The following is a 46,005-nucleotide window of genomic DNA, read 5'->3' on the forward strand; positions in this document are numbered from 1 at the left end:
CGGACCGTGCGCCGGCGGGGGGCGTGCGCGCGTGCCGTGACGTGCGCGCGCGCCGCCGCACGGTGCGTCCGGTGCTGCCGCCGCCGGGCCGCGTCGATCTGCGCGACGACCGACGGGCCGAGCAGCGCGCGCGGCACCGAGTCGGTGAGCAGGGTGGGGGAGCCGCGGCCGTCGTAGGCGGCGAGTGCCGCCCGGACCGCCTCTTTGCCGAGCCACACCGCCGACCCCTCGTCCCCGACGAGGAAGCCGTAGCCGTCGGCGCGCTGCACGATCGTCCCGTCGTTGATCACCGCCGCGCCCGCGCCGGTGCCGGAGAACACGACGATCCCCTTGGGACGGCTGGTTCCGGCGGCGAACGCCACCGCGATGTCGGTCACCACCGCGGGGGAGCCGCGCAGGCCCATCGCCTGCCAGGCGCGGCGCGCCGCCGTCACCGCCGCCGCCGCCGGCCGAACCGGCGCCCGCGATCCCGAAGACACCGGTGAGGACATGGGTGCGGTCCAGGTCCCCGAGCGCCTCGGCCAGGGCGGTGGTCAGCGCTCCGGCGGTGTCTCCGCCCGAGTTGGGGTTGGCCCCTGGGCCGGTGCCGGAACCGGCCAAGGCTCCCCCGAGAGTCAGTACGACACAGCGGGTCTTCGTGCCACCCGCGTCTATACCGACCACATACGGACCGGCCAAATGGGTCAACACATGGCGAACCGTAGCCTTTTCTACCGTTGACGCGACAATGTGAGCGTAAGAAACTTTCTTCCATGAGGAAACCCATCGGACCCGAGCCCGGGGGCACGGCGCCCGGTGCACCCGGGGACGAGGCGCCGGGCAAGGACCCGACGCCGCTCAGCACGGTGGTGCGAGTGCGCTCGCTGCTGCCCTCGCTGCCCCCCGCCGAGCGACGCGTCGCGCAACGCGTCATCGACGACCCCGAAGGGGTCGCCAACTCCACCATCACCGAACTCGCACAGAACTGCGGCACATCGGAGACGACCGTCATCCGGTTCTGCCGCGCGATCGGGTTCCACGGCTACCCGGAGCTGCGGCTGACCCTCGCCACCGAGGCGGGACGCGCCCAGACCGCCGCGGGCGGGCGGGTCATCGGCAGCGACATCAGCCCGGACGACTCGCTGGAGCAGATCGTCGAGAAGGTGACCTTCGCCGATGCCCGGGCCGTGGAGGAGACGGCCTCCCAGCTCGACATCAAGATGCTGGAACAGGTCGTCGACGCGGTCGTCGCCGCCGAGCGCGTCGACGTCTACGGGGTGGGCGCCAGCGCGTTCGTCGCGGCCGACTTCCAGCAGAAACTGCACCGCATCGGACGAGTCTGCTCCGCGTGGGCCGACGCGCACATCATGCTCACCAGCGCCGCCGTCCTCGGCAGCGGCGACGTGGCGATCGGGATCTCCCACACCGGCGCGACCGTCGAGACCATCGACGCGCTGGAGGTCGCCAAGAGCAACGGCGTCACGACGGTGGCGCTCACCAATTTCCCCAAATCACCGATCGCGGAGGCCGCCGATCTGATCCTCACCACAGCCGCAAGGGAAACGACCTTCCGTTCCGGCGCCACCGCCAGCAGGCTGGCGCAGCTCACGGTGGTCGACTGCGTTTTCGTCGGTGTCGCCCAGCGCACCTACGGGTCTACCCGCAAGGCCCTGGAAGCCACGTACGAGGCGGTCCGCGGCCGGACCGTGCGACCCGACCGGAGGCGTCGGTGATCGATTGCGAGCTCCCCACCGAGGGACGGAACCCCCGCACCCTCGACGTCGACACGCTGCCGACCATGGAGGTGCTGCGCCTGATCAACTCCGAGGACGCGACGGTGCCGATGGTGGTGGCGTCCGTCCTCCCCGAGGTCGCCCGGCTGGTCGACCTCGCCGTCCTCTCGCTGCGCGCGGGCGGACGCGTCCACTACTTCGGCGCCGGCACGTCGGGACGGCTCGCGGTGATCGACGCCGCCGAGCTGCCCCCCACGTTCGGCATCTGGGGCCGTGTCGTCGCCCACCACGCCGGCGGGCCCGGGGCGCTGTCCCAAGCGATCTCCGACGTGGAGGACGACGCCGAACTCGGCACCCGGGACGCCCGCGACGTGCAGCCCGGTGACATCGCCATCGGGATCGCGGCGAGCGGCCGCACCCCCTACGTCGTCGGCGCGCTGCGCGCGTCCGCCGCGATCGGGGCGCGCACCGCGCTGATCAGCTGCAACCCCCACACCCCCTACGGCGCCGAAGTGGAGGTGCACATCGGCCTCGCCACGGGGCCGGAGGTCATCAGCGGATCCACCCGGATGAAGGCGGGCACCGCGACCAAACTGGTGCTCAACAGCTTCTCCACCACACTCATGATCAGAATGGGGCGCACCTACTCCAACCTGATGATCAGCGTGAACGCGCTGAACGCCAAGCTGCGCGCCCGCCTGGTGCGCATCCTCACCGAGGCGACCGGGATGGACGCCCGGACCTGCGAGAACGCGCTGTCCGAGGCGGGCGGCAACACCCGCGTGGCGCTCGTCTCGCTGCTCGGCGAGGTGCCCGCCGCGCGCGCGACGCTCATCCTCGAAGAGACCGACGGCGGCGTCCGGGAGGCGCTGCAGCGACTGAGATCCGCGTAGCGCGTCGCGGCACCGGCCGAGGAGAACGGCCGAGGCCACGACGGACGTTCCGGGCATGCGGTCATCCCCGCACTGGCCGCATGCCCGCGGACTACTTCTCGTACTGCCGGAGTTCCTGCCGGGCGACGGTCCGGACGTGCACCTCGTCCGGTCCGTCGAAGATCCGCATCGCCCGCAGCCACGTGTACATGCTCGCCAGCGGCGTGTCGTCGGAGACGCCCGCGCCGCCGTGCACCTGGATCGCCCGGTCGACGACCTCGTGCGCGATGCGCGGCACCACGACCTTGATCGCCGCGATCTCCGTCCGGGCGCCCTTGGCCCCGTGCTTGTCGATCAGCCACGCGGTCTTCAGGGTGAGCAGCCGCGCCTGCTCGATCGCCATCCGCGACTCGGCGATCTGCTGCCGCACGACCCCCTGCTTCGCCAGCGGCGCGCCGAACGCCACCCGGTCGACCGCGCGCCGGCACATCAGCTCCAGCGCCCGCTCCGCCATCCCGAGCGCGCGCATGCAGTGGTGGATCCGCCCCGGCCCCAGCCGCGCCTGCGCGATCATGAACCCGTCGCCCTCCGCGGCGACGAGGTTCGACGCCGGCACCCGCACGTTCTCGAACACGATCTCCGAGTGCCCGTGCTGGTCCTGGTAGCCGAAGACCGGCAGATGCCGGAGCACCTGCACGCCCGGCGCGTCCCGGGGCACCAGGATCTGCGACTGCCGCCGGTGCGGCGGCCCGTCCGGATCGCTCTTGCCCATCACGATGAAGATCTTGCAGCGCTCGTCCGCGGCGCCGGTGATGAACCACTTGCGCCCGTTGACGACGTACTCGTCGCCGTCCCGGACGATCGAGGTCGTGATGTTCGTCGCGTCCGACGAGGCCACGGCCGGTTCGGTCATCGCGAACGCGCTGCGGATCTCGCCGTTCAGCAGCGGCTCCAGCCACCGCCGCTTCTGCTCGTCCGTCCCGAACATGTGCAGGACTTCCATGTTCCCCGTGTCCGGCGCGGCGCAGTTGACCGCCTCCGGCGCCAGGTCGGGCGAACGTCCCGTCAGCTCGGCGAGCGTCGCGTACTCCAGGTTCGACAGACCGGAGATGTCGGGCAGGAACAGGTTCCACAGCCCGCGCTCCCGCGCCTCGGCCTTCAGCTCCTCCACCACGGGCGGCAGCGCGTGCGGATCGTTCTCCGCCCGCCACCGCGCGTAGACGGGCTCGGCCGGGTAGACCCGCTCGTCCATGAACTCCTGGAGTCTGTCCCGGTACTCCCGGGCCTTCGGGCTGAGTTCGAAGTCCATGCCCGCAGTCTGACAGAACGCGATTCGGCCGATGCGTCCGGGATCGCTTACCATCGCCTCGTGACCGTCAAAGCCGTAATCACCGACTGGGGCGGAGTCCTCACCTCCCCGCTGAACGAAGCGATCGCGACCTGGCTCGCGGCCGACCGCATCGACGCCGCGCACTACCGCACGGTGATGCGCGCCTGGGTCAAGCAGGCTTACGACGGCGGCGGCGTCAACCCCATCCACGGCCTGGAGGACGGCACCCTCGACCCCGCCGAGTTCGAGCGCCTCCTCGCCGCCGAACTGCGCACCGTCGAGGGCGGAGCGGTCGCCGCCGCCGGGCTGATCGCCCGCATGTTCGGCGCGTTCTCCCCGGTCGAGCCCATGTACGAGGCGCTGCGCGCCGCCCGCACCGCGGGCACCCGCACGGCCCTGCTCTCCAACTCCTGGGGCAACGAATACCCCCGCGACCTGTTCGCCGACCTGTTCGACGCCGTCGTGATCTCCTGCGAGGTCGGCATGCGCAAGCCCGACGAGCGCATCTTCCGGCACGCCCTCGACCTCCTCGAACTGGACGCCGCCGAGTGCGTCTTCATCGACGACATCGAGCACAACATCAAGGCCGCCGAAGCCCTCGGCATCCGCGGCATCCTGCACACGGCCCCCGACACCACGATCGCCGAACTGCGAAAGCTGAACCTCCTGCCCTGAACACCCCGCGCGCCGAACGGCGCGCTGGCGTCCATCTGGCAGACTTGTCGACCGTCATGCGCGTCTACCTGCCCAGCACGCTCGCACTTCTCGCCGGCGTCCAAGAGTCCCGGGAGATCGGCCCCGCGCCGCTCGCCGCCCACGCGGTGACGCCCGCGCTGCGCGAGTGGTACGCGGGCGGCGGAGACGACGAACTGGAGTACGCGGCGCTGACCGCCGCCGCCCGCGCGTCCCTGCGGCTGCTCGCCGCCGACCCGTCCGCCCCGCGCCGCCGCGTCGTGCTGGCCGCCGAGATGCCCGACCGGGTCGTCGAGTGGGCGCCCGGCGGCGCGGGCCTGGACGACGACGAACCGTCGCGCGTCCGGCTGACCTCGCCCGTCCCGTGGAAGAAGATCGCCTCCGGGCACGTGGACGACGCCGAGGCCGAGGCCGACGTCGCCGCCGCCGTGGCGGCGCTCCCGGCCGCCGACGCCGGGGACGACGACGCCGGGTTTACCGTCGACGGCGCCGAGGGCCACGAACTCCTCTGGTACGCCACCCAGGAATTCCGAGACCTCCTCTAGCCGGGCCCGCGCAACGGGTCAGGCGGGGTACCGGGTGGCCTCGTCGACCTTCGCGCTGTCGGCGTCCGCGATCACCTGCGGCTTGGGCGGGACTTCCTGGCCGGTCACCAGTTCGTGCAGGGGAGTGCGCGGCGGAAGGGCGCGCCACCGGTCCTGCTTGTTCTCGCCGTGCTGCTCTTCACCGCTCATACGGCCATCATGCAGTCTCCGACGGCTTCCGGACACCCCCCGAAGCCGCGCCCGTTCGCCGACCGAAGGGCGCGGTGCCTCCTGAAGCCTGGCGGCCTCGGACTCCCGCTGGGCGCTCGCCAACGACAGCGACCCGAACGAGCTCATGTTCACGCTGCTCCCCGTGACGGCGTTCCTGCGCGGCGCTCTGGCACAGACCGCACCCGAGCGGGAAGCGGTTGGCGCACTACGAGCCGGTGGGCGCGCAGAGGGCGGTCTCGGCGACCCGCATGACGCGCCGGAAGTCGTCCATGTCCGCGGGCTCTGTCGTGATGGAAAGGACGAAGGCGGGACCGGCGCGGCCGCCGCGGCCGACGAGCACACCGGCCAGCATCGAGTAGCCGTGCATCTGTCCCGAGTGGCCGACCAGGTCTCCGCAGGAGAGATGGTTGATCTCCAGCCCGAGCCCGTACTCGTCCACCGCGCCCCGGGCCGGGACCATGCGGCTCATCTCGGCCAGTTCGGCGGGACGCAGCAGCCGGCCCCGCAGCAGCGCGCCGAAGAACCTGTCGATCTCGGCGGGAGTGGAAACCATGTCGCCCGCCGCGTCCATGTGGCCCGTGTCCTGCTCGGTCACGTCGATGAGGTCGGGCGCCCTGATGTAGCCGCGCGGGTGGGCGCCCCTGATGCGGTACTCGCGAGGATCGGGTGAGTAGGTGTGCCGCAGCCCGAGCGGCCGGACGATCCGGCGTTGGACCTCGTCACGCCAACTCGGTGCTCCGGTGACCTGCTCGATCAGTTTCCCGAGGAGCAGGTACCCGGTGTTGGTGTACGACCATGGGCCGGACGTGGGCTCCAGCGTCAGCGCGTACCGGATCAGTTCGTCCCGATCGTGATGCCGGAATCGCTGGTCGGCCCACTCCCTGCCCTGGGGGAGGAGCGTCCCTGGATCCGGCAGGCCGCTGGTGTGCTGGAGCAATTGCCGGACGGTGATCCTGCGGCCGTCGCCGCCTCGCCCGCGGACGACGCCCGGCAGGTACCTTTCCACCGGCGCGTCCAGGCGTACCCGTCCCTCGCCGACCAGTTGCAGTACGACCGTCGCGACGAACGCCTTGGTGGTCGAGCCGATGCGCACCAGCCCATTCGGCGGGACGGGACGGCCGGTCCGCACGTCCCCGGTCCCGCTGCGCAACGTGACGGTCGTGCGGCCCGCCACGGTCATGAGGGCGCCCGGGACGCCCGCACGGCTGGGGCCATCAGCGGCGCGCCGACCGCCCATTCATCCCCGCTTACCGGCGGCCACATGGCGATGACCGACATCGAAGGCAACAAAATCTGCCTCAGCTGACTGTGGCCTGTCCCCTACGCGGTCCCGCGTTCGTTTCCCTGGTACACCCCGGCCAGGGGTGCGCGCCCGATCGGCGAAAGCGAGAAGGGCGCTCAACGCGCTACCGCGTCGGTTCTCGGTCTCCACCGACCTGACCGACGGCAGAGGAAGGGCCACCATGACCGAACTGCAGGACCTGATCGACCGCGCCGACATCGAGGCGCTGCAAGCGGAGTTCACCGACGCCTCGATGATGCACGACCTCGACCGGCTGATGGCGCTGTACACCGAGGACGCGGTGCATGCGATCCCGGCGGTGAACATCGAGCTCTCCGGGTGGGAGGCGATCCGCGCCGGTACCGAGGCGATGGAGCACGACTGGGAGTTCTTCGTACAGAACACCCACCCCGGCTCGATTCGAATCGACGGCGACACCGCCACCGGCCGCGCGCTGGTCTTCGAGATCGGACGGCAGCGCGACGGGCGTTCGGTCCTCAACTACGCGGTCTTCCACGACGGCTACCGGCGTACGCCCGAGGGGTGGAAGTTCACCGAACGCGTCTACGAGGTCCGCTACTTCGATCCCACACCGCTGGCCGGCTCCGCGGAGGTCGTCTGGGACAGCGGCGACGAGGCGGCACCGAAGGGCACGTCCGCCTGACAAGCCGCGACCCGTCAGCCCGATCCCACCATCAGCTTGAGGAGAACCAACCGATGACCACATCCGCCGGAGCCGCACAGTTCACCGAGCCCGCCACCGAGGAGCGTCTGGAACGGGTCGCGGCCGCACTGACGGCGAACAACTTCGCCGTCGAGATCCTCGACGGCGTCACCGCCGCACGCGAGCGGGTCAAGGACCTGATCCCCGAGGGGGCGAGCGTGTTCACCGGTGCCAGCGAGACACTGCAGGTCTCCGGCATCGACTCCGACATCAACACCAGCGGACGCTACGACGCCGTCAAGTCGCACACCCTGACCATGGACCGCGAACGTGAACGCCGAACGCTCTGGCAGTTGATCTCCACCCCGGATTTCATCGTGGGCAGCGCCCAGGCGGTCACCGAAACGGGTTCCCTCGTCATCGCCTCGGCCAGCGGGGCCCAACTGCCCGGATACGCCGGCGCCGCCGCCCACGCGATCTGGATCGTCGGAGCGCAGAAAGTGGTCCCCGACCTGGACGCGGCCCTGCGGCGCGTCGAAAGCCACTGCCTCCCGCTTGAAAACGACCGCGCCATGGAAGTCTACGGTCAGCCCAGCGCCCTCAACCGCCTGCTGATCCTTCATGCCGAGCCTCACTTCGGGCGGGGTACCGTGTTGCTGCTCCGAGAGGCGATCGGTTTCTGAACGCCGCGGCACCGCCCGGCCCGTGCACCTCGCGCGGATCGGGCGGGGCCCTCGTCGCGGTCACGTTCAAGCGCGACGGCCAGTCTCACCACGTGGAGTTGATGTCCGAATGCAGTATGCGCTGCTGATCCATACCGAACCCGCTACGCCCGATGCCCCGTCGGACCAGGCTGACGACGCCGCGTTCGCCGCATACACGGACCTGGCGGAGGATCCCCGCTACGTCAGCGGGGCGGGGCTGGAGTCGGCCGACACCGCCACGTGCGTCCGGGTCGACGGCGGCAGGACGCTGATGACCGATGGCCCGTTCGCCGACACCAAGGAGATACTCGGCGGGATCTGCATCATCGAAGCCGCCGACCTGGACGAGGCCATCGACTTCGCCACCCGCGTCCTCGCCGCCCGCGACGGGGTCATCGAGATCCGGCCGGTGAGCACGCGCTGACCCCGTTGGACGAAGTCTTCCGCGACGAGTGGGGCCGGGTGCTGGCCACGCTGGTCGGGATCTTCGGCGATCTGGACCGCGCCGAAGACGCGGCGCAAGAGGCGTTCACGATCGCGGCCGAACGCTGGCCGCGGACCGGAGTGCCCACCCATCGGAGGGCGTGGCTGGTCGCCACGGCCCGCAACCGCGCCATCGATCAGATCCGCCGCGAACGCACCCTGGCAGGGAGGATGCACTTGCTGCTGCCCTTGGAGGCGGACGTGGGCGAGTTCGACGACTCCGCGATCAAAGATGAGCGTCTGGAGTTGGTGTTCACCTGCTGCCACCCGGCATTGTCGCTGGAAGCGCAGGTGGCACTTACCCTCCGTGCCCTCGGCGGGCTGAGCACGACCGAGATCGCCCGCGCCTTCCTGGTCTCCGAGGAGACGATGAAGCGGCGCCTGTCCCGGGCCAAGGCGAAGATCGCCAAGGCCGGGATCCCGTTCGCCGTCCCGCCGGAACACCTGTTCCCGGACCGCCTCGACGCCGTCCTGGCAGTGATCTACCTCATCTACAACGAGGGCTACGGCGGCCGGAGCGACCTGGGCGCCGAAGCCATCCACCTCGGGAACGTCCTCACCACACTGCTGCCCGAGCAGCCCGAGCCCCACGGCCTGCTCGCGCTGATGCTGTTGCACCACGCGCGGCGCCGGGCCCGGTTCGACGGAGACGACCTGGTTCTGCTCGCCGACCAGGACCGGTCCCTGTGGAACCCGCGGCAGCTCGCGGCGGGCCGTGCCGAGCTCGACCGCGGCATCGCGCTCGGCGGACGAGGGCCCTACCTCGTGCAGGCCGCGATCGCGGCCCTGCAGACCCAGGACCCGATCGACTGGGTACAGATCGTCCGGCTCTACGACCGGCTCGTCGACCTCACGAACTCCGCCGTGGTGAAGCTGAACCGGGCCGTCGCGGTCGCACAGGCCGGCGATCCCGCCACCGCGCTGCGGATCCTCGACACGCTGGGCCTGGAGGACTACCAGTATCTGCACTCGACCCGCGGGGAACTGCTGCGCCGCCTCGGCCGCCGCACCGACGCCCGAACCGCCTACCGTCGAGCCCTCCAGCTGGCCACCTCCACACCCGAACGACGATTCCTGACCCGCCGACTCGAAACGACCTGAAGACCCCCGGCCCCCACCCGCGCGGGTATGTGCGGCCGTGCCCGGACGCGCCGCTCGCGGACCTCACCGAATTCAACCCCTCGATCGCGGGCGCGTCAGGCGGGATGATCTCCAGCGGCGCCGACTTCGACCGGTTCCTGGGCGCGCCGACCCCGCGCCGACCGTCCAGAGCGCCCCGGCCTCAACGGGCCGTGGCGCTTCGGCGAGCATCCGGTGCCCTGATGTGAGCCTGCACCTGCCAGATGTACCTTCAGCAGAGCGCTGGCTGCCCATCTCGGCGGGCCGCACTCTGGCGGGCATGACAACGAATGACCTCGCGCGGCTGGGGCCGCGCGGCCGGCTCGTCCTCCTCACGCTGTGCGGTGCGACGTTCATGACCGGGCTGGACTACTCGATCATCACCGTGGCGCTGCCGGAGATCGGCCGGGACCTGGGTTTCTCCGGCGCGGCGACGCTGCAATGGGTGGTCACCGCCTGCTTGCTGCCGACGGCGGCGTTGATGCCGTTGTTCGGGCGGGTGTCCGACGTGCTCGGCAGGCGGCGGCTGTTCCTCGCCGGGGTGGCGGCCTTCACCCTGTTCTCCCTGCTGGCCGGGCTCGCGCCGAGCCCGGGACCGCTGGTGGCCGCGCGCGCCGGACAGGGCGTCGCGGCGGCCATGATCGGTCCGACCGCGCTCGCGCTGATGACGGCCGCGTTCCCCGAAGGGCCGCGGCGCACCCGGGCGCTGGGGGTCAACGGGGCCCTGCTCTCGCTGGGATTCGTCATCGGGACGATCGGCGGCGGCCTCATCACCAGCGGCCTGAACTGGCGCTGGACGATGCTCATCCTGTGCGGCATCGGACTGCTGGTCATGCTCGGCGCCCTCACGGTGGTCCGCGAGGACACCGGGCGGACACCCGCCCGGCTGGACGTCCCCGGCGCGATCCTCGTCGGCGGCGGGCTGTTCGCCCTGGTCTACGGCATCTCCACCGGGGCCGGGGCGGGCTGGGGCAGCGCGCGGACTCTGGGGACGCTGGCCGCCTCGGCGATCCTGCTCGGTTCCTTCCTGCTGGTCGAGGCCCGCGCCGCGGCCCCCTTGGTCCCGCTGCGGCTGCTGCGCCGTCCGACGGTCAAGTGGGGGATGACGATCGGGCTGGTCACCTTCGGGATGTGCGGCGGGGCGACCCTGCTGCTCAGCATCTACATGCAGGACGTCCTGGGGTACTCGCCGCTGCAGACCGGCCTCGGCTTCCTGGGCGAGGGTGTCGCGGCCCTGCTCGCCGGGACCCTGGCGGCCCGGCTGATCGGGATGCGCGGCACGGCCACCACGATCGCGGTCGGTCTGAGCGTGCAGGCCGTCGGCACCGCGGCGATGGCGTTCCTGCCGAGCGAGGGCGGCCTGGTCCTGTTGACGGCGACCTCGGCCACGATGGGCTTCGGGCACGTCCTGACGGTGGTTGCGGCCATCACGACGATCACCTCCGGCCTCGACGAGGCCGACCAGGGCGTCGCGGGCGGCCTCGCCCAGCTGCCCACCTTCGTCGGCGCCATCGGCGTCGCCGGGCTCACCGCGGTCTTCTCGGCCCGCAGCGAAGCGCTCGCCTCCTCCACCACGGAGCGTCGGCCGCCCTGGGCGGGCTGCACGTCGCGTTCCTGGTGGCGGGTGCGGTCGCGCTCCTCGGCGCCGCCGGTGCCGTCCTGCTCCGCCGGACGGACGCCGCGCGCCCCACCCCACGCCCGTCCGAGCGCGAAACGGCCCCGACCCCGTGAGAACCTCCCTCACCAGCCAGGACGCCCTAAGTGGCTGTCACGGCCCCACCGGCGACGAGTTCGGCCAGCCGCCGCAACCGATCCTGCGACGGCGAGCCAACCTCCGCCTGGAAGACCGTCATCCCCTGGCCCTCGTCATCGGGACTGCGCAGGAACTCGGCGGTCAGGGACATGACGCCCACATCCGGGTGCCGGTAGTCGCGGGTGATGGACGCGCAATGGCTCACCGGATGCTCGCTCCACAGCGTGCGGAACTCCGGGCTGGCCGCCAGCAGTTCCTCGATCAGCGCGGTCAGCCCTTCATCGCTTGGAAACCTGCTCAGGGCCCCCTCCAGGTAGGCGATGTCATCGCGGGCCTTCTGCTCCCAGTCGACGTACAGCCCACGGGAGAACTCCGTCTCCAGAAAGTCCATACGGACGAAGTTCGGCTTCTCTTCGCCCTCGAAGGGCCGGTGCGGCGCCAGCAGAGCGTGCGCCAGGCGGTTCCACGCCAGGATGTCGCCCCGCCTGCCCACCGCGATGGCGGGCGCCCCGGCGAACGAATCAACCATCAGCTTGAGACCGGGACGCAACCGTTCCGGCTCGGCGGCCCGTCGGCGGACGCGCGACGCCCTGGCCAGCCGACGCAGGTGCGCGACCTCCTCGCCGTCCAGCTTGAGGACGCGGGCCAGGGAGTCAAGGACCTCCTCGGACACGTTCGGGCCCTGCCCCTGCTCCAGCCGTGTGTAGTAGCCGACGCTGACGCCGGCGAGCGACGCCAGCTCCTCTCTGCGCAACCCGGCTACCCGCCGATGCCGCAATCCCGGACGCAGTCCCACGTCCTCCGGCCGGAGGCGGTCTCGACGCGACCGCAGGAACTCGCCAAGCGCTGAACTCGGGTACATACGCCCAAGGTTGCCACCACCGCTTCAAGCCCCCGACCTCGCGGACTGCCCCACCCGGCACAGGCGAACCGTGAGAATCGGAGCGTGCGCGTGGAGCTTGCGACTCGGTGATACCGCCTTGCCCGGTGTTTTCGGTGATCCACTGCTCAGCCGGATCAGACCGGCTGCTCAAGAGTGGGCAGGGGAAACTTGATGTTGGTGAGGAGTTCGGAAACCTCCCAGAGCTTTTGTGCGGTGTCATCGTCGAGTGCCTTGCCGGACAGTTCTTCGAGGGCGGCGGGGCCGCGTACCCCGAACCGGCTGGGGCCGGAGAAGCCGGCGGCGGGGACGTCGCCGACGGTGGCCAGCAGGGTCGGTCGGGCCCCGCCTTCGGGACTTTGGGCCAGTAGCCGCGTTCCCAGGGCGAGGGTGTGGTCGATGATCCGCTGGCCGGTGGTCATGGTGAATCCGGTGGCCGCCCAGCCGGGATGCGCTGCCGTGGCCAGGATCGGTGAGCCGGCCCTGCTCAGGCGGCGCTGCAGTTCTCGGGTGAACAGCAGGTTGGCCAGCTTGCTCTGTCCGTAGGCGCCGAACGGGCGGTAGGGCCGTCGTTGCCACTGCAGGTCCTCGAAGTCGATGTGTGCGCTGCGGTAATTGGTGGAGGACACGGTGATCACCCGCCCGGTGATCTGGCCGAGGAGCAGATTCGTCAAGGCGAAGTGCCCGAGATGGTTGATGCCGAGCTGGCTCTCGAAACCGTCGGCGGTGTGCTGCAGGGTGTGGGTCATGGAACCGGCGTTGTTGATCAGATAGTCGATGGGGCCGTCGGTCGTGCGGGCGAACTCCCGCACGGAGGCCAGCGACCCGAGGTCGAGCGGGCGTGACTCGGCGCGGCCGCCCATCTCGGCGGCGGCCGCGCGGCCGCGGGTCTGGTCGCGCACGGCGAGGATGACCCGTGCGCCCTTCGCGGCCAGTGCGGCAGCGGTGGCCTTGCCGATGCCGCTGCTGCCGCCGGTGATGATCACGGTCCGGCCGGTCTGATCGGGAATGTGCGTGGTCATGAGGTGATGGCGGTCTTTCCGTGATCGTGTTGCGCGGTGTTCAAGGTCGATGGTTTTCGGATGTGCCGATTTACAGGCCGTCCCAGAAGTCCGACAGCATGCGGGCGGCCCGGGCCGGGCCCTGAAGCATCCACCAGTGACCGAGCGCGTCGAGGTCGACGGCACGGGCACCGGCGCGGTGGGCGGCACCGAAGCCTGCGGGAAGTGCGGCGCCGAAGCCCGGAGGCGAAAGCAGGACCACGTCCTGCTGCCGGGACTCGGGCAGTTCGCCGATCAGAGGTGTCCAGACCGCAGAGGTCACCGGGACGCCATGGACAAAAACAATGGTCATACCAGGAAGGACACCACCAGGTCGGCGTAGGCGTCCAAGACCTGCATTGCACCCCGTTATGCAAGAAATGCATAGCGGAGGCTAGTGTCTGGGGACATGCCTCCCGATCTGGACCTACGGCTGGTCCGATACTTCACGGTCGTCGCCGAGCGGCTGAACTTCGCACAGGCGGCCGAGGAACTGCGTGTCGCCCAGCCTTCCCTGAGCCGCCAGATCCAGCGCCTGGAGAACACTCTCGGCGTGCGTCTGCTGGAGCGCACCACCCGGGGCAGCCGCCTCACCGCTGCGGGTGCGGTCTTCCTGCCCCAGGCGCAGCAACTGCTGCACGGCGCCCAGCAGGCGGTCCTGACCGCCTTGGCCGCGGCGCCCGCGCGCACGATCACCATCGGGTACGTCGACGACCTCGTCATCACCCCCGCCGTGCGCAAACTGCGCAATCGATGTCCCGACGCCCACGTCCGTACTCGTCACCTCGGCTCGCAGGACGCCTCCACGCTGCTGGACAGGCAGGTCGATGTCCTGGTCGCCCGCACGCCGCTGCCGATCCCGGCCGAGGACCTGGAGGTGACGGTCCTGTACTCCGAGGCCCGGGTCCTGCTGGTGCCCGCCTCACACCGCCTGGCCGGGAAAGAAGCGGTCACGGCCGACGACATCGCCGCGGAACCACTCGTGGGCTGTACCGGCATGGGCGCCGAATGGACCACCTTCTGGCGGCTCGAACCCCGATCAGGCAGCGAACCCGCCCCGTTGGGCCCCACCTTGGCCGAGACCTACGAGGACAAGATCGAGGCCATCGCCGACGGCACCGCCATCGCCATCGTCCCGGCCGCGACCGGCGCTACACCCTGCGCCCCGACCTGGTCACCGTTGCGCTCGACGGGATCGAGCCCTGCCAGATCGTCGTGGCCGCCCGGACCGCGGACACGAACCCGCTCGTCACAGAGTTCGTGCGATCCGCGAAGGATCTCCTGGGCTAGATCCACTCCGCACCGTCCACTCGACCGCGGCGATTACGAGAGGCGCGGCGTGCGGAAGGTGCGGGGTGAGGATCGGGCGGGTGTGGGGAGCGGGGTGGGGGTTTCGGGTGGGGTGTCCGGGTGGGGACGGGGTGCGGCGGGGAGGCATCGGAAAGGGACGAAGGGGTACTTCCCGGGGCGTCGACATCGCCGTTGGACTTTGCGGGAGCATCGCATGGACGCCGTCACCACCGTCCCGGTTCCGGTGAACGAGCCGGTCAAGGGGTACGCGCCGGGCAGCCCGGAACGGGCCGCGCTGGAGGCCGGGATCAAGGAGCTCGGGGGGACGGAGACCGAGCTGACGATGACGATCGGGGGCGAGCGGCGGATGGGGGCGGGGGAGCCCATCGCCGTGGTCGAGCCGCACGATCACGGGCATGTCCTCGGACGGATGGGGGACGCGGCGGAGGCCGATGTGGCCGAGGCGATCGCGGCGGCGCGGGAGGCCGCCCCCGGGTGGCGCGCGATGTCGTTCGACGACCGGGCGGCGATCTTCCTGCGCGCGGCGGATCTGCTCGCGGGGCCGTGGCGGCCGACGCTGAACGCGGCGACGATCCTCGGGCAGTCGAAGTCGGTCCAGCAGGCGGAGATCGACGCGGCGTGCGAGCTGATCGACTTCTGGCGGTTCAACGTCGCGTACGCCCGGCAGATCCAGGAGACGCAGCCCCGCTCGTCGCCGGGCGTGTGGAACCGGATGGAGTACCGGCCGCTGGAAGGGTTCGTTCTCGCGATCACGCCGTTCAACTTCTCCGCGATCGCGGGGAACCTGCCGACCGCGCCCGCCTTGATGGGCAACGTCGTCGTGTGGAAGCCGTCTCCGACGCAGCAACTGGCCGCGCACTTCACGATGCGGGTGCTGGAGGCCGCGGGGCTGCCGCCCGGGGTCATCAACATGGTGACCGGGAACGGGCGGGCGGTCTCGGAGATCGCGTTGCGGCGGCCCGATCTGGCGGGGCTGCACTTCACCGGGTCGGTGGGCACCTTCCAGGCGCTGTGGCGGACGATCGGCGAGAACATCGCCGGGTACCGGGGGTATCCGCGCATCGTCGGCGAGACGGGCGGCAAGGACTTCGTGGTCGCGCATCCGTCGGCCGATCCCGCGGTGCTCAAGACCGCGCTGGTGCGGGGCGCGTTCGAGTACCAGGGGCAGAAGTGCTCCGCGGCCTCGCGGGCGTACGTTCCGCGTTCGATCTGGGACGGGATGCGCGACGAGTTCTGCGCCGAGACCGAGGCGCTCACGATGGGGAACGTGGGGGCGGACCTGTCGACGTTCATGGGGGCGGTCATCGACGGGCGCGCCTTCGCGAAGCACCGCGCCGCGATCGAGCGGGCCCGCTCGATCGACTCGATGAAGATCCTCGTGGGGGGCGAGCTGGACGACTCGCGCGGCTACTTCGTGCGGCCGACGGTCCTGGAGTCGGCGGACCCGACCGACGAGATCTTCACGAAGGAGTACTTCGGGCCGATCCTCGGCGTGCACGTCTACGACGACGCCGACTACGACCGGGTGCTGCGCCAGATGGAGGGCGTGTCGGAGTACGGGCTCACCGGCGCGGTCATCGCCGACGATCGTGCCGCGATCGCCGGGGCCACCGAGACCCTGCGGTTCGCCGCCGGGAACTTCTACGTCAACGACAAGCCCACCGGGTCGATCGTGGGGCAGCAGCCGTTCGGTGGCGCGCGGGCGAGCGGGACGAACGACAAGGCCGGGTCGGTGTTCAATCTGACGAGGTGGACCAGCGCGCGTGTCATCAAGGAGTCGTTCGTCCCGCCGACCGACTACCGCTACCCGCACATGGGGCCCTGACCGCCCGGTTGCCAGGAGCGCCCGTGAGGATCGACGATAAGGGCGCCCGCCGCCCCCGGCGGGCGCTCCACCGACGACCATGGGAACGGGATGTCGACGTTGAACCGGCTGGTGCTGTGGAACATCGATCACACGCTGGTCGACGTCGGGCGGGTCACCCGCGAGGTCTACGCCGAGGCGTTCCACGCGACCGTCGGACGTCCGCTCCTGCGGCTCGCGCCCACCCCGGGGCGCACCGAGTCCGAGATCGTGTTCGAGACCCTCGCGTTCAACCGTCGTCACCACCGATGATCACCTGCCCCCGTTCATCGCCGCGCTGACCACGGCGTTCGCCGCCCGGCGGGCCGAGCTGCGCGAGCACGGCCGGGTGCTGGCCGGGGCCCGGGAGGCCGTGGACGCGCTGGCGCGGACGCCCGGCGTCGTGCAGTCGGTGCTGACGGGGTCGGTCCGGCCGAACGCGGTCTCGAAGGTCACGGAACTGGGGTTCGCCGACCGGCTGGACCTGGACGTCGGCGGCTACGAGGACGGCGTCTACAGCAAGGCCGCCCTCCTGGAACTCGCCCGGTCCCGCGCGGGCGACCGGTACGGCGTCCCGTTCCCCGAGCGCGCGACCGTCTACATCGCCGACTCGCCCCGCGACGTGCAGGCCGCGCACATCGCCGGTTCGCCGATCATCGCCGTCGCGACGGGCAGCGCCACCGAGGCTGAGTTGCGTGCCGCGGGCGCGGACGCCGTCCTGCCGACGCTCGCCGACACCGCGGCCGTCCTGAACGCCGTCGCCGCCCTGACCGATTCCTGACATGACACGCCCTCCTTTGTCCGCTGCTTTCAGTCTCGGCGGCGCCGTGACCCGGTTGAACTAGAAACCCGTTCTGTGGATAACCCCGGCGGTGGGCCGGGTGACCATGATCGAGAAGGGAAGTGTGTGGGCGACCGGTATTGCGCGTGACCTGCGGCGGGATGGCGGACGGGCGCGCGGCGGCCGGGTTGCGCCGAGGTGCGGCCCGCGACGAATATGGGGAGCGTCGCGTGGTCGGGGCGCGGCGGGAAGGCGGAAGAGATGTCGGCTGAGCACACCGTCGCCGAAGGCGCACCGCTCTGGGAACCGTCCGAGCAGGTCGTCGCGAACGCGCGGGTGACGCACTTCGTCCACTGGCTGTGGGACCGGGGCGTCCTCACCGAGACCTACGACGACCTGTGGCGCTGGTCGGTCACCGAGGTCGACGCCTTCTGGGACGCGGTCTGGACGTACTTCGACGTCGTCGGCGAGCGCGGCGACGGGCCCGTCCGCACCGGCGGACCCATGCCGGTGGACGGCCTGCGCTGGTTCCCCGGCACGACGCTCAACTACGCCGCCAACGCCCTCCGGCGCGCCGAGGAGACCCCCGACGAGACTGCGGTGATCTTCCGGTCGGAGGCGGGCGGGCACCGCGTGCTGTCCTACCGCGAGCTGGCCCTGCACGTCGCCGAGGTCCGCGCGGGCCTCGCCGACCTCGGCGTCGGCAAGGGCGACCGGGTCGCCGCCTACATCCCGAACATCCCCGAGGCGCTGGTCTGCTTCCTCGCGACGGCCTCGCTCGGCGCGATCTGGTCGTCGTGCTCGCCCGACTTCGGGTCGTCCTCCGTCATCGACCGGTTCGCGCAGATCGAGCCGAAGGTCCTCATCGCCGTCGACGGCTACGCCTACAACGGCAAGACGTTCGACCGCCGCGACACCGTCCGCGAGATCGAGGCCGAGCTGCCGACGCTCGCCGCGACCGTGCTCGTCCCCTACCTCGACCCGGCCGCGGGCCCCGACGGCCTCCGCGTCGGCATGCACTACGCCGACCTGCCCCGCGCCGACCACGACACTCTCGAATTCGAGCCCGTCCCCTTCGACCACCCCCTCTGGGTCGTCTACTCCTCCGGGACGACCGGGCTGCCGAAGCCGATCGTGCACGGCCACGGCGGCGTCGTCCTCGAACACCTCAAGGCCCTGTCGTTCCACCAGAACATCGGCCCCGGCGACGTGTTCTTCTGGTACACGACGACCGGGTGGATGATGTGGAACTACCTGATGGGCGGCCTCCTCGTCGGGTCCGCGATCGTCATGTACGACGGTGCGCCGCTCGACCTGTGGCGGCTCGCCGCCGACAACGGCGTCACCTACATGGGCGTCGGCGCGCCCTACATCACCGCCTCCGCCAAGGAGGGCCGCCGCCCCGGCGAGGAACTCGACCTCTCGGCCCTGCGCGGCATCGGCTCGACCGGGTCGCCCCTCCCGCCCGAGGGTTTCGCCTGGGTGTACGAGTCCGTTCGCAGCGACATCCTGCTCGGCTCGTTCTCCGGCGGCACCGACCTGTGCACCGGTTTCGTCGGCCCGTCCCCGCTGCTGCCGCTGCGGGCGGGGGTCATCCAGTGCCGCGGCCTCGGCGCCAAGGTCGAGGCGTACGGCGACGCGGGCGGGCCCGTGATCGACGAGGTCGGCGAGCTCGTCATCACCGAGCCCATGCCGTCCATGCCGGTGTTCTTCTGGAACGACGACGACAACGCCCGCTACCGCGACTCGTACTTCGACATGTACCCGGGCGTCTGGCGGCACGGCGACTGGCTCAAGATCCTCCCGGACGGCGGCTGCGTCATCTACGGCCGCTCCGACTCGACCCTCAACCGCGGCGGCGTCCGCATGGGGACGTCCGACTTCTACCGCGTCGTCGAGGCGTTCGACGAGATCACCGACAGCCTCGTCATCGACACCGGCCGCCTCGGCCAGGAGGGCCGGCTGCTCCTCTACGTCCAGCTCGCCCCGGACGCGTCCCTGGACGACGACCTGCTCGGACGCCTGAAGCGCGAGATCCGGTCGGCGCTGTCGCCCCGGCACGTCCCCGACGAGATCGTCGCCGTCCCCGGCATCCCCCGAACCCTCTCCGGCAAGAAGCTGGAGGTCCCCGTCCGCAAGATCTTGCAGGGCACCCCCGTCGACCAGGCCGCCAACCGCGACTCCATGGCCAACCCCGAGGTCCTGACCCACTTCACCCGCTGACGCACGCCGCCCGGCGCCCGTCGCGGACGGCGTCGCGGACGCCCGTCGCGGGCGGGCGTCCGGGCGGTCTCGCCATCTGGGAACGGTCGCCGAATGATCTCGCGGTCCGTCGGTGTTCGGCACTAAGGTAAGAGCTTGCTCATACGTGTCCGATCGGAAGTGCTGGGTCAGAACGCACCTTATGGCCCCATGGCCGGGTGAACTTCCCGCCCGACTCGGACGTCACACTGACACGCACAGCGCTGGTCTGCAGTGATCGCGCCGGTGGTCCGCTCGACCCGGGCGATCAGGAGAGGGACGGTTCCACGCATGGAGGTTGGGGCGCTGCGATCCGGGGACCCGGAGAGGCTTGGCTCCTACGCCCTGATCGGCCGGGTGGGCGAAGGCGGTCAGGGCACGGTCTATCTCGGCGAGGACGAGGACGGCCGGCAGGTCGCGATCAAGCTGCTGCACGCCGAACTCGAAGAAGACGACAAGGCGCGCGCGCGGTTCCTGCGGGAACTCGACGTCGCCAAGCAGGTGGCGCCGTTCTGCACGGCCCAGGTGATCGACGCCGACGCGAACGGCGAACGTCCGTACATCGTCAGCGAGTACGTGCCCGGCCCGTCGCTGAACCAGCACGTGACCAAGGACGGTCCGCTGGTGGGCGCGGCCCTCGACCGGCTCGCGGTCGGCACCGCGACGGCACTGGCCGCCATCCACCAGGCGAAGATCATCCACCGCGACTTCAAGCCGCACAACGTCCTGCTCGGCCCGGACGGTCCGCGCGTGATCGACTTCGGGGTGGCCCGCGCGATGGCGGGCGGCACCACGCTGACCAGCCGGGTGATCGGCACCCCGTCGTACATGTCGCCCGAGCAGATCGGCGGCGACGAGGTCGGCACCCCCTCGGACGTCTTCTGCTGGGCGGCCACGCTCGTGTTCGCAGCCACGGGGGAGCCCCCGTTCGGGCAGGACACCATTCCCGCGGTGATCAACCGGATCCTGCACGAGGACCCCGACCTCGGTGACCTGGACGGTTCGCTCCGCGGCCTCGTCGCCGACTGCCTGTGCAAGGAACCGGAGCTGCGGCCGACGGCCCGGCAGGTGCTGATGCGGCTGCTCGGCCACGAAGAGGCCGCCGTTCCCGCACCGGTCGCCGTCGTCCCGGAGGACACCGACGACCCCGAGGCGACCGCGATGCTCGCCGCCGGGTCCGTCCGCGCGGCCGAGGCCGACGACGGGTACGAGTACGAGGACGACGAGGAGTACGCAGCCCCGGCGTACGGCGCCGCCGCCTTCGAGGACGACGCCGACCCCGTCCGGACGGGCGACCTCGACCGCACCCAGGCCGTCGACGCGGGCACCCTGCCCGGCGGCGCTCTCTCCGCGGACACCCTGTCCGCCGACGCCCTGCCCGGCGGACCGTCCGGGGGCGGACGGCCGACGCTGCGGCAGCTCATCGAGAGCTCCGGCCGTTCGGCCGCACTGGCCGGTGTCGCCGCGCTGTTCGTCGCGATCGTCGTCGTCTCCTCGGTGATGATCTTCAGTTCGGGCGACGACGGCAAGGCCGGCGAGCACGTCGGCGACCCGACCGTCCCGCCGATGTCGGACAGCAGCACCCCCTCGCTGACGGTCCCGACGAACACGATGCCGGAAGAGCCGCTGCCCGACAGCCCGAGCTACACGCCCGACCCGTCCTACGACACGTCCTATCCGGACACCCCGAGCCCGTCCGGCTTGCCGAGCACCAGCGAGAGCCCGACCGCCGACCCCACGGTGTCCGACGACCCCACCGACACGCCGACCACCAGCGAGCCCCCGCCCAGCACGGATCCCACCGACGGCCCCGGCGGCCCCGGCACCGAGGAGCCCGACCCGCCGACCGGCGGCACCGACCCGGAGACGGGTGCCTCCTGAAAGCCGCGCCCACCGCCCCCGGGAAGGTTCCGCCCGCCCGGGGGCGGTGGGCGCTTCCGGCACATCGAGAGCCTGACCTTGTGAAAGGTCCGGCCGCCGCCGAACGGCGGTTCGCCGTCGGCGACATGAACACATAGCCTTTGACGACTGCTTGACGTGCCTATGCCGGGGCATGTGCCTACCTTGGCCACCGCGATCGCGTGCGAAGCCGTACCCGGCTTGCGACAATCGGAGCGCGTGGCGAGCCCCTGGGCGAGCCGGAACGAGGCGGCGGACGCCGCACGAGGTCCGGTGGCGGAGGGCCTCCAGGGCCCGACGCGGAGATGCCGCAACGAGCATGGCCTGGCTACGCTGGCGCATGAGCAGCGCCACAACGGGGTGGCGGAGTCTCTAAGGGAGTTGTTGATGGGCGGCAAGCTCGACCAGGCCAAGGACGATCTTCTCCGGAGGGCCGCTGAGACGTGCGTCCAGCGTCCGGGGTCGCGCGGGGGCGACGTCGAGGAGACCCTCGCGTACCTCCGGCTCTACTACCGGCATGTCGCGCCGGAGGATCTCCTCGAACGGGATCCGGCCGACATCTGCGGCCCGGTGATGGCGCACCGGCTGCTCGGTGAGGAGCGGCCGCAGGGACGCCCGAAGGTGCGGGTGTTCACGCCGTCGGTGGAGGAGTACGGCTGGGACCCGGGGCACACGGTCGTGCAGGTCGTCACCGACGACATGCCGTTCCTCGTCGATTCGGTGACGATGGAGCTGAACCGGCACCAGCTGGCCGTGCATCTGGTCGTGCACCCGCTGCTGGGCGTCGACCGGGACGTCGCGGGCCACCTGAAGGGGTTCCGCGGGAAGCTCGACGACGACGGCGACATCGACGAGTCGTGGATGCACATCGAGATCGACCGGACGAGCGACCGGGCGATGCTCGAAGGGCTGGAGCGCGACCTGCTGCGCGTCCTTCAGGACGTGCGGGTCGCGTTCGAGGACGGTCCGAAGATGCGGGCGCGCGCGCTGGAGATCGCGTCGTCGGTCCGCGGCGACGGGTCCGCGCTGCCGGAGAAGGAGCTCGCCGAGGGCGTCGAGCTGCTGGACTGGCTGGCCGACGGGCACTTCACGTTCCTCGGTTACCGCGACTACACGCTGGTCGAGGACGGGACGGCGCTGCGGCCCGAGCCCGGGACCGGGCTCGGCATCCTGCGCGACGACACCCGCGAGTCCCGCAGTTTCGCGGCGCTGCCGCCGGAGGTGCGGGAGAAGGCCACCGAGAAGCGGCTGCTGGTACTGACGAAGGCGAACTCGCGTTCGACCGTCCACCGCCCGCTGTACCTCGACTACATCGGGGTGAAGAAGCTCGACGCGTCCGGCGAGGTGGTGGGGGAGCGCCGGTTCCTGGGCCTGTTCACGCACGTGGCCTACAGCGAGTCGATCGCGCACGTGCCGGTCCTCAAGCGCAAGCGCGAGGAGGTCTTGGAGCGGTCCGGTTTCCCGGCCGACAGCTACGACGGGCAGGACCTCATCGAGGTGCTGGAGGGCTACCCGCGCGACGAGCTGTTCCAGATCTCCGTCGACGACCTGCTGGGCATCGCGCTCGGGGTGCTGCGGCTGCGGGACCGCCGCCAGCTCCGGCTGTTCCTCCGCAAGGACATGTACGGCCGGTTCATGTCGTGCATGGTCTACCTGCCGCGCGACCGGTACACCACGCAGGTCCGGCTGCGCATCCAGGGGATCCTGAAGGAAGCGTTCGAGGGCGTCAGCGTCGACTACAGCGCGAACGTCACCGAGTCGCTCCTGGCGCGCCTGCACGTGGTCGTGCGGGGCGAGCGCGGCCGTCCGCTGCCCGACGTGGACGTCGACGACCTGGAGGCGCGGCTCGCGGCGGCGACCCGCTCCTGGGGGGACGACCTGGCCGACGCGGTCCTCGAACTGTTCGGCGAGGAGCTGTCGGGGACGCTGTCGCGGCGGTACGCCGACGCGTTCCCCGAGGGGTACAAGGCGGACTTCCCCGCCCGTACCGCGGTCGCGGACGTGCGGTTCCTGGAGGAGCTCGGCCCGGACGCCGACACGTCCATCAACCTGTACGAGCCGTTCGGCGCGGGGCACGGCGAGCGGCGGCTGAAGATCTACCGGCTGGGCGAGCCGATCTCGCTGTCGCGCGTCCTGCCGCTGCTGCAGAACATGGGCGTCGAGGTCATCGACGAACGGCCGTACGAGATCAACACCGCGGACGGCAGGCGGTTCTGGATCTACGACTTGGGGCTGCGGTACGCGCCGTCCGCCGACGTGCCCGAGGAGTCGGTCAAGGAGCTGTTCCAGGACGCCTTCCGCGCCCTGTGGCGCGGCGAGATCGAGAACGACGGGTTCAACGCGCTGGTCCTGCACGTCGGGCTGAGCTTCCGGCAGGCGATGATCCTGCGGGCGTACGCGCTGTACCAGCGGCAGGCGGGGACGACGTTCTCCAAGCGCTACGTCGAGCAGGTGCTGCTGCGGAACGCGCAGATCACGCGGCTGCTGGTGCGGCTGTGGGAGAGCCGCTTCGCGCCGTCCCTGTCGGGCGGGGAGGACGAGCGCAGCCTCGGCATCGCCGAGGAGCTGCAGGGCAAGCTCGACGAGGTCGCGAGCCTCGACGAGGACCGGATCCTGCGCGCCTACCTCGCGATGATCCAGGCGACGCTGCGCACGAACCACTACCAGCACAAGCCGTACCTGGCGCTGAAGCTGGACCCCGAGCGCATCCCCGACCTGCCCGAGCCGCGCCCGATGTACGAGGTCTTCGTGTACTCGCCGAAGGTCGAGGGCGTGCACCTGCGCTACGGGGCGGTCGCGCGCGGCGCTGCGCTGGTCGGACCGTCGCGAGGACTTCCGCACCGAGATCCTCGGCCTGGTGAAGGCGCAGGCCGTGAAGAACACGGTGATCGTCCCGGCGGGCGCGAAGGGCGGGTTCGTCGGCAAGCAGCTGCCCGACCCGGCCGTGGACCGGGAGGCGTGGCAGAAGGCCGGCGTCGCCTGCTACACCGACTTCATCTCCGGCCTCCTCGACATCACCGACAACCTGGTGGACGGCAAGGTCGTGCCCCCGCCGGACGTGGTGCGGCACGACGGCGACGACACCTACCTGGTCGTCGCGGCCGACAAGGGCACCGCGACGTTCTCCGACATCGCGAACGGGGTCGCCGCCGAGTACGGGTTCTGGCTCGGCGACGCGTTCGCGTCCGGCGGGTCCGTCGGCTACGACCACAAGGGCATGGGCATCACCGCCCGCGGCGCCTGGGAGTCGGTGAAGTACCACTTCCGGACGCTCGGCAAGGACACCCAGGCCGAGGACTTCACGGTCGTCGGGATCGGCGACATGTCCGGTGACGTGTTCGGCAACGGGATGCTGCTGTCGGAGCACATCCGCCTCGTCGCCGCGTTCGACCACCGGCACATCTTCCTCGACCCCGACCCGGACGCGGCGTCGTCGTTCGCCGAACGGCGGCGCCTGTTCGACCTGCCGCGCAGCACGTGGGCCGACTACGACACGACGCTGATCTCCAAGGGCGGCGGCGTCTTCCCGCGGACCGCCAAGTCCATCAAGATCACCCCGCCGATCCGGGCGGCGCTCGGCATCGCCGAGGGCGTGGCCGCGCTGACCCCGTACGAGCTGATCCGGGCGATCCTGCGGGCCCCGGTCGACCTGCTGTGGAACGGCGGGATCGGCACGTACGTCAAGGGTTCGGCCGAGACGAACGACGCGGTCGGCGACAAGGCGAACGACCCCGTCCGGGTCGACGGGGCGGAGCTGCGCTGCCGCGTCGTCGGCGAGGGCGGCAACCTGGGGCTGACGCAGCTCGCCCGCATCGAGTACGCCCGGACCGGGGCGGACGGCGACGGCGGTCTCGTCAACACCGACTTCATCGACAACTCCGCCGGGGTGGACACCTCCGACCACGAGGTCAACATCAAGATCCTGCTGGACCAGGCGGTCCGCGACGGGGAGCTGACCGGCAAGCAGCGCGACAACCTGCTGTACGAGATGACCGACGAGGTCGGACGGCTCGTGCTGCGCGACAACTACGCGCAGAACGTGGTGCTCGCGGCGTCCCGGCTGCAGGCATCGTCGATGCTGCACGTCCACGCCCGGCACATGCGCAAGCTGGAACGGGACGGGCGGCTGAACCGGCACCTGGAGTTCCTGCCGGGCCACAAGGCGATCGCGGAGCGGCGGCAGTCCGGGCTGGGGCTGACCGGCCCCGAGTTCTCGGTGCTGCTGGCGTACGCGAAGCTGACGCTGGACGCCGAGGTCGTCGCGTCCGACCTGGCCGACGACCCGTACCTGGAGTCGTGGCTCGTCGACTACTTCCCGACGCCGCTGCGGGAACGGTTCCGCCCGTACATGGACCGGCACCCGCTGCGCCGCCAGATCATCACCACCGCGGTCGTGAACGACCTGGTCAACAACTCCGGTTCCTCGTTCGTGTTCCGGATGAACGAGGAGACGGGCGCGTCGTCGTCCGACATCGCCCGCGCCTACCTGGTGGCCCGGGACGTGTTCGACATGCCGCGGTTCTGGCGGTCGGTGGAGGGCCTGTCGCGGCAGGTCGACCAGTCCACGCAGATCGCGATGCTGCTGGAGGCGCGGAAGCTGACCGAGCGCGGCGCGCGCTGGCTGCTGCACAACCGGCGGCCCCCGTTCGACATCCGGGAGACGATCGACTTCTTCGCGGGCGGTGCCGCGACGCTCAGCGCGCAGCTGCCCAAGCTGCTCACCGGGCAGGACCTCGCGGCGTTCGAGCAGCGCCGCGACGGGTTCGCCGAACGGGGCGTCCCGGGTGAGCTGGCCGAGCAGTGCGCGATGCTGGTCGCCGCCTACAGCACGTTCGACCTGGTGGGCATCGCGCACGAGACGGGACGCCCGGTCGAGGAGGTCGCGGAGGTGTACTTCGACCTCGCCGAGCGGCTGCAGCTGTCCCGGCTGCGGGAGCGGATCATCGCGCTGCCCCGCGACGACCGGTGGCGGTCGATGGCGCGGTCCGCGCTGCGCGACGACCTGTACACCGCGCACGCGGCCCTCACCCGCGACGTCCTGGTGACGAGCGAGCCGGGCGCGCGGCCGGAGGAGCGGCTGGCGCACTGGGCGGAGAAGAACAAGACGGTCGTGGACCGCGCCCAGCAGATGCTCGGCGAGATCTGGGAGGGCGAGGGGTTCGACCTGGCGACGCTGTCGGTGGCGCTGCGGTCGGTCCGCACGCTCGTCACCGGCAGCTCGCTGCCGCCCGCCGAATCCTGACCGGCGGCCGGTGACCGATTGGTCACCGGCCGGTGACCGGACGGACGTGACGCGCCGTCCCGTCCCGCTTGACATGGGACGGGACGGCGCGCACGGCACAATCGAAGGACCCGCCGGGTGCCGGACCGCTCCCGCTGCAGCGGTCGGGAAGAGCGGGACGGCCCGGCACCCGACGGAGATCAGAGGCCGCGCGCGGGCTCGACGGAGCCGTGCGCGGCGGACGGCCTGCGCGACCGGGGCACCTGGGTTCAGGCTCCCCGGGCGGCGACGGCCTTGCGGTACACGCCGGCGACCATGGCTCGGCCGTCCGGCGGAACGACGGCCAGGTACTGCGTGAGGACCGTCGTCTTCAGGCGTGTCCTGGCCGATCCGGCCGGGCGAGCCCGACGAGATCACCGCTTACCGCCAGGCTGCCCCGTTTTGCGGCGGAGTATGCCTCATGCTGCTTCATCGCGTACCAGACGAGCGCGCCGCCGTCCTTCGTGCGCAGCGCGTGCACCCGGTAGGCGGCCGGCGCGAACGTCGACGACAGCTTGACGCCCTGCCCGGCGAGCGATTCGGTGACTTTCCGCAGCGCCTGGTACGCGCGGCCGGTGGTGGGCCCGTCCGCGAGCGCCGCGGCGCCGGACGCGTCCGGCCCGCCCGTCATCAGCGCGGCGTCGACGCCGGGATCCGCGCGGGCGCGATGGGCAGCCCGTCCGCGTCCGGCGAGACCGGTTCGGCGAACCCGCCGCCGTCCAGCTTCACCCGCTCCAGGGCGCCGTCGCCGGGCGCCGGGTCGGCGGCGAGCAGCCACGGCCCGCCCGGCTTCTCCTGCGTGAACAGCATCGCGTGCGGCCGGGCGCCCGCGCCCTTCCCGCCGCCCGCGCCCACCGCGAACCAGCGCGGATGGCCTTCGAGCCGGGGGATGAAGAAGGTCGTCTTCGCGAAGTCCAGTGTGGGCGGCCGCTTCCGGAGCGCCCGGTACTTCTTGAACATGGCGGCTTCCATGGTCAACTGCGGGTCGGTCTGGATCCCGGTCAGCGCCTTGCCGCTGCGCTTCCGCGCGGCCCGGTCGGCCGCGGCGGTGTAGGACTTCAGCACCTGCTCGGCCTGCGCCCGGCTCAGCGCGGGCGGCTCGCGACGACGCGGCGGTCGGGTTCTCGCCGCACCCCGCGACGCCGCCGCCCAGCAGGCACGGCACCGCCAGCGCGGCGGCCGCCGCGCGAGAACGTGTGCGCGCGTGCGGACGCCCGTCGGTGCGTCCGGTCGTGCGTGCGGGCATACGGTTCCCCCGGATGGAAGCGGCGAGCTGAGTCCATCCGGAATCATCGCAGAGTGACCACCCGATCACTCTGGGAACGCGAGAAAAAGATCAGGTTCCGGCTTCCTGCTGCCGCATCCAGCGGATCTCGGCCTCGATGAACTCGTCGATCTCGCCGTCCAGGACGGACGAGGGGTTGCCCGCCTCGACGCCCGTGCGCAGGTCCTTCACGATCTGGTACGGGTGCAGGACGTAGTTGCGGATCTGCGTGCCCCAGCTGCTCGTGCCCTCGCCGCGCAGGGCGGACATCTTCTCCGCCTCCTCCTGGCGCTTGCGCTCCAGCAGCTTCGCCTGCAGCACGTTCATCGCCGTCGCCCGGTTCTGCAGCTGGCTCCGCTCGTTCTGGCAGGACACCACGATCCCGGACGGCAGGTGCGTGATCCGCACCGCCGAGTCGGTCGTGTTGACGCCCTGCCCGCCCGGACCGGACGACCGGTACACGTCCACCCGCAGCTCGTTCTCGTCGATCTCGACGTGGTCGCTCTGCTCGACGACCGGGACGACGTCCAGCCCCGCGAACGACGTCTGCCGGCGGCCCTGGTTGTCGAACGGGGAGATGCGGACGAGCCGGTGCGTGCCGTGCTCGCCGCGCAGCGTCCCGTACGCGTAGGGGGTCTTCACCGTGAACGTCGTCGACTTGATCCCGGCCTCTTCGGCGTAGGACGTCTCGTAGATCTCGGTCGGGTAGCCGTGCCGCTCGGCCCAGCGCAGGTACATGCGCTGGAGCTGCTGGGCCCAGTCGGCCGCGTCGATCCCGCCGGCCTGCGCGTTGATGGAGACGAGCGCCTCGCGGGCGTCGTACTCGCCCGACATCAGCGTCCGCACCTCCAGCTGCTGGACGGCCTTGTGCAGGTCCTCCAGCTCGCCGTCGGCCTCCGCGCGCGTGTCGGGATCGTCCATCTCGGCGGCCAGCTCGTACAGGGTCGCGGCGTCCTCCAGACGCTGCCGCAGGCCCTCGACCCGGCCCAGCTCGCTTTCCAGGTACGACAGGCGGCGGGTCACCGACTGGGCGCGCTCCTGGTCGTTCCACAGGTCGGGGTCGGCGGACTGCTCGCGCAGCTCGGCGATGTCGCGCCGCATGCCGTCGAGGTCCAGCACCTGCTCGATGCCGGACAGGGTCGCGCCGAGCTCCTTGAGTCGCTCTTCCGGTTCCATGCCTGCCACGCTTCCGAGCTTATCGCCGTCCCGGCAGTGCCGGGGGCGCCCGCCCCATACCCTTGGTGGCAGAATCGGTGAAACGGGAGGGCCCTTCCGGACGGCCTGAGCGGCAGGCGAACGTCGGGCCCGGGGGACGGAGCTTTGCACACGATCGCGCGCGCGCTGGCGGCCGTCATGCTGCTGGTGCCGGTGGCGGCAACGGGTTGCGCTCAGCAGAGCGCGCCGGAGGTGCGGCCCACCGCCGCCATGCCCACGCCCTCACCGCCCGAACCGGTCGACCTCACCCCCGAGGTCGCCAAAGAGACCTTCCGTACCTATGTCATCAACGAGGACGTGGCGCGCGCGGCGGGCGACGAGCGGCTCGCACTGACCTGGACGTCCGACGGGCAGTCCCAGCTCACCGCCGCCGAGTTCCGCAAGGCCGCCTACGACGGCGACCCCGTGCGCCGGTTCGACTACGGCAAGCCCGAGCTGTACGTCCCCGAACTGCGCGAGGGCGGCTACCCGCAGTGGTTCACGGCGTCGGTGAAGCGCTCCGTCGTGGGTGACGCCGACAGCGAGCGCCGCGTGCTGATGTCGTTCATTCTGCGCGGCGCCGACCGCCGCTGGTCGCTGACGAGCGTCGTCGTGGTCGACCGCAAGACCGAACTGCCCGAGATCGCGATCGACGACGACGGCTACGCGGAGGCGCTGGCCAGCGACGACACGTCCGTCCTCATCCGGCCGCAGGAGATGAGCGGCATCCACGCGACGATGGCCGCCGAGGGCGACGGCAGCGTCGCCGCCAAGGTCATGGAGGCCGGCTCGCGCACGAGCGGCTACTACGAGCGTGCGGAGAAGGCGAAGGAGAAGGCCCGCGAGGACGACCTGACGCTGACGGTCGTCCCGACGGCGACGCCCTTCCCCTACTTCGGGCTGCGCACCGAGGACGGCGGCGGCCTGATCATCTACTCGCTGTACCGCAACTCCTCGCTCACCTCCGAGGCGGCCCCGGACGATCCGGACGCGCCCCGGCCGGAGATCCCGGACGAGGCGGAGCACCTGCTCGACGGCACCGTCGAGGGGAACAAGGTCGACACGGCGTCGACGCTGCACTTCGCCGCCTACGACCCGCCGCGCGCGGACGGCGAGGAAGGCGAAGAGGACGGCGGCGAGGGCGGCGGGTCGCCGTCGGCCGAACCGTCGTCGAGTGCTTCGCCGAGTGCCTCGCCGAGCGCGGACCGTCCGTCCGGTGACGGCGCGGAGAAGAAGGACGGCGAGAAGAACAAGGACGGGGAGCGCGCGGACGCCGAGCGCAAGGCGCGGGTCGTCGGCGACAACGGGGCGGTCACCCGCGCGTCCACGCCGGCGCCGAAGAAGAACTGACCGGCCGCTGACCAGCGGTTTCACGGCTCGGAACCGGCCGGAATCACGGGCGTGCGCCGGGCGGAGTTCCCGGTTCCGGAGTTGGTGAGAAGGCTCTCAGCGCGCTCAGTACACGCGCTGTAGCACGAGCGCCACGAACAGCAGCGCGACCAGCGCCGCCAGGACGAGCGCGGGCGGCACCGAGGGGCCGTGCCGGTGCATCTGCGAGCGGGCGATCCTGCAGGTCGGGCAGCGTCCCTCGACGACCGGGTTCGAGCAGCGGGCGCAAATCAGATCTTCGCAGCTCATGGTGTGGCCCCAATCTCCGTGCGCGGCACGCGGGTCCGTGCGGATGCGTCGATCACCGACTTATTAGGCATCTTTCCCATCATCCAGCCTAGCCGGACTGTATGGTCGTTCCGGCAAGTCCGGAATCTTGAACGGTACGAACCACCCGGGGAACGTCCCCCGGGCCCCGCACAGTGGGGGCGCGGTCATTCCCGCCGCGTCATCCCCACCACGAGGAGTGGGACGAGGTAGTTGACTGTCCCCTCTACACTGCTCGCAGGCTCCACGGCCCGTCCGGCCGCGAAGCCGGGCGGCGCAGGCCGAAGGCGGCGGAACAGATCCGCCTCCGCAGGTCGGGCCGCTCCCCAACCCCTAGACTGAACCGCCGTGATGCAGCCGTGATCAATTTCGACAACGTCACCAAGGTCTATCGGAGCCAGAACCGGCCCGCCCTCCAGCACGTGAACGTCGCCATCGACAAGGGCGAGTTCCTGTTCCTGGTCGGCCCCTCCGGCTCCGGCAAGTCGACCTTCCTGCGACTGATCCTCAAGGAGGAGCGTCCTTCCCAAGGTCACGTGCACGTGGCGGGCAAGGACCTCACCAGACTGAGCAACTGGAAGGTGCCGCACCTGCGCCGCCGGATCGGCTGCGTCTTCCAGGACTTCCGGTTGCTCCCCAACAAGAACGTCTTCGAGAACGTCGCGTTCGCCCTAGAGGTGATCGGCAAGCCGCGGCGCTTCATCGGCAAGGTCGTGCCCGAGGTCATCGACCTGGTCGGACTCGAAGGCAAGGGCCACCGGATGCCGCACGAACTGTCCGGCGGCGAGCAGCAGCGCGTGGCCATCGCGCGGGCGTTCGTCAACCGGCCGATGATCTTGCTGGCGGACGAGCCGACGGGCAACATCGACCCGGCCACCTCCATCGGAATCATGAAGGTGCTGGACCGGATCAACCGGACCGGCACCACCGTCGTCATGGCCACCCACGACGCCGCGATCGTCGACGCCTTCCGCAAGCGCGTCGTCGAGCTGGAGGACGGACGGGTCGTCCGCGACCAGTCGCGCGGCGTCTACGGCCAGGCTTACTGACCCGGGCGACCCGGGTCGGCCCGGGCCGACCGGGACAGGGCCGGGCCCTCTGACGGCTCCCATCCGAACCACCCGTTCCCGCCACCGCGTACACCGCAGGGACGACTACAGGCGACCAAGGACAGCGAGGCATGCGCGTACAGTTCGTTCTCCAGGAGATCTGGATCGGTCTCCGCCGGAACCTGACGATGACGATCTCCCTCATCATCACGGTCGCCATCGCCATGGCGCTTTTCGGCACCGGCCTCCTGATCCGCGCCGAGGTCTCATCCTCCAAGAGCTACTGGCAGGACAAGATCGAAGTCTCGATCTTCCTGTGCGCCAAGACCAGCTCGAACTCGGCATGCCAGGGCAAGGACGTCACCGAGGACCAGCGGAAGCAGCTCGAGCAGCAGCTCAAGGGCATGTCCGAGGTCTCGGAGGTCACCTACGAGAGCCGGCAGGAGGCCTACCAGCGGTTCAAGGAGCGCTACGCGGGCTCGCCCGGCTTCGTGGAGAGCACCCGCGAAGGCGACATTCCCGACTCCTTCCGGGTCAAGCTCAAGAACGCCGAGGAATACAAGGCCGTGGCCGAGGCCGTGAAGAGCCGGCCCGGCGTCGACACGGTGATCAACGAGCAGGAGATCCTCGACCGCTTCTTCGGCATCCTCAACGCGCTGCAATGGGGCGCCCTGGTGATCGCGTTGATCCAGGTCGTCGCCTCGGTGCTGCTGGTCGGCAACACGGTCCGGCTGTCGGCGTTCAACCGGCGCCGGGAGACCGGCATCATGCGGCTCGTCGGCGCGTCCAACACCTATATCCAGCTGCCCTTCATCCTGGAGGGCGCGATCGCCGGCCTGATCGGCGGCCTGTTCGCCTCGATCATGCTGGTGGCCAGCAAGTTCCTGCTCATCGACAAGCTCGCCAGCGAGATCCAGCTCATCGCCAAGCTCGGCTGGGGGCAGGTGCTGTCGGTCATTGTGGTGTCGATCTGCTTCGGCGTCCTGCTCTGTGCGATCGCCTCCTTCATGACGCTCCGGCGATATCTGAAGATCTGAGCGGAACGCCGGGCCCGCACCGGTCCCGACTCTAGAATTGCGGCATGTTCCCGTCCGCTCGCCTGCTTCGCGGTGCCGTCATCGCGTCCGCCGTCCTCGGCGCGTACGGGCTCGGCGCGGTCGGCGGACCGGGTCCCGAACGGCACGCCGCCGTCGCGGACGGGTCCGTCCTGGACGAGGCCGCCGCGAAGATCGGCGGCAGTTCGGCGCACCCCGTCGGGCGGGCCGAACTCGACCGGTACGCGATCGAGGGGATGCTGCGCGGGCTCGGCGACGAATGGGCCCGCTACTACCCCGCGCGTCGGTACGACGACATCGAGGGCCGCCTCAACGGGCACTACAGCGGGGTCGGGCTGTGGCTCGGCGCCGAGGACGGCGACGAGCGGGTCCGCGTCGCGAGCGTCCAGCCCGGCACCGCCGCCGCCCGCGCCGGGGTCCGGGCGGGCGACGTCGTCACCGCGGTCGACGGCGCGTCCACCGCCGGATGGAGCCTCGCGCGCGTCGCCGAGTCGCTGCGCGGGCCTGCGGGCGACGCCGTCCGGATCACCGTGACGCGCGGGTCCCGCGGCCGCACGTTCCGTCTCGTCCGGACGCCCGTGAGCGCGGGCGACGTCACCGTCACCGACCGTCCCGGCGGTGTCCGGACGATCCGCGTCGGCGCCTTCACCCGCGGCACCGGCGACCGGATCCGCGCGGCCACCGAACCCGCACCGTCCAGCGGATACGTCCTCGACCTGCGCGGGAACCCGGGCGGGCTGCTGGCGGAGTCGGTCGAGGCCGCGTCCGCGTTCCTCGCCGACGGCCCGGTCGTCACCTACGAGCGGCGCGGCGAACCGTCCCGCCGCTACACCGTCGAGCGGCCCGGGGACGCCAAGACGCCGCTGGTCGTGCTCGTCGACGCGGGCACGGCGAGCGCCGCGGAGATCGTCGCCGGGTCCCTGCGCGACCGGGACCGCGCGATTCTCGTAGGATCACGTACATACGGCAAGGGGTCGGTGCAGGAGCCGATCGAGCTCTCCGACGGTTCGACGATCGAGCTGACCGTCGGTCGCTACCGCACCCCCGGCGGCCGTAACCTCGACGGTGTCGGGGTCGAACCCGACGTGGCGGTCTCCGCCGACCGCCCTCCCGAAGCGGCCGAGCAGCGCGCCCGGACGGTGCTGCGCGGCCTGGACGCGACGCTGCCGGACAAGGACCGAGGCTGATCACGTGTCACGCGACACAGGGCGAAAGCTCATCGCCCAGAACAAGCGGGCCCGCTACGACTACCACATCGACGACACATGGGAAGCGGGCATGGTGCTGATGGGCACCGAGGTCAAAGCGCTGCGCGCGGGCCGCGCCTCCCTCGTCGACGGCTTCGCCCAGGTGCGCGACGGGGAGGTGTGGCTGGAAGGCGTCCACATCCCCGAGTACACGCAGGGCACCTGGACGAACCACGCGCCCCGCCGCCGCCGGAAGCTGCTGCTGAACCGGCGCGAGATCCAGAAGATCATCGACAAGACGTCCGACCCGGGCTGGACGCTCGTCCCGCTGTCCCTGTACTTCAAGGACGGTAAGGCCAAGGTCGAGATCGGGCTCGGCCGTGGTAAGAAGGCGTACGACAAGCGGCAGGCCATCGCCAAGCGCGAGGCCCAGCGGGAAATGCAGCGTGCTCAGGCGGCCCGTTTCAGGAGACGGTGAAGGGTGTCGATGACCAACCGAGGCCGGAGGCGCGCGCCCCGCGGCACGCGTACCGTCCGGCGCCGAACGATCTCGCTGGCCGGCTGCGGCGTGCTCGTCGCGTCCCTGACCACCGGCTGCTTCGCCGAACGATCCGCGATGCCCGCCGTCCGCGACTTCCTGATCGCCTGGTCGGTCGGCAACTACGAGGCCGCCGCCGACAACACCGTGGGCGCCGACGAGCAGGAGGTCGCCGACGCCCTCGGCAAGGTCGCCGCGCAGCTGGACGCGGCGTCCCTGCGGCTGTCGATCGGTGCGGACGGCGCCGACCCCGACGCCGCCGCGATCGTCAAGGACGGCGACACCGCGCAGGCGTCCTTCTCCGTCAAGGTCGACCTAGGCGAGAGCGGACGGCCCTGGGACTACAAGGGGCACATGACCCTCAAGCGGGTCGGCGGCCAGTGGAAGGTCGTCTGGAGCCCGTCGATCATCAACCCGAAACTGCAGCAGGGCCAGCGGCTCGCGGTGGTCAACGAGGTGCCCGAGCGCGCGCAGATCACCGACACCAACGGCGAGTCGATGCTGCGGCCCGTCCCGGCCTACCAGGTAGGGGTCTACCCCGGGAAGCTCAAGGACCCGAAGAAGACCCTCGACGCCCTCGCGAAGGCGACCGAGATGGACGGCGGCCGGCGCCTGGACGCCGACCGCCTCCACGGCCGCGTCCTGTCGGCGCCGCCGCAGGAGTTCCTGCCGCTGATGACCCTGCAGACGTCGACCCACACCCCGCTGATCCAGCGCCTCAACGCGGGCATCCCCGCCCTGGACTTCAGGGAGATCACCGCGCCGATCGAGCCGAAGGCCGCCGCCGAGCTGATCGGCACCCTCGGCCCCGCGACGTCCGACCGGCTGCAGGAGGTCGGCGCCCCCTACCAGCCCGGCGACACCATCGGCGTCAGCGGCATCCAGTTGCTCATGCAGCGCCGCCTCGCCGGCACCCCGACCGTCAGCGTCGTCGCGCAGGACCCGAACGGGCAGCGCACGTCCCCCCTCCAGAGCTGGCCGGGAGAGAAGCCGCAGGAGGTCCAGACGACGCTCGACCCGGGCGTCCAGCTGGCCGCCGACCGGGCCCTCAACGGACTGCAGTACCCGGCGTCCCTCGTGGCCGTGCGGCCCGCCACCGGCGAGGTCCTGGCCGTCTCCAACCACGGGACGAGAGGCGAGAACCGGGCGTTCCAGGGCCACTACCCGCCCGGCATGACCTTCGGGGTCGTCTCCGCCGAAGCCCTGTTCATGCACGGCGGGGTCTCCCCGAACACCGAGTCGACCTGCCCCGGGGAGCTGACCGTCGGCGACAAGACCTTCACCACCCGGGCGTACAAGGACAGCGAGCTGACCAACCACCTCGCCCTCTCCTGCAAAACCTCCCTCGCACAGCTCAGCAACAAGATCGACGCCAAGACCCTCGTGACCGAGGCGGCCCACTTCGGGATCGGCAAGAACTGGGGCCTGCAGGTGCCCGCGTTCACCGGCTCGATCCCCACCCCGAAGAACCAGGGCGAGATGGCCGCGACCATGGTCGGCGAGGGCGGCGTCGAGGTCAGCCCCCTCGCGATGGCCCTCGTCGCCGCCGCCGCGCAGACCGGCACGTGGCGCCCCCCGTACGTCCTGCAGGGCGACATCCCGAACGCCGAACAGCGCGCGCCCGTCCACAACCTCCCGGCACAGTCGATCTCCAACCTCGGTGAGGTGCTGAAGAACTCCGCGCGCAACGGCTCCGCCCAGGCCGCCCGCGTCGACAGCGAGGTCGTCGGCGTCACCGCCTTCGCCGCCTACAAGCAGGACGACAAGCCCAAGCAGGTCTCGTGGTTCGTCGGCTCCCGCGGCGACGTCGCCGTCGCCATCGCCGTCGAAGGCCAGGTCAACGCCGCGTCCGTCGCCGGAACCTTCTTCGGCTGACTTTGAGACACCTTTACGTCCGGACCGCAACCATCGCCCGCCCCCCGAGCGTCTTCCCTAGTGACTGAGAAACCGCTTGGGGGGTTGCGGACTCAGTCGCCGTGATGAGACCAGAGCCTCGTCTCGGGGGAGGCTCTGCCGTCCGGACCGGCCCGACCCTGCCGGTCGACCCGGGCGGGCGTTCGCGCCCGCCCGGGTTTCACACGTCCACCGGGAATCACGTTGCCCGCCCACGCGTTATCCTAGTAACGTCAACATGCGCGGTCCCCGGACCGCTTTGACAACTCAACATGGGGGTGACCGGCTTCGACTTCGGTCGGTCGAGTCAGGAGAAGCGGGTCGAGGGTTGCTGTCGTGACCTCGTAAATCCTGTGACAGCAAACCAATAACTGCCAACAAGAAGCAGTCCGAGTTCGCCCTCGCCGCCTGAGCGAGGAGCGAACTCTGTCAGCCCGGGTGAGTCTCCGCCCCGGGACCTGACATCATCAGGAGACTCCACCTTGTAGCCCGGTCGCGGGGTTGCAAGGAAAATCAAACAGCGACTGAGCCCGTCGGCGACTAGCCTGTGTGAGCGCCGGGGCCGAGAAACCGCCTAGCAGGCTGCACCCGGAGAAGCCCTGACTCATCATCGAAGGACGCGGGTTCGATTCCCGCCACCTCCACTCGCTTGGGGTGAGGCATGCTCGTTGCCCTAGAGGGCAACTTCGCCTGCTTCGCTCGTCCCTCATTGGGGGGACGACCCCCCAAACCCCCCGGTGTGGGCTCCGCCCCCACGCCCCCGCCAATCGCGGGGTTCGGATCTCGGAGTTGTGCGTGAACGCCCAGCGGCTTGCCGCTGGGCGTTTTTGTGCGTTCGACTGGAGGGCTGTCGGTGGTGGTCACGCCGGTGGTGCCGGTTTGCCGCCTTCTTTATCCGCGTGATCGGGGCGGGGCCAGACGTACGGGAGGTCGGCGGGGACGTCGGGGAAGAGCGGTTCGTAGAAACCGGGGTCCTTGCGGATCAGCGCGGAGCGATGGCTGAGGTGCAGGGCGGGATCGCCCAGCCAGGACGGCAGGGCCCCGGCGTCGGTCAGGCTCTCCTGGCTCCGCGGCCGGTGGACGCCTGTGGCGTTCGTGAGTTCGGATGTCAGCGAGGTCGCGCACGTGTCCCGGTGCCCGAGGGAGCACCACTGGCGGCAGATCTCCAGGCCGTAGCGGACCAGCGCCTCTTCGTACCCCGTCCACATCCGTACGGCCGGATGGTGCCGCCATCCGTACCCCGGTACCGTCAGCCCGCGCAGCACCTGCAGCGCCTCGACGCGCTGCTTCCCGAGCCTACGCGGGTCGAGAATGCGAGCCGTCGCGGCGAAATTCGCGTACGGGAGAAAGGTCTGCACTTCTTTGTCCTGCCCGTTGCGCCGGAGGAGTGGGATGAACACGGTGCGCACTACCGTTCCTTACCTGCTGCGTTTCTGATACTCCGGCCGCATCGGGCGAACTCAGCTTGGGCAGGGCGCACCGGCTGAGACGTGGACGGTGGTTGTCTCGTTCTCTGTGCGTACCTGGAGGGGCACGCAGCCCCTGTGTCGAGAGAGAACCCGCCGGGAAAGAGCAGCCACTGGCCGGAGTCTGTGGTCGGGCAGGCCGGGATGTGCAATGCGGAGGCCCACTCGGGTGCGTGGTTGCCCCAGGCGATGGAGACGTGCGCCGGCACGGTGAGGTCCGCCTCGTGTCCCGCGCGAACGAGAAGTCCGGTTTTGGCGAAGAGGCGGTGCGGGGAGTCTCCGTCCGTCGCAGCGACCTGGAGTGTCGAGGTGGTGTCCAGGCCCACTACGTCGAGAACGGCGCTGTGCGGTTCGGGCGGTGACGACAGCACGTCGATCGGATCAGAACAGTCGAGGTTGAGTTGACGTGCGGACGGGGCGCCGTTGTCGGGGGTTCTCGGTGGGGCGTCCGTGCACGCGGCCAGAGACAACAAGACGGCCAGGACGGCGGGCAGCGTTTTCAAGGGTGTCGCTGGTAGCGTTCGGGGATGCCGATCGAGAGCCCGGACGATGTCGCGGTGCTGGTCGAGCTTTTGGAGCGGTCGGCCGATGCGCGTGGGCTTGGGGACCATTTTGCTTTCCTCGCCGGTACGCGGCCCGAATGGTTTCGGCCGCATCAGGAATCGGTCATCGCCTCGATGCTGGATCGGTTCGAGGTCGGATTCGGTGATCTGTGTTCGTTGCTGGCCGGTGCGCCGGATCGGTGCGTGGATCTCGTGGTGCGGCGGTTGCGCGAGCGGCGGTCGTTCCGGGACGTGTGGGCGTTGGCCGCGATCGGCACCGGTGCCGCGTTGGCGGCCGTCGCCCGGCACGATGTGCGGCGGGGTGCGGACCGGCGGGAGTACGAGGATCTCGGGGTTTGGGTACCGGCGGACGGTCCTGCTCGTTATCGGTTCTCCCCGCAGCGACGGGTCGTGCTGCTGCGGGACGAGGGGGTCGACCATCCGGTCGGGCTTTCAATCGAGGAGATCGCGTGTGATCCGGTGATGTCTCCGATCTCCTGGCATTACATGTCGTTGCGTGTTGCGGAGGTTCCGGGTGTTCCGGCGTGGACGGCCGAACGGGTGCACCTGGTCGGGACGCGCGCGTCGTGCATGTGGACGCTGTATGCGAACGTCGATGACCGGGGTTGTTATCGCGACGAAGTGGTTGTTTTCGATGAGCCGCCCGGTCCTGAGGACGAAATTTACCGCGCTTTCGAGCAGCCGGGGCGGGGTGTGGGGGCGGTGGAGTTGAAGCCTTATGACGCGGACTTGGTGTACAGCAATGGTCATGTTCAGGGCACCCCTGGTGTTGTGGGCGTCGCCGGTGGGCCGCCGCTCGGGGTCTACGCCAACCCGTCCTGCCGGTCGTGTGGGCGGTTGATGTTCCATGTGACGACCGTCGAGAACCACGTTCGGGAGTACGGCGACGGCTGGCGCAGCCTGTTCATCTGCGAGGACTGCCGGACGGTGGCTTGCAACGCGACAGGGTGGAACTGAGGCAAAGGGAAAACTCATCTGGGGGTAAGAGGGCTCTCAGTGTCGGTGTGAACACTGGTGGTGTTGCCGACACGGAGGAGAGGTTCATGCGACGCAGGCGTGAGTTCGAGGGGCGTCCGCTCGCGCGGCCCGACGAGGAGGTCGTCGACCAGGGGCTCGGGTTCGACCTCGGCACGCTGGTCAGCCGGCGAAGGATGCTCGGGTTGCTCGGGCTGGGGGCCGCGGGGCTCGGGGTCGCGGCGTGCGGCGGTTCCTCGGGTGAGGCTTCGGCGAGCGCGGCGGCCGGGGAGATTCCCGACGAGACGGCCGGGCCTTACCCGGGGGACGGCTCGAACGGGCCGGACGTGCTGGAGCAGAGCGGCATCGTCCGCAGTGACATCCGGTCCAGCTTCGGGGAGGCGAAGGGGACGGCCGAGGGGGTGCCCATGACGTTGGAGTTGGCCGTCTCCGATCTCGCGAAGGGAGCGCCTTTCGCGGGGGTGGCCGTCTATGTCTGGCATTGCACCCGGGACGGGAAGTACTCGATGTACTCCGAGGGGGTCACGGACGAGAACTACCTGCGGGGTGTGCAGGTCGCCGATGCGGAGGGGAAGGTTCGGTTCACGAGCATCTTCCCGGCCTGTTACTCCGGGCGGTGGCCGCACATCCACTTCGAGGTGTATCCCGACCAGGCGAGCATTACCGATGCCACGAAGGCGATCGCGACTTCGCAGGTGGCTTTGCCGAAGGACGTTTGCGACACGGTGTACGCGGAGGCCGGCTATGAGCAGTCCGTCAAGAACCTGGCTCAGGTCACGCTGGACAGCGACAACGTCTTCGGTGATGACGGTGCTGCCAGTCAGTTGGCGACTGTGACGGGCGATGTCGGTTCTGGTTACGCCGTCGCGTTGGAGGTCGGGGTCGATACCGGGACGAAGCCGAGCGGGGGTGCGCCGCCCGCCGGTGGTGGCGGGCGGTCGGGCGGGCCGCCGCCCGGTGGTGCGCCTTCCGGTGGGCCGCCGCCGGGGAACGCTCCCTGAGGTTCGCCCGGCTTCCTCGTGGGTTACCACAAGGGGCTTGTCCGGGGGGTGGGCGGGTGGTGGGGTGGTCTCATGGAGACCAAGATCGCGATTGTGACCGGGGGGACGGCGGGGATCGGGAAAGAGATCGCGCGCGGGCTCGTGCGGCGGGGGTTCCTGGTGGGGATCGTGTGCCGCAACGAGATGCGGGGGCGGGCGACGGTCGAGGAGTTGCTGGAGGAGGTTCCCGAGGGCCGGGTGGAGATCTTCCTGGCCGATCTGTCGGTGCTGATGGACGTGCGGCGGGTGGCGGCGTCGTTGGAGGAGCGGTTCGATCGGGTGCACGTGCTCGTCAACAATGCGGGCGTGCACCTGATGCGGGCGAAGGAGAGCGCCGACGGGTACGACCGGATGATCGCCACGAATCATCTGGGGCCCTTTCTGCTGACGAATCTGCTGCTGGGGCATCTGGAGAAAGGCGCGCGTCGCGGGTGGTGATGGTGGCGAGCGAGGCTTACCGGCTGGCCGATCCGTTGGACGTGGAACGGTTGGCGGAGCCGGGGGCGTACGGGAAACCGGGTTCGTTGCGGGTTTATGGCCGGAGCAAGTTGCTCAACATTCTGTTCGCGCGGGAACTCGCGAGGCGGATGGAGGGCAGTGGTGTGGTGGTGAACGCCATGTGTCCGGGGCCTGTGGCGACGGAGTTGTTGCGGGAGCAGTGGGGGCTGGGACGCCTCGGAACGGTCATGTCGCACACGCCGGTGGTGCGGACGCCCGAGCAGGGGGCGCGGCAGGCGTTGCGGCTGGCGGTCGACGAGGAGTTCGAGGCGAAGAGCGGCGGGTTCTATGGTTCGGTCCCCGGCTCGGGGCCTTCGCGGGACGAACGGTTGGCGCGGGACGTCTGGGATCGTTCGGCGCACCTTGTGGGGCTTCGTTAGGCTCGCCGGGTGGAGCAACAGTCGCGGTTCAAGGATCTGTTCACCGGCGCGAGTTATCTGCTGCGGGGAATCGGGTGGGTCGCCCGGCATCCGCTGCAGTGGCTGTTCGGTCTCATTCCCGCGCTCATCGTTCTCGTGGTCTACGGGACGGCGCTGGGGTTCCTCGTCTACAACATCGGCGACGTGGCCTCGTGGGTGACGTGGTTCGCCGACGGGTGGGGCGAGACGGTGCGGACGGCGACGCGGGTGATCGCGGGGATCGCGGTGCTCGGCGCGTCCGTCTTCCTGGCGATTCTGACGTTCACGGCCGTGACGCTGCTGGTCGGTGATCCGTTCTACGAGGCGATCGCGGTGCGGGTCGAGGAGTCGCAGGGCGGCGCGCCGCCGGAGCCCGATGTGCCGCTGATGACGCAGATCGGGCGGGCGATCAAGGACGCGCTGCTGCTGGGGCTCGTCGCGCTGGGCTTCGCGCTGCTCTTCTTCGCGGGCGGGTTCATTCCGGGGGTCGGGCAGACCGTCGTTCCGGTGGTCGCGGCGTGTGTTTCCGGTTACTTTCTGGCGGGCGAGCTGTCGTCGGTGGCGATGGAGCGGCGCGAGGTGCTGCGCAAGGAGCGGTTCGCCCGGATGAAGGCGAACCGTCCGCTGGTGATCGGGTTCGGCGTCGCGACGTTCGCGTTGTTCCTGGTGCCTTTCGGGGCGGTGCTGGCGATGCCCGGCGCGGTCGCGGGCGCGACGCTGATGGTGCGGGAGCGGCTCGGGGCGGACAAGTGGCCCGGGGCGCAGGAGTGGCGGGCGGCGCCGGAGGTGCGGCCGGAGCAGTGGCAGCCCCGACTCGACTGATAGCAAGCTGTGTCCTGGGCGTGATTCTCCGTGGGCCGCGTTTGATGATCTTCGCGTAACGTGTGCCGCATGTCCGATCAGGGGGAGCGCGATGCGCGCTGGACCGGTTTGAACGAGAGTGACTCCGCCCACGACGTGTGGGGCAAGGTCGAGACTTCCGCGGAGTCCCCGGACGAGTCGCCCGCGGAGCCGTCCGACGTGCGCGTGGCGCCGGAGCCGGACGCGTCGCAGTGGGAGGACGAGCTCCTCGACGAGGGCGACGCCGATGAGGGCGTGTCGAACTACGTTCCGGCGGTGCGACGGGGTCGGACCGGCCGGCGAAGTCCGGGAAGCCGAGCAGCGGCAACTGGCAGATGCCGGACTGGATGGCCGACGAGGCCGCGGCGGACGAGAAGCTCGGTTCGGCGGGCGATTCGCTGGAGACCGGCGGCCGGTCCCGGGTCCTGCTGATCGGCGGCGTCGGGCTGGTGGCGGCGCTGATCGCGGCCGGTGCCGTCTATTTCCTGACCCGCGGCGGCGACGAGCCGGACAAGGCGGGACGGACGGGCGCGGCGGAGCAGTCGGTCGCGGCGCAGGCGTCGATGCCGCCGGACGCGAAGCTGGAGACGTTCCGGGGAACGCCGTCGCGGGTCCTCGGGCGGGTGAACGACGACATGTCGGGGCTGTCGTATCCGCGGTTCGGGGAGCCCTGGCAGGTGCCGACGAAGAAGAACAAGCTGGGCACGCCCGGGTGGTCGGGGCAGCAGATCGTGGTGACCGAGCGCAGCGGCGACCAGCTCTGGTACGGGCAGTTGCTGACGGGCACCCTGATCCCGAGCCTGCACGGGGCGTACAGCGGCCCGGACAGCGTGAAGAACGTGGCGGGGCTCGCGGCGGAGGGCTACCTGGCGCAGTACTACGGCTTCCAGGAGGCGAAGAAGCCGCTGGCGTCGCAGGCCCTCGATGTGGACGGGCGCAAGGGCTGGCTGGTCGCGTCGTACCTGACGTACGAGCGTGCGGGCGTGCGGGCGACGGGCGAGATCGTCGCGACCGCGGTGATCGACACCGGACGGGACGCGCCGGCGGTGGTGTTCGCGTCGATGCCGGACACCCACAAGAAGCTGTGGCCGGACCTGAACCGGTTCCTGGCGGGCCTCAAGGTCATCTGACCGAATGACGTTCTAATAGGCTGGCCGCACCCGGATGAAAGGTGCGGCCATGGCCATCGGAGTGACGGAGGAGCACGCGGCGCTCGCGGCGTCGGTGCGCGGGCTCGTCGAGCGGCACGCGGGCGGCGGGCTCGGGCCCGCGCTCGCCGGGCAGGGGCTGCCGAGCCTGCACCTTCCGGAGAGTGCGGGCGGCCAGGGGTTCGGCCTGCTGGAGCAGGCCGTCGTCATCGAGGAGCTGGGCCGCGTGATGGGCCCGGCCTCGTACGCGCCGGCGGTGCTGGCGTCCGCGATCCTGCGGGACGGTTCGCGCACCGGGGCGGTCGGGCTGTCGGGGAGCCTGCGGACGGACGGTTCGCGGGTGTTCGGCACCGTCCGGCCGGTGGTCGGTGCGGCGGACGCGGAGGTGTTCGTCCTCCCGGCCGGTGATCGCTGGGCCGTCGTCGACCGGGACGGGTGCGAGGTCGAGGAGCTGGAGTCGCTCGACGTGGGCCGTCCCGCCGGTGCGGTCACCGTCGACGCGGACGCCCGCTTCGTGGACGGCGTGGACGGCGCGGACGTGCGGGCCCTCGCCGTCGTGGTGTTCGGCGCGGAGGCGTGCGGCGTCGCGGGGCGGGCGCTCGACGAGGCGGTGGCGTACGCGAAGCTGCGGGAGCAGTTCGGCCGTCCGATCGGGCAGTTCCAGGGCGTCAAGCACAAGTGCGCCCGGATGCTCATCGCTTTGGAGCGTGCAAGGGCCGCCGTGTGGGATGCGGCGCGCGCGCTGGACGAGCCGGAAGAGCAGCGCGCGTACGCGGTCGCGGTGGCCGGAGTGCTCGCGGCGGACGCGGCGGTGCAGTGCGCCGAGGGCAACATCCAGATTCATGGGGGCATCGGCTACACGTACGAGCACGACGCCCACCTTTTCTACAGGCGTGCCTTGACGCTGCGGGCGATCCTCGGGAGGGCGAGTTCGTTCCGGGGAGAGGTCGCGGCGCGCGCGCTGAGCGGTGTCCGGCGTCCGGTGGACGTCGATCTGCCCGAGGAGGCCGCCGACCTTCGCGGATCGGTTCGCGGGGAGGTCGCTCGGCTGGCCGCGATGGAGCCGCTGGAGCAGCGGGCGGCGATGGCGGAGGGCGGCTGGGTGACGCCGCACCTGCCGAAGCCGTGGGGACGGGACGCGGGCCCGGTCGAGCAGATCGTCATCCGGCAGGAGCTGAAGGCCGCGCAGGTGCGGCCCGTGCCGCTGATGATCGCCGCGTGGGTCGTGCCGTCGCTCGTCCAGTACGGGACGCCGGAGCAGCAGGAGAGGTTCCTGCCGCCGACGCTGCGCGGGGAGATCATCTGGTGCCAGCTGTTCTCCGAACCGGGCGCGGGCTCGGACCTCGCCGGGTTGCGGACGCGCGCCGAGCGCGTCGAGGGCGGCTGGCGGATCACCGGGCAGAAGATCTGGACGTCGCTGGCGCGGGAGTCGCAGTGGGCGATCTGCCTCGCGCGCACCGACACCGGCCGGCCGAAGCACGACGGCATCACCTACTTCCTCGTCGACATGGCGTCCGCGGGGATCGACGTGCGCCCGCTGCGCGAGTGCACGGGCGACGCGGTGTTCAACGAGGTGTTCCTGGACGGCGTGTTCGTCCCGGACGAGCTGGTCGTGGGCCCGGTGAACGAGGGGTGGCGGGTCGCCCGCAACACGCTCGCGAACGAGCGGGTGGGCCTGACGACGTCGTTCCAGCTGGGCGGCGACGTCCCGAAGCTGCTGCGGCTGGCCGGTGAGCTCGACCTCGCCGACGACCCGGTCGTCCGCGACGGCCTCGGCGACCTCGTCTGCGACGAGCACGCGCTCGGCCTGCTGAGCCTTCGCGCGACCCTGAAGCAGATCTCCGGGACGGATCCGGGCGCGACCGCGAACGTCCGGAAGCTGGTCGCGATGGAGCACGGGCAGCGGGTCACCGAGTTCGGGTTCGGGCTGCTGGGCGAGCACGGCGCGCTCACCGGCGGCTGGAAGTCGGAGCTGCGGGCGCGGTGGACGCGGCATCTGCTGGCGTCCCGCGCGATGACGATCGGCGGCGGCACCACCGAGGTCAACCTGAACGTGATCGGCGAGCGCATCCTCGGGCTGCCCCGCGATCCCGAGCCGGTCGGGTAGTTTTCCGGCGTGACGGGACGAGCGCGGCACCTGGCGACCGCCGTGACTGGGCTGGTGCTCGGGATCGTGGTGGTGGGCCCTGGGCTCGCGCCCGGGTTCGTCCTGTCCTACGACATGGTGTTCGTCCCGGATCCGGCGTTCACCTCGATGACGTTCGGGCTGACCGGGACGGTGCCGCGGCACGTCCCGAGCGACGCGTTCGCCGCGGCGCTCGCGACCGTCCTGCCGGGCGGCGTCGCGCAGAAGCTGATCCTGCTGGCGATCTTCGTGACGGCGTGCACGTCGGCGGCGTCGCTCGTCCCGTCGAAGCGGCTCGTGCCGCGGCTCGCGGCGGGCGTGGTGTACGCGTGGAACCCGTTCGTCGCGGAGCGGCTGCTGCTCGGCCAGTGGGCGCTGCTGCTGGGGTACGCGGCGCTGCGCGGGCGCTGGCGGCGGCGGCCCGGGCGGGGGAGCGCGGCGGCGGGTCGGCGGGCTGGTGCGGGCGCTGCTCCCGGCGGCGGTCGGCGGGTTCG

At 70.7% G+C, this 46,005-nt stretch carries 38 protein-coding genes, 1 other RNA gene and 4 pseudogenes; 31 read left to right on the forward strand and 12 right to left on the reverse strand.

The genetic code is table 11. The features are described 5' to 3' along the window. A partial coding sequence (locus BJF79_RS37330; RefSeq protein ID WP_410050193.1) for a BadF/BadG/BcrA/BcrD ATPase family protein occupies positions 1-434 on the reverse strand: 434 nt, incomplete at its 3' end. Between the two features lie 318 nt (positions 435-752). Here BJF79_RS37330 and BJF79_RS37335 point away from each other — a divergent pair. Further along, on the forward strand, positions 753-1,712 hold the full coding sequence (locus BJF79_RS37335; protein ID WP_262403145.1) for a MurR/RpiR family transcriptional regulator: 960 nt from the start codon (positions 753-755) through the stop codon (positions 1,710-1,712). After that, positions 1,709-2,605, forward strand: coding sequence for an N-acetylmuramic acid 6-phosphate etherase (locus tag BJF79_RS37340; RefSeq protein WP_075904475.1), 897 nt, complete (start codon positions 1,709-1,711; stop codon positions 2,603-2,605). The genes BJF79_RS37335 and BJF79_RS37340 overlap by 4 nt, the downstream gene beginning before the upstream one ends. Positions 2,606-2,696: 91 nt before the next feature. On the opposite strand, the gene BJF79_RS37345 is transcribed toward BJF79_RS37340, so the two are convergent. Next, positions 2,697-3,893, reverse strand: a complete 1,197-nt coding sequence (locus BJF79_RS37345) for an acyl-CoA dehydrogenase family protein (protein WP_075904477.1) — start codon at positions 3,891-3,893, stop codon at positions 2,697-2,699. A 60-nt stretch (positions 3,894-3,953) separates the two neighbouring features. Between BJF79_RS37345 and BJF79_RS37350 the strand changes: the two genes are divergently transcribed. Both BJF79_RS37350 and BJF79_RS37355 read left to right on the forward strand, forming a co-directional pair. Continuing rightward, the gene (locus tag BJF79_RS37350) at positions 3,954-4,589 is read left to right on the forward strand and encodes an HAD family hydrolase (protein ID WP_143220744.1); all 636 of its coding nucleotides are present in this window, start codon (positions 3,954-3,956) and stop codon (positions 4,587-4,589) included. A 56-nt stretch (positions 4,590-4,645) separates the two neighbouring features. Further along, the gene (locus tag BJF79_RS37355) at positions 4,646-5,152 is read left to right on the forward strand and encodes a DUF6912 family protein (protein ID WP_075904524.1); all 507 of its coding nucleotides are present in this window, start codon (positions 4,646-4,648) and stop codon (positions 5,150-5,152) included. 18 nt (positions 5,153-5,170) lie between these two features. Here BJF79_RS37355 and BJF79_RS56410 read toward each other — a convergent pair whose 3' ends face one another. Together BJF79_RS56410 and BJF79_RS37360 are read right to left on the reverse strand one after the other, a co-directional pair. After that, complete coding sequence (locus tag BJF79_RS56410) at positions 5,171-5,341, reverse strand: hypothetical protein (RefSeq protein ID WP_158079411.1); 171 nt, start codon at positions 5,339-5,341, stop codon at positions 5,171-5,173. A gap of 226 nt (positions 5,342-5,567) precedes the next feature. Then, the gene (locus BJF79_RS37360) at positions 5,568-6,599 is read right to left on the reverse strand and encodes a serine hydrolase domain-containing protein (RefSeq protein ID WP_083734540.1); all 1,032 of its coding nucleotides are present in this window, start codon (positions 6,597-6,599) and stop codon (positions 5,568-5,570) included. A 226-nt stretch (positions 6,600-6,825) separates the two neighbouring features. Between BJF79_RS37360 and BJF79_RS37365 the strand changes: the two genes are divergently transcribed. The 5 genes from BJF79_RS37365 (at position 6,826) to BJF79_RS37385 (ending at position 11,520) form a co-directional block, all read left to right on the forward strand. Then, positions 6,826-7,308 carry a YybH family protein gene (locus tag BJF79_RS37365; RefSeq protein WP_075904481.1) on the forward strand — a complete coding sequence of 161 codons (483 nt, stop codon included), beginning with the start codon at positions 6,826-6,828 and terminating at the stop codon, positions 7,306-7,308. A gap of 53 nt (positions 7,309-7,361) precedes the next feature. Then, entirely contained in the window at positions 7,362-7,991 is a 630-nt protein-coding gene (locus tag BJF79_RS37370; RefSeq protein ID WP_075904483.1) for an LUD domain-containing protein, read from the forward strand. Between the two features lie 109 nt (positions 7,992-8,100). Beyond that, the gene (locus BJF79_RS37375; RefSeq protein WP_075904528.1) at positions 8,101-8,436 is read left to right on the forward strand and encodes a YciI family protein; all 336 of its coding nucleotides are present in this window, start codon (positions 8,101-8,103) and stop codon (positions 8,434-8,436) included. Between the two features lie 5 nt (positions 8,437-8,441). After that, positions 8,442-9,596 (forward strand): RNA polymerase sigma factor, encoded by a 1,155-nt coding sequence (locus BJF79_RS37380; RefSeq protein ID WP_262403146.1) that lies wholly within the window; start codon positions 8,442-8,444, stop codon positions 9,594-9,596. 373 nt (positions 9,597-9,969) lie between these two features. Beyond that, entirely contained in the window at positions 9,970-11,520 is a 1,551-nt protein-coding gene (locus BJF79_RS37385; protein WP_262403150.1) for an MFS transporter, read from the forward strand. Here BJF79_RS37385 and BJF79_RS37390 read toward each other — a convergent pair. The 3 genes and pseudogenes from BJF79_RS37390 to BJF79_RS37400 form a co-directional block, all read right to left on the reverse strand. Beyond that, positions 11,471-12,229, reverse strand: a pseudogene (locus tag BJF79_RS37390) (helix-turn-helix transcriptional regulator); the annotation flags it as partial. The gene BJF79_RS37385 and the pseudogene BJF79_RS37390 sit on opposite strands and share 50 nt — an antisense overlap. Positions 12,230-12,384: 155 nt before the next feature. Beyond that, the gene (locus BJF79_RS37395; RefSeq protein WP_075904487.1) at positions 12,385-13,269 is read right to left on the reverse strand and encodes an oxidoreductase; all 885 of its coding nucleotides are present in this window, start codon (positions 13,267-13,269) and stop codon (positions 12,385-12,387) included. Between the two features lie 70 nt (positions 13,270-13,339). Next, positions 13,340-13,570, reverse strand: coding sequence for a hypothetical protein (locus tag BJF79_RS37400; protein ID WP_083734543.1), 231 nt, complete (start codon positions 13,568-13,570; stop codon positions 13,340-13,342). A gap of 126 nt (positions 13,571-13,696) precedes the next feature. Between BJF79_RS37400 and BJF79_RS52075 the strand changes: the two are divergent. From BJF79_RS52075 to BJF79_RS37435, 7 genes and pseudogenes are all read left to right on the forward strand, one after another. Beyond that, positions 13,697-14,374, forward strand: a pseudogene (locus tag BJF79_RS52075) (LysR family transcriptional regulator); the annotation flags it as partial. 417 nt (positions 14,375-14,791) lie between these two features. After that, positions 14,792-16,423 (forward strand): L-glutamate gamma-semialdehyde dehydrogenase, encoded by a 1,632-nt coding sequence (gene pruA / locus BJF79_RS37415; protein WP_075904530.1) that lies wholly within the window; start codon positions 14,792-14,794, stop codon positions 16,421-16,423. A gap of 90 nt (positions 16,424-16,513) precedes the next feature. After that, on the forward strand, positions 16,514-16,714 hold the full coding sequence (locus tag BJF79_RS66030; protein ID WP_316043519.1) for a hypothetical protein: 201 nt from the start codon (positions 16,514-16,516) through the stop codon (positions 16,712-16,714). A gap of 58 nt (positions 16,715-16,772) precedes the next feature. Further along, positions 16,773-17,222 carry an HAD family hydrolase gene (locus tag BJF79_RS66035; RefSeq protein ID WP_316043520.1) on the forward strand — a complete coding sequence of 150 codons (450 nt, stop codon included), beginning with the start codon at positions 16,773-16,775 and terminating at the stop codon, positions 17,220-17,222. A 261-nt stretch (positions 17,223-17,483) separates the two neighbouring features. Then, positions 17,484-19,445 carry an acetoacetate--CoA ligase gene (locus tag BJF79_RS37425; protein ID WP_075904532.1) on the forward strand — a complete coding sequence of 654 codons (1,962 nt, stop codon included), beginning with the start codon at positions 17,484-17,486 and terminating at the stop codon, positions 19,443-19,445. A gap of 309 nt (positions 19,446-19,754) precedes the next feature. Beyond that, entirely contained in the window at positions 19,755-21,344 is a 1,590-nt protein-coding gene (locus BJF79_RS37430; RefSeq protein ID WP_075904490.1) for a serine/threonine protein kinase, read from the forward strand. A 405-nt stretch (positions 21,345-21,749) separates the two neighbouring features. After that, positions 21,750-26,604: pseudogene (locus tag BJF79_RS37435) on the forward strand (NAD-glutamate dehydrogenase). 349 nt (positions 26,605-26,953) lie between these two features. On the opposite strand, the gene BJF79_RS37440 reads toward BJF79_RS37435, so the two are convergent. From BJF79_RS37440 to prfB, 3 genes are all read right to left on the reverse strand, one after another. Continuing rightward, positions 26,954-27,253, reverse strand: a complete 300-nt coding sequence (locus BJF79_RS37440) for a hypothetical protein (protein ID WP_075904492.1) — start codon at positions 27,251-27,253, stop codon at positions 26,954-26,956. After that, on the reverse strand, positions 27,253-27,687 hold the full coding sequence (locus BJF79_RS37445; RefSeq protein WP_075904494.1) for a hypothetical protein: 435 nt from the start codon (positions 27,685-27,687) through the stop codon (positions 27,253-27,255). The genes BJF79_RS37440 and BJF79_RS37445 overlap by 1 nt, the downstream gene beginning before the upstream one ends. 271 nt (positions 27,688-27,958) lie before the next feature. Next, the gene (gene prfB, locus BJF79_RS37450; RefSeq protein WP_410050194.1) at positions 27,959-29,062 is read right to left on the reverse strand and encodes a peptide chain release factor 2; all 1,104 of its coding nucleotides are present in this window, start codon (positions 29,060-29,062) and stop codon (positions 27,959-27,961) included. A gap of 144 nt (positions 29,063-29,206) precedes the next feature. Between prfB and BJF79_RS37455 the strand changes: the two genes are divergently transcribed. Further along, positions 29,207-30,430, forward strand: a complete 1,224-nt coding sequence (locus BJF79_RS37455; protein WP_075904498.1) for a hypothetical protein — start codon at positions 29,207-29,209, stop codon at positions 30,428-30,430. 105 nt (positions 30,431-30,535) lie between these two features. Here BJF79_RS37455 and BJF79_RS37460 read toward each other — a convergent pair whose 3' ends face one another. Next, a complete protein-coding gene (locus BJF79_RS37460; protein ID WP_075904500.1) occupies positions 30,536-30,718 on the reverse strand; it encodes a hypothetical protein in 183 nt (60 codons plus the stop codon). Between the two features lie 377 nt (positions 30,719-31,095). On the opposite strand from BJF79_RS37460, the gene ftsE reads away from it, so the two are divergent. From ftsE to ssrA, 6 genes are all read left to right on the forward strand, one after another. After that, entirely contained in the window at positions 31,096-31,785 is a 690-nt protein-coding gene (gene ftsE / locus BJF79_RS37465) for a cell division ATP-binding protein FtsE (protein ID WP_075904502.1), read from the forward strand. 131 nt (positions 31,786-31,916) lie between these two features. Continuing rightward, positions 31,917-32,822, forward strand: a complete 906-nt coding sequence (gene ftsX, locus BJF79_RS37470; protein ID WP_075904504.1) for a permease-like cell division protein FtsX — start codon at positions 31,917-31,919, stop codon at positions 32,820-32,822. Positions 32,823-32,866: 44 nt separating this feature from the next. Continuing rightward, positions 32,867-34,027: a S41 family peptidase gene (locus BJF79_RS37475; RefSeq protein ID WP_075904506.1), complete on the forward strand. Its 1,161-nt coding sequence runs from the start codon at positions 32,867-32,869 to the stop codon at positions 34,025-34,027. 4 nt (positions 34,028-34,031) lie between these two features. After that, on the forward strand, positions 34,032-34,505 hold the full coding sequence (smpB, locus tag BJF79_RS37480; RefSeq protein WP_075904508.1) for an SsrA-binding protein SmpB: 474 nt from the start codon (positions 34,032-34,034) through the stop codon (positions 34,503-34,505). Positions 34,506-34,514: 9 nt separating this feature from the next. Then, on the forward strand, positions 34,515-36,440 hold the full coding sequence (locus BJF79_RS37485) for a penicillin-binding transpeptidase domain-containing protein (protein WP_262403147.1): 1,926 nt from the start codon (positions 34,515-34,517) through the stop codon (positions 36,438-36,440). Positions 36,441-36,732: 292 nt separating this feature from the next. Continuing rightward, positions 36,733-37,105: a transfer-messenger RNA gene (gene ssrA / locus BJF79_RS37490) on the forward strand. 213 nt (positions 37,106-37,318) lie between these two features. On the opposite strand, the gene BJF79_RS37495 is transcribed toward ssrA, so the two are convergent. Beyond that, entirely contained in the window at positions 37,319-37,816 is a 498-nt protein-coding gene (locus BJF79_RS37495) for an MSMEG_6728 family protein (RefSeq protein ID WP_075904536.1), read from the reverse strand. Between the two features lie 635 nt (positions 37,817-38,451). On the opposite strand from BJF79_RS37495, the gene BJF79_RS37500 reads away from it, so the two are divergent. The 8 genes and pseudogenes from BJF79_RS37500 to BJF79_RS37530 all read left to right on the forward strand — a co-directional run. Next, positions 38,452-39,444: a hypothetical protein gene (locus tag BJF79_RS37500; protein WP_075904510.1), complete on the forward strand. Its 993-nt coding sequence runs from the start codon at positions 38,452-38,454 to the stop codon at positions 39,442-39,444. An 86-nt stretch (positions 39,445-39,530) separates the two neighbouring features. Next, complete coding sequence (locus BJF79_RS37505) at positions 39,531-40,463, forward strand: intradiol ring-cleavage dioxygenase (RefSeq protein ID WP_075904512.1); 933 nt, start codon at positions 39,531-39,533, stop codon at positions 40,461-40,463. Between the two features lie 72 nt (positions 40,464-40,535). Continuing rightward, on the forward strand, positions 40,536-40,940 hold the full coding sequence (locus tag BJF79_RS63515) for an SDR family NAD(P)-dependent oxidoreductase (protein ID WP_262403148.1): 405 nt from the start codon (positions 40,536-40,538) through the stop codon (positions 40,938-40,940). Then, entirely contained in the window at positions 40,934-41,380 is a 447-nt protein-coding gene (locus tag BJF79_RS63520) for an SDR family oxidoreductase (protein WP_262403149.1), read from the forward strand. The genes BJF79_RS63515 and BJF79_RS63520 overlap by 7 nt, the downstream gene beginning before the upstream one ends. Before the next feature lie 9 nt (positions 41,381-41,389). Continuing rightward, the gene (locus tag BJF79_RS37515; RefSeq protein WP_075904514.1) at positions 41,390-42,220 is read left to right on the forward strand and encodes an EI24 domain-containing protein; all 831 of its coding nucleotides are present in this window, start codon (positions 41,390-41,392) and stop codon (positions 42,218-42,220) included. Between the two features lie 353 nt (positions 42,221-42,573). Then, complete coding sequence (locus BJF79_RS37520) at positions 42,574-43,368, forward strand: hypothetical protein (RefSeq protein ID WP_075904516.1); 795 nt, start codon at positions 42,574-42,576, stop codon at positions 43,366-43,368. Positions 43,369-43,417: 49 nt separating this feature from the next. Continuing rightward, complete coding sequence (locus BJF79_RS37525; protein WP_075904518.1) at positions 43,418-45,493, forward strand: acyl-CoA dehydrogenase; 2,076 nt, start codon at positions 43,418-43,420, stop codon at positions 45,491-45,493. A 9-nt stretch (positions 45,494-45,502) separates the two neighbouring features. Continuing rightward, positions 45,503-46,005, forward strand: a pseudogene (locus tag BJF79_RS37530) (hypothetical protein); the annotation flags it as partial.

It is taken from the genome of Actinomadura sp. CNU-125 (assembly GCF_001942465.1).
Classification (GTDB): domain Bacteria; phylum Actinomycetota; class Actinomycetes; order Streptosporangiales; family Streptosporangiaceae; genus Spirillospora.

Coding starts and splice junctions, on each gene's coding strand:
- BJF79_RS37335 (WP_262403145.1), top strand. CDS start 753: ATGAGGAAACCCATCGGACCCGAGCCCGGGGGCACGGCGCCCGGTGCA.
- BJF79_RS37345 (WP_075904477.1), bottom strand. CDS start 3,893: ATGGACTTCGAACTCAGCCCGAAGGCCCGGGAGTACCGGGACAGACTC.
- BJF79_RS37355 (WP_075904524.1), top strand. CDS start 4,646: ATGCGCGTCTACCTGCCCAGCACGCTCGCACTTCTCGCCGGCGTCCAA.
- BJF79_RS56410 (WP_158079411.1), bottom strand. CDS start 5,341: ATGAGCGGTGAAGAGCAGCACGGCGAGAACAAGCAGGACCGGTGGCGC.
- BJF79_RS37360 (WP_083734540.1), bottom strand. CDS start 6,599: ATGGGCGGTCGGCGCGCCGCTGATGGCCCCAGCCGTGCGGGCGTCCCG.
- BJF79_RS37365 (WP_075904481.1), top strand. CDS start 6,826: ATGACCGAACTGCAGGACCTGATCGACCGCGCCGACATCGAGGCGCTG.
- BJF79_RS37370 (WP_075904483.1), top strand. CDS start 7,362: ATGACCACATCCGCCGGAGCCGCACAGTTCACCGAGCCCGCCACCGAG.
- BJF79_RS37375 (WP_075904528.1), top strand. CDS start 8,101: ATGCAGTATGCGCTGCTGATCCATACCGAACCCGCTACGCCCGATGCC.
- BJF79_RS37385 (WP_262403150.1), top strand. CDS start 9,970: ATGACCGGGCTGGACTACTCGATCATCACCGTGGCGCTGCCGGAGATC.
- BJF79_RS37395 (WP_075904487.1), bottom strand. CDS start 13,269: ATGACCACGCACATTCCCGATCAGACCGGCCGGACCGTGATCATCACC.
- pruA (WP_075904530.1), top strand. CDS start 14,792: ATGGACGCCGTCACCACCGTCCCGGTTCCGGTGAACGAGCCGGTCAAG.
- BJF79_RS66030 (WP_316043519.1), top strand. CDS start 16,514: ATGTCGACGTTGAACCGGCTGGTGCTGTGGAACATCGATCACACGCTG.
- BJF79_RS37425 (WP_075904532.1), top strand. CDS start 17,484: ATGTCGGCTGAGCACACCGTCGCCGAAGGCGCACCGCTCTGGGAACCG.
- BJF79_RS37430 (WP_075904490.1), top strand. CDS start 19,755: ATGGAGGTTGGGGCGCTGCGATCCGGGGACCCGGAGAGGCTTGGCTCC.
- BJF79_RS37440 (WP_075904492.1), bottom strand. CDS start 27,253: ATGACGGGCGGGCCGGACGCGTCCGGCGCCGCGGCGCTCGCGGACGGG.
- prfB (WP_410050194.1), bottom strand. CDS start 29,062: ATGGAACCGGAAGAGCGACTCAAGGAGCTCGGCGCGACCCTGTCCGGC.
- BJF79_RS37460 (WP_075904500.1), bottom strand. CDS start 30,718: ATGAGCTGCGAAGATCTGATTTGCGCCCGCTGCTCGAACCCGGTCGTC.
- ftsX (WP_075904504.1), top strand. CDS start 31,917: ATGCGCGTACAGTTCGTTCTCCAGGAGATCTGGATCGGTCTCCGCCGG.
- BJF79_RS37475 (WP_075904506.1), top strand. CDS start 32,867: ATGTTCCCGTCCGCTCGCCTGCTTCGCGGTGCCGTCATCGCGTCCGCC.
- BJF79_RS37485 (WP_262403147.1), top strand. CDS start 34,515: ATGACCAACCGAGGCCGGAGGCGCGCGCCCCGCGGCACGCGTACCGTC.
- BJF79_RS37500 (WP_075904510.1), top strand. CDS start 38,452: ATGCCGATCGAGAGCCCGGACGATGTCGCGGTGCTGGTCGAGCTTTTG.
- BJF79_RS37505 (WP_075904512.1), top strand. CDS start 39,531: ATGCGACGCAGGCGTGAGTTCGAGGGGCGTCCGCTCGCGCGGCCCGAC.
- BJF79_RS63515 (WP_262403148.1), top strand. CDS start 40,536: ATGGAGACCAAGATCGCGATTGTGACCGGGGGGACGGCGGGGATCGGG.
- BJF79_RS37520 (WP_075904516.1), top strand. CDS start 42,574: ATGCCGGACTGGATGGCCGACGAGGCCGCGGCGGACGAGAAGCTCGGT.
- BJF79_RS37525 (WP_075904518.1), top strand. CDS start 43,418: ATGGCCATCGGAGTGACGGAGGAGCACGCGGCGCTCGCGGCGTCGGTG.